The organism is Diaphorobacter nitroreducens (genome assembly GCF_002214645.1).
GTDB classification, from domain to species: domain Bacteria; phylum Pseudomonadota; class Gammaproteobacteria; order Burkholderiales; family Burkholderiaceae_C; genus Diaphorobacter; species Diaphorobacter nitroreducens.
On the sequence record NZ_CP016278.1, the window covers coordinates 2,370,456 to 2,424,842 of the forward strand.

The 54,387-nt window shown below is 65.4% G+C and carries 60 protein-coding genes, 2 tRNA genes and 2 pseudogenes (2 of these 64 running past the window's edge); 19 read left to right on the forward strand and 45 right to left on the reverse strand.

Features of this window, described 5'->3' with window-relative positions; all coding sequences use genetic code 11:
* Positions 1-260 carry the final stretch of an RNA pyrophosphohydrolase gene (locus tag BA022_RS11110; protein WP_011804289.1) on the forward strand. Its footprint begins 430 nt before the window's first position, so the window shows 260 of its 690 coding nt (coding positions 431-690); its start codon lies off the left edge, out of view; the stop codon is at positions 258-260.
* A 46-nt stretch (positions 261-306) separates the two neighbouring features.
* Here BA022_RS11110 and proB read toward each other — a convergent pair whose 3' ends face one another.
* The 4 genes from proB to rplU form a co-directional block, all read right to left on the reverse strand.
* A complete protein-coding gene (gene proB, locus BA022_RS11115) occupies positions 307-1,449 on the reverse strand; it encodes a glutamate 5-kinase (RefSeq protein ID WP_047349967.1) in 1,143 nt (380 codons plus the stop codon).
* 73 nt (positions 1,450-1,522) lie between these two features.
* Complete coding sequence (cgtA, locus tag BA022_RS11120) at positions 1,523-2,596, reverse strand: Obg family GTPase CgtA (protein WP_012655754.1); 1,074 nt, start codon at positions 2,594-2,596, stop codon at positions 1,523-1,525.
* Positions 2,597-2,742: 146 nt separating this feature from the next.
* The gene (gene rpmA / locus BA022_RS11125; protein ID WP_011804286.1) at positions 2,743-3,000 is read right to left on the reverse strand and encodes a 50S ribosomal protein L27; all 258 of its coding nucleotides are present in this window, start codon (positions 2,998-3,000) and stop codon (positions 2,743-2,745) included.
* A 17-nt stretch (positions 3,001-3,017) separates the two neighbouring features.
* Positions 3,018-3,329 carry a 50S ribosomal protein L21 gene (gene rplU, locus BA022_RS11130; protein ID WP_012655753.1) on the reverse strand — a complete coding sequence of 104 codons (312 nt, stop codon included), beginning with the start codon at positions 3,327-3,329 and terminating at the stop codon, positions 3,018-3,020.
* A gap of 169 nt (positions 3,330-3,498) precedes the next feature.
* Here rplU and BA022_RS11135 point away from each other — a divergent pair, with 169 nt between their 5' ends.
* The 8 genes from BA022_RS11135 (at position 3,499) to BA022_RS11170 (ending at position 10,377) form a co-directional block, all read left to right on the forward strand.
* Positions 3,499-4,482 carry a polyprenyl synthetase family protein gene (locus BA022_RS11135; RefSeq protein WP_187305962.1) on the forward strand — a complete coding sequence of 328 codons (984 nt, stop codon included), beginning with the start codon at positions 3,499-3,501 and terminating at the stop codon, positions 4,480-4,482.
* Between the two features lie 21 nt (positions 4,483-4,503).
* A tRNA-Pro gene (locus BA022_RS11140) sits at positions 4,504-4,580 on the forward strand.
* Positions 4,581-4,816: 236 nt separating this feature from the next.
* Entirely contained in the window at positions 4,817-6,550 is a 1,734-nt protein-coding gene (gene pilB, locus BA022_RS11145) for a type IV-A pilus assembly ATPase PilB (RefSeq protein ID WP_088887535.1), read from the forward strand.
* A 20-nt stretch (positions 6,551-6,570) separates the two neighbouring features.
* Complete coding sequence (locus BA022_RS11150) at positions 6,571-7,788, forward strand: type II secretion system F family protein (protein WP_088887536.1); 1,218 nt, start codon at positions 6,571-6,573, stop codon at positions 7,786-7,788.
* Positions 7,788-8,669, forward strand: coding sequence for a prepilin peptidase (locus tag BA022_RS11155; RefSeq protein ID WP_088887537.1), 882 nt, complete (start codon positions 7,788-7,790; stop codon positions 8,667-8,669). The genes BA022_RS11150 and BA022_RS11155 overlap by 1 nt, the downstream gene beginning before the upstream one ends.
* 31 nt (positions 8,670-8,700) lie before the next feature.
* The gene (gene coaE / locus BA022_RS11160; protein ID WP_228403569.1) at positions 8,701-9,294 is read left to right on the forward strand and encodes a dephospho-CoA kinase; all 594 of its coding nucleotides are present in this window, start codon (positions 8,701-8,703) and stop codon (positions 9,292-9,294) included.
* A 90-nt stretch (positions 9,295-9,384) separates the two neighbouring features.
* Complete coding sequence (gene zapD / locus BA022_RS11165) at positions 9,385-10,140, forward strand: cell division protein ZapD (RefSeq protein ID WP_012655747.1); 756 nt, start codon at positions 9,385-9,387, stop codon at positions 10,138-10,140.
* 6 nt (positions 10,141-10,146) lie between these two features.
* On the forward strand, positions 10,147-10,377 hold the full coding sequence (locus tag BA022_RS11170) for a DNA gyrase inhibitor YacG (RefSeq protein WP_011804249.1): 231 nt from the start codon (positions 10,147-10,149) through the stop codon (positions 10,375-10,377).
* Positions 10,378-10,445: 68 nt separating this feature from the next.
* On the opposite strand, the gene BA022_RS11175 is transcribed toward BA022_RS11170, so the two are convergent.
* The 5 genes and pseudogenes from BA022_RS11175 to BA022_RS11195 form a co-directional block, all read right to left on the reverse strand.
* On the reverse strand, positions 10,446-10,892 hold the full coding sequence (locus tag BA022_RS11175) for an NUDIX domain-containing protein (RefSeq protein WP_088887539.1): 447 nt from the start codon (positions 10,890-10,892) through the stop codon (positions 10,446-10,448).
* Positions 10,889-11,767 carry an ATP-binding protein gene (locus BA022_RS11180; RefSeq protein WP_012655745.1) on the reverse strand — a complete coding sequence of 293 codons (879 nt, stop codon included), beginning with the start codon at positions 11,765-11,767 and terminating at the stop codon, positions 10,889-10,891. The genes BA022_RS11175 and BA022_RS11180 overlap by 4 nt, the downstream gene beginning before the upstream one ends.
* A gap of 54 nt (positions 11,768-11,821) precedes the next feature.
* Complete coding sequence (argJ, locus tag BA022_RS11185; RefSeq protein ID WP_088887540.1) at positions 11,822-13,051, reverse strand: bifunctional glutamate N-acetyltransferase/amino-acid acetyltransferase ArgJ; 1,230 nt, start codon at positions 13,049-13,051, stop codon at positions 11,822-11,824.
* A gap of 100 nt (positions 13,052-13,151) precedes the next feature.
* Positions 13,152-15,904: pseudogene (gene secA / locus BA022_RS11190) on the reverse strand (preprotein translocase subunit SecA).
* 135 nt (positions 15,905-16,039) lie between these two features.
* Positions 16,040-17,005 (reverse strand): M23 family metallopeptidase, encoded by a 966-nt coding sequence (locus tag BA022_RS11195; protein WP_088887541.1) that lies wholly within the window; start codon positions 17,003-17,005, stop codon positions 16,040-16,042.
* Between the two features lie 35 nt (positions 17,006-17,040).
* On the opposite strand from BA022_RS11195, the gene BA022_RS11200 reads away from it, so the two are divergent.
* Positions 17,041-17,340 carry a hypothetical protein gene (locus tag BA022_RS11200; protein ID WP_012655741.1) on the forward strand — a complete coding sequence of 100 codons (300 nt, stop codon included), beginning with the start codon at positions 17,041-17,043 and terminating at the stop codon, positions 17,338-17,340.
* A gap of 106 nt (positions 17,341-17,446) precedes the next feature.
* Here the strand turns inward: BA022_RS11200 and BA022_RS11205 are convergent.
* The 6 genes from BA022_RS11205 to petA all read right to left on the reverse strand — a co-directional run bounded on the left by BA022_RS11205 (position 17,447) and on the right by petA (position 21,658).
* Positions 17,447-17,522, reverse strand: a tRNA-Thr gene (locus tag BA022_RS11205).
* Positions 17,523-17,582: 60 nt separating this feature from the next.
* The gene (locus tag BA022_RS11210; RefSeq protein ID WP_088887542.1) at positions 17,583-18,110 is read right to left on the reverse strand and encodes a ClpXP protease specificity-enhancing factor; all 528 of its coding nucleotides are present in this window, start codon (positions 18,108-18,110) and stop codon (positions 17,583-17,585) included.
* 32 nt (positions 18,111-18,142) lie between these two features.
* Positions 18,143-18,754, reverse strand: coding sequence for a glutathione S-transferase N-terminal domain-containing protein (locus BA022_RS11215; RefSeq protein WP_011804241.1), 612 nt, complete (start codon positions 18,752-18,754; stop codon positions 18,143-18,145).
* A 95-nt stretch (positions 18,755-18,849) separates the two neighbouring features.
* Positions 18,850-19,605, reverse strand: coding sequence for a cytochrome c1 (locus BA022_RS11220; RefSeq protein ID WP_011804240.1), 756 nt, complete (start codon positions 19,603-19,605; stop codon positions 18,850-18,852).
* 16 nt (positions 19,606-19,621) lie between these two features.
* Complete coding sequence (locus BA022_RS11225; protein ID WP_088887543.1) at positions 19,622-21,043, reverse strand: cytochrome b; 1,422 nt, start codon at positions 21,041-21,043, stop codon at positions 19,622-19,624.
* A 15-nt stretch (positions 21,044-21,058) separates the two neighbouring features.
* Positions 21,059-21,658: a ubiquinol-cytochrome c reductase iron-sulfur subunit gene (gene petA, locus BA022_RS11230; RefSeq protein WP_012655737.1), complete on the reverse strand. Its 600-nt coding sequence runs from the start codon at positions 21,656-21,658 to the stop codon at positions 21,059-21,061.
* A gap of 134 nt (positions 21,659-21,792) precedes the next feature.
* Here petA and mscL point away from each other — a divergent pair, with 134 nt between their 5' ends.
* Positions 21,793-22,221, forward strand: a complete 429-nt coding sequence (mscL, locus tag BA022_RS11235) for a large conductance mechanosensitive channel protein MscL (RefSeq protein WP_011804237.1) — start codon at positions 21,793-21,795, stop codon at positions 22,219-22,221.
* Positions 22,222-22,296: 75 nt separating this feature from the next.
* Here mscL and pdxA read toward each other — a convergent pair whose 3' ends face one another.
* Together pdxA and BA022_RS11245 are read right to left on the reverse strand one after the other, a co-directional pair.
* A complete protein-coding gene (gene pdxA, locus BA022_RS11240; RefSeq protein ID WP_088887544.1) occupies positions 22,297-23,352 on the reverse strand; it encodes a 4-hydroxythreonine-4-phosphate dehydrogenase PdxA in 1,056 nt (351 codons plus the stop codon).
* Between the two features lie 76 nt (positions 23,353-23,428).
* Complete coding sequence (locus tag BA022_RS11245) at positions 23,429-24,193, reverse strand: Nif3-like dinuclear metal center hexameric protein (protein ID WP_088887545.1); 765 nt, start codon at positions 24,191-24,193, stop codon at positions 23,429-23,431.
* Between the two features lie 140 nt (positions 24,194-24,333).
* On the opposite strand from BA022_RS11245, the gene BA022_RS11250 reads away from it, so the two are divergent.
* Positions 24,334-25,677 (forward strand): ferredoxin reductase family protein, encoded by a 1,344-nt coding sequence (locus BA022_RS11250; RefSeq protein ID WP_088887546.1) that lies wholly within the window; start codon positions 24,334-24,336, stop codon positions 25,675-25,677.
* A 135-nt stretch (positions 25,678-25,812) separates the two neighbouring features.
* Positions 25,813-26,952 carry a S1C family serine protease gene (locus tag BA022_RS11255; RefSeq protein ID WP_088887547.1) on the forward strand — a complete coding sequence of 380 codons (1,140 nt, stop codon included), beginning with the start codon at positions 25,813-25,815 and terminating at the stop codon, positions 26,950-26,952.
* 135 nt (positions 26,953-27,087) lie between these two features.
* Here the strand turns inward: BA022_RS11255 and tatC are convergent, their stop codons facing one another.
* From tatC to galE, 10 genes are all read right to left on the reverse strand, one after another.
* Positions 27,088-27,876, reverse strand: coding sequence for a twin-arginine translocase subunit TatC (gene tatC, locus BA022_RS11260; RefSeq protein WP_012655732.1), 789 nt, complete (start codon positions 27,874-27,876; stop codon positions 27,088-27,090).
* A 61-nt stretch (positions 27,877-27,937) separates the two neighbouring features.
* Positions 27,938-28,417 carry a Sec-independent protein translocase protein TatB gene (tatB, locus tag BA022_RS11265; protein WP_011804231.1) on the reverse strand — a complete coding sequence of 160 codons (480 nt, stop codon included), beginning with the start codon at positions 28,415-28,417 and terminating at the stop codon, positions 27,938-27,940.
* A 32-nt stretch (positions 28,418-28,449) separates the two neighbouring features.
* The gene (gene tatA / locus BA022_RS11270; RefSeq protein WP_011804230.1) at positions 28,450-28,698 is read right to left on the reverse strand and encodes a Sec-independent protein translocase subunit TatA; all 249 of its coding nucleotides are present in this window, start codon (positions 28,696-28,698) and stop codon (positions 28,450-28,452) included.
* Between the two features lie 95 nt (positions 28,699-28,793).
* Positions 28,794-29,153: a histidine triad nucleotide-binding protein gene (locus tag BA022_RS11275; protein ID WP_012655729.1), complete on the reverse strand. Its 360-nt coding sequence runs from the start codon at positions 29,151-29,153 to the stop codon at positions 28,794-28,796.
* Between the two features lie 39 nt (positions 29,154-29,192).
* Entirely contained in the window at positions 29,193-30,233 is a 1,041-nt protein-coding gene (locus BA022_RS11280; protein WP_088887548.1) for a patatin-like phospholipase family protein, read from the reverse strand.
* Positions 30,226-30,612, reverse strand: a complete 387-nt coding sequence (locus BA022_RS11285; protein WP_012655727.1) for a DUF4870 family protein — start codon at positions 30,610-30,612, stop codon at positions 30,226-30,228. The genes BA022_RS11280 and BA022_RS11285 overlap by 8 nt, the downstream gene beginning before the upstream one ends.
* On the reverse strand, positions 30,612-31,010 hold the full coding sequence (locus BA022_RS11290) for a phosphoribosyl-ATP diphosphatase (RefSeq protein ID WP_011804226.1): 399 nt from the start codon (positions 31,008-31,010) through the stop codon (positions 30,612-30,614). Before BA022_RS11290 ends, BA022_RS11285 begins: the two co-directional genes overlap by 1 nt.
* A gap of 6 nt (positions 31,011-31,016) precedes the next feature.
* Entirely contained in the window at positions 31,017-31,415 is a 399-nt protein-coding gene (gene hisI / locus BA022_RS11295; RefSeq protein WP_011804225.1) for a phosphoribosyl-AMP cyclohydrolase, read from the reverse strand.
* Positions 31,416-31,519: 104 nt separating this feature from the next.
* A complete protein-coding gene (gene hisF, locus BA022_RS11300; RefSeq protein ID WP_011804224.1) occupies positions 31,520-32,299 on the reverse strand; it encodes an imidazole glycerol phosphate synthase subunit HisF in 780 nt (259 codons plus the stop codon).
* A gap of 158 nt (positions 32,300-32,457) precedes the next feature.
* The gene (galE, locus tag BA022_RS11305) at positions 32,458-33,477 is read right to left on the reverse strand and encodes a UDP-glucose 4-epimerase GalE (protein WP_088887549.1); all 1,020 of its coding nucleotides are present in this window, start codon (positions 33,475-33,477) and stop codon (positions 32,458-32,460) included.
* Between the two features lie 232 nt (positions 33,478-33,709).
* Between galE and BA022_RS11310 the strand changes: the two genes are divergently transcribed.
* Genes BA022_RS11310 through BA022_RS11325 form a run of 4 tightly spaced genes read left to right on the forward strand, consistent with a single transcriptional unit; the run spans position 33,710 to position 39,619 of the window.
* Positions 33,710-35,104 carry a TackOD1 domain-containing metal-binding protein gene (locus tag BA022_RS11310; RefSeq protein ID WP_088887550.1) on the forward strand — a complete coding sequence of 465 codons (1,395 nt, stop codon included), beginning with the start codon at positions 33,710-33,712 and terminating at the stop codon, positions 35,102-35,104.
* Positions 35,105-35,110: 6 nt separating this feature from the next.
* Entirely contained in the window at positions 35,111-36,436 is a 1,326-nt protein-coding gene (locus tag BA022_RS11315; protein WP_012655723.1) for a glycosyltransferase family 2 protein, read from the forward strand.
* 1 nt (position 36,437) lies between these two features.
* Entirely contained in the window at positions 36,438-38,552 is a 2,115-nt protein-coding gene (locus tag BA022_RS11320; protein WP_088887551.1) for a TolC family protein, read from the forward strand.
* The gene (locus tag BA022_RS11325; RefSeq protein WP_088887552.1) at positions 38,549-39,619 is read left to right on the forward strand and encodes an HlyD family secretion protein; all 1,071 of its coding nucleotides are present in this window, start codon (positions 38,549-38,551) and stop codon (positions 39,617-39,619) included. Before BA022_RS11320 ends, BA022_RS11325 begins: the two co-directional genes overlap by 4 nt.
* Before the next feature lie 45 nt (positions 39,620-39,664).
* Here BA022_RS11325 and hisA read toward each other — a convergent pair whose 3' ends face one another.
* The 18 genes and pseudogenes from hisA to BA022_RS11410 form a co-directional block, all read right to left on the reverse strand.
* Positions 39,665-40,408, reverse strand: a complete 744-nt coding sequence (gene hisA / locus BA022_RS11330; RefSeq protein WP_012655720.1) for a 1-(5-phosphoribosyl)-5-[(5-phosphoribosylamino)methylideneamino]imidazole-4-carboxamide isomerase — start codon at positions 40,406-40,408, stop codon at positions 39,665-39,667.
* A 58-nt stretch (positions 40,409-40,466) separates the two neighbouring features.
* Positions 40,467-41,135, reverse strand: a complete 669-nt coding sequence (hisH, locus tag BA022_RS11335; protein ID WP_011804213.1) for an imidazole glycerol phosphate synthase subunit HisH — start codon at positions 41,133-41,135, stop codon at positions 40,467-40,469.
* 50 nt (positions 41,136-41,185) lie between these two features.
* Entirely contained in the window at positions 41,186-41,818 is a 633-nt protein-coding gene (gene hisB, locus BA022_RS11340; RefSeq protein ID WP_011804212.1) for an imidazoleglycerol-phosphate dehydratase HisB, read from the reverse strand.
* Positions 41,815-42,921 carry a histidinol-phosphate transaminase gene (hisC, locus tag BA022_RS11345; RefSeq protein WP_088888597.1) on the reverse strand — a complete coding sequence of 369 codons (1,107 nt, stop codon included), beginning with the start codon at positions 42,919-42,921 and terminating at the stop codon, positions 41,815-41,817. The genes hisB and hisC overlap by 4 nt, the downstream gene beginning before the upstream one ends.
* A 38-nt stretch (positions 42,922-42,959) precedes the next feature.
* On the reverse strand, positions 42,960-43,385 hold the full coding sequence (locus BA022_RS19485) for a PIN domain-containing protein (RefSeq protein ID WP_228403841.1): 426 nt from the start codon (positions 43,383-43,385) through the stop codon (positions 42,960-42,962).
* Positions 43,386-43,475: 90 nt separating this feature from the next.
* Positions 43,476-43,661: pseudogene (locus BA022_RS19655) on the reverse strand (PIN domain-containing protein); the annotation flags it as partial.
* A 165-nt stretch (positions 43,662-43,826) separates the two neighbouring features.
* Positions 43,827-45,146 carry a histidinol dehydrogenase gene (gene hisD, locus BA022_RS11355; protein WP_088887553.1) on the reverse strand — a complete coding sequence of 440 codons (1,320 nt, stop codon included), beginning with the start codon at positions 45,144-45,146 and terminating at the stop codon, positions 43,827-43,829.
* A 164-nt stretch (positions 45,147-45,310) separates the two neighbouring features.
* Positions 45,311-45,961: an ATP phosphoribosyltransferase gene (hisG, locus tag BA022_RS11360; protein ID WP_011804208.1), complete on the reverse strand. Its 651-nt coding sequence runs from the start codon at positions 45,959-45,961 to the stop codon at positions 45,311-45,313.
* Complete coding sequence (murA, locus tag BA022_RS11365; protein WP_088887554.1) at positions 45,958-47,280, reverse strand: UDP-N-acetylglucosamine 1-carboxyvinyltransferase; 1,323 nt, start codon at positions 47,278-47,280, stop codon at positions 45,958-45,960. The genes hisG and murA overlap by 4 nt, the downstream gene beginning before the upstream one ends.
* Positions 47,281-47,500: 220 nt before the next feature.
* The gene (locus BA022_RS11370) at positions 47,501-47,749 is read right to left on the reverse strand and encodes a BolA family protein (protein WP_088887555.1); all 249 of its coding nucleotides are present in this window, start codon (positions 47,747-47,749) and stop codon (positions 47,501-47,503) included.
* Between the two features lies 1 nt (position 47,750).
* On the reverse strand, positions 47,751-48,506 hold the full coding sequence (locus tag BA022_RS11375; protein WP_012655715.1) for an ABC transporter permease: 756 nt from the start codon (positions 48,504-48,506) through the stop codon (positions 47,751-47,753).
* Positions 48,503-49,420: an ABC transporter ATP-binding protein gene (locus BA022_RS11380; RefSeq protein ID WP_088887556.1), complete on the reverse strand. Its 918-nt coding sequence runs from the start codon at positions 49,418-49,420 to the stop codon at positions 48,503-48,505. Before BA022_RS11380 ends, BA022_RS11375 begins: the two co-directional genes overlap by 4 nt.
* A gap of 97 nt (positions 49,421-49,517) precedes the next feature.
* Positions 49,518-49,787 carry an STAS domain-containing protein gene (locus BA022_RS11385; RefSeq protein ID WP_088887557.1) on the reverse strand — a complete coding sequence of 90 codons (270 nt, stop codon included), beginning with the start codon at positions 49,785-49,787 and terminating at the stop codon, positions 49,518-49,520.
* 30 nt (positions 49,788-49,817) lie between these two features.
* The gene (locus BA022_RS11390) at positions 49,818-50,465 is read right to left on the reverse strand and encodes an MlaC/ttg2D family ABC transporter substrate-binding protein (protein ID WP_088888598.1); all 648 of its coding nucleotides are present in this window, start codon (positions 50,463-50,465) and stop codon (positions 49,818-49,820) included.
* 178 nt (positions 50,466-50,643) lie between these two features.
* Positions 50,644-51,396 carry an MlaA family lipoprotein gene (locus tag BA022_RS11395; RefSeq protein ID WP_012655712.1) on the reverse strand — a complete coding sequence of 251 codons (753 nt, stop codon included), beginning with the start codon at positions 51,394-51,396 and terminating at the stop codon, positions 50,644-50,646.
* Positions 51,393-51,878, reverse strand: coding sequence for an outer membrane lipid asymmetry maintenance protein MlaD (gene mlaD / locus BA022_RS11400; RefSeq protein WP_012655711.1), 486 nt, complete (start codon positions 51,876-51,878; stop codon positions 51,393-51,395). The genes BA022_RS11395 and mlaD overlap by 4 nt, the downstream gene beginning before the upstream one ends.
* Positions 51,879-51,912: 34 nt before the next feature.
* A complete protein-coding gene (gene mlaE, locus BA022_RS11405) occupies positions 51,913-52,695 on the reverse strand; it encodes a lipid asymmetry maintenance ABC transporter permease subunit MlaE (protein ID WP_011804199.1) in 783 nt (260 codons plus the stop codon).
* Positions 52,692-53,552 (reverse strand): ABC transporter ATP-binding protein, encoded by an 861-nt coding sequence (locus tag BA022_RS11410; RefSeq protein WP_088887558.1) that lies wholly within the window; start codon positions 53,550-53,552, stop codon positions 52,692-52,694. The genes mlaE and BA022_RS11410 overlap by 4 nt, the downstream gene beginning before the upstream one ends.
* Before the next feature lie 364 nt (positions 53,553-53,916).
* Here BA022_RS11410 and speD point away from each other — a divergent pair, with 364 nt between their 5' ends.
* Both speD and speE read left to right on the forward strand, forming a co-directional pair.
* Positions 53,917-54,327 carry an adenosylmethionine decarboxylase gene (gene speD, locus BA022_RS11415; RefSeq protein ID WP_011804197.1) on the forward strand — a complete coding sequence of 137 codons (411 nt, stop codon included), beginning with the start codon at positions 53,917-53,919 and terminating at the stop codon, positions 54,325-54,327.
* Positions 54,327-54,387: the 5' portion of a polyamine aminopropyltransferase gene (gene speE, locus BA022_RS11420; RefSeq protein ID WP_088887559.1), read on the forward strand. It continues 902 nt past the right edge of the window; the window shows 61 of its 963 coding nt (coding positions 1-61); it begins with the start codon at positions 54,327-54,329; its stop codon lies off the right edge, out of view. Before speD ends, speE begins: the two co-directional genes overlap by 1 nt.

A 54,387-nucleotide genomic window follows, 5' to 3' on the forward strand; every position in this document is an offset into this window, starting at 1 on the left:
ATGAGATGGCGCTGACTGAACTGGCGCGTTTTCTGCCGCGCCACGAACAGCGCAACCGCTATTTGCGCAGCGGCATGCGTACGCGCGAGCACGAAAGCAGCGGCCAAGCCTCGCTGCCCCGTACCAGTTCACTGTTGGTCAAGCCCGGGATGGAACTGCCTCCGGGCGCCAGCTTCGACCCTGACCCGCAAAACAGCGTGCCAGCGCCGTTGGAGGCGCTGCCTACCCTGCCCGTCCCCAAGAAACCACTGGACGCCTAGCGTGTGTAAGAAGGCACGCGTCCGCAAGACGCACCCTTCTTAAGCGTCATCGCGCGCCGAGCACCACCATGTTGTCGCGGTGAACCATCTCCGGTTCGGCCGCGTACCCCAGCAGGCGCTCAAACTCTGCGGAAGGCTTGCGGCACAGCAGGCGCGCCTCGGCGCTCGCATAGTTGGCGAGACCTCGGGCGATCTCTGTGCCGCCGGCGTCGCGCACCGCGATCACATCGCCGCGCACGAAGTCGCCCTCCACCGCCACCATGCCGATCGGCAGCAGGCTCTTGCCGTCTTCGCGCAGCTTGGCCGCCGCGCCAGCATCCACCGTCACGGAGCCGCGCAGTTGCAGGTGGTCCACCATCCACTGCTTGCGCGCCTGGTTCTTCTGCGTCTGCGCCACGAGCAACGTGCCGATCGATTCGCCCCGGGCCAGCCGCAGCAGCACGTCCGGCTCCCGCCCCCATGCGATGACGGTGGAAGCACCCGAGCCCGCCGCACGTTTGGCCGCGAGGATCTTGGTGATCATCCCGCCCTTGCCGATGCTGGAGCCCGCGCCGCCGGCCATCGCCTCCAGCGCCGCATCGCCAGCCTGTGCCTCGTGGACGAACTGCGCCTGCGGGTCGCGCCGCGGATCGGCGGTGTACAGCCCCTTCTGGTCGGTCAGGATCACCAGCGCGTCGGCTTCGACGAGGTTGGCGACGAGGGCCCCCAGAGTGTCGTTGTCACCGAACTTGATCTCGTCGGTGACTACGGTGTCGTTCTCATTGATCACCGGCACCACGCCCAGGCGCAGCAGCGTCAGCAGGGTGGAGCGGGCATTCAGGTAACGCTCGCGGTCCGCCAAGTCGGCATGGGTCAGCAGCACCTGCGCACTGCCCATGGAGTGCTCGCGCAGCTTGGTCTCGTACATCTGCGCCAGCCCCATCTGTCCCACGGCGGCAGCGGCCTGCAGTTCGTGGATCTCGCCGGGGCGGCTGCTCCAGCCCAGGCGCTTCATGCCTTCGGCGATCGCTCCGCTGGAGACCATGATGACCTCGCGCGGCTCGCCCCCCTGCCCCCGCACCAGCGCTGCCAGTTGGCGGCACCACTCCCCAATGGCCACCTCGTCAAGCCCCCGTCCCTCATTCGTGACGAGACTGGACCCTACCTTGACCACGATGCGACGCGCGTCGCGCAATACACTGGACACCATTTTTATAAGAAATTAGGCCCTAGCGCTTGTCAGGAAAGCGCCAACAGCTATAAATTAAATAGCAATCCTCGCATCACCCACGCGGTGGCTCACCAGCGAAGCGCGGGTCCACCTCAGCCGGCGCATTCTGCGCCAGCTGCTGGGCGTGCACGTGCTGGAAGATGGACTGCACCAGGGGCTCGCAGCCTTCGCGCGTCAGCGCGGAGATTTCGAACACGGGGCCCTTCCATTTGAAGCGCTTCACGAAGTCCTTCACCCGCGCAGCGCGCTCTTCGGATGGCACCATGTCCAGCTTGTTGAGGACCAGCCAGCGGGGCTTTTCATACAGTCCGGCATCGTATTTCTTCAGTTCGCCCACGATGGCCTTGGCCTGGGCCACCGGGTCCACCGCCTCGTCGAAGGGTGCCAGGTCCACCACGTGCAGCAGCAGCCGTGTGCGCTGCAGGTGGCGCAGGAACTGGTGCCCCAGGCCAGCGCCCTCGGAGGCGCCTTCGATCAGGCCGGGAATGTCGGCGACGACGAAGCTCTGCTCCGGCCCCACGCGTACTACGCCCAGGTTGGGGTGCAACGTCGTGAAAGGGTAGTCGGCAATCTTGGGCCGCGCGTTCGACACCGCCGCAATGAAAGTGGACTTACCGGCGTTCGGCATGCCCAGCAGGCCCACATCGGCCAGCACCTTCAGCTCCAGCTTGAGGTTGCGACGCTCGCCGGGCCAGCCGGGCGTCTTTTGCCGCGGCGCACGGTTGATCGCGCTCTTGAAACGCATGTTGCCAAAACCACCGTCGCCGCCCTTGGCGATGGTGATGACCTCGCCCGGCGTCAGCAGTTCGAACAGCACCTCGCCCGTGTCGGCGTCGCTGATGATGGTGCCCACGGGCATCTTGAGCGTGATATCGGAACCCGCGGCACCGAACATATCGGAGCCCTTGCCGTGCTCGCCGCGCTTGGCCTCGTGCCGGCGTGAATAACGGAAGTCCACCAACGTATTGAGATTGGGATCCGCCACGGCGAACACGTGCCCCCCGCGCCCGCCGTCTCCGCCGTCGGGCCCCCCGAACTCCTTGTATTTCTCGTGCCGGAACGAGACACAGCCGTTGCCACCGTCACCGGCGGCTACGTCAATAAAGGCTTCGTCGACGAACTTCATGGGTATCCAGTTTACAAAAAGCGCACCTCGGCGCCGGAGGGTGCGCAAAAGGGCGCCATCACGCATGCGCGCGGCTGCGCCAGGCGCTAAAAACAACAAAGCCCCGACGGGTCGGGGCTTTGTTGTCGCTTCAGCGGCGAAGGGCCTTAAGCAGGCGTCACGCTGACCGTGTGCTTGGACAGAGCGCCCTTCGTGCCGAACGACACGTGGCCATCCACCAGGGCAAACAGCGTGTGGTCCTTGCCCACGCCGACGTTCACGCCGGGATGGATGCGCGTGCCACGCTGGCGCACGATGATGGAACCCGCGCTGATCAGCTCACCACCGTAAGCCTTCACGCCGAGCATTTTGGGCTTGGAGTCGCGCCCGTTTCGCGTAGAGCCGCCGCCTTTTTTCTGTGCCATGAGATCAGCTCCCTGATTTAAGCAGCAATCGCCTGGATCTGCAGTTCGGTGAACTGCTGGCGATGGCCTTGACGTTTCTGATAGTGCTTGCGACGACGCATCTTGAAAATGCGCACTTTGTCGTGCTTGCCATGAGCCACGACCGTGGCCTTCACCGTTGCGCCGGACACCAGGGGCGTGCCAACCTTCAGTTCAGCGCCGTTGCCGACAGCCAGAACTTGGTCAATCACGATCTCCTGGCCTACTTCCGCAGCAATCTGTTCTACTTTGATTTTTTCGCCGGCAGCAACGCGATACTGCTTGCCACCGGTTTTTATGACCGCGTACATGTAAACCTCATCTGAGTTGGAGTTCTACGGACGGACTTCCGCAGAGCTGGCGATTCTAGCATGAGTCGTCAACCCCGCCTAGAGGCAGCAGCCTCCTGTGCTTCCCGCAGGCAGACAGCCCCGCCACCCTTCCTATAATCCTTCTTTCTTCTCCGCACCCGCACTCACCTTGGCCGCCAACTCCCCCAGCACCGCCGCCACCCTCGCCTTGATAGCCGACGACATGCAAGAGGTGGACAAGGTCATCGCATCCCGCCTGCAATCCGCCGTCCCGCTTGTCGGCGAAGTCGCCCGTTACATCATCTCCGCCGGCGGCAAGCGCCTGAGGCCGGCACTGCTTCTGCTGATGAGCGGCGCCCTCGGATATACCGGTTCGCAACGGTTCAATCTGGCGGCGGTAGTGGAATTCATTCACACGGCCACCTTGCTGCATGACGACGTGGTCGATGAATCTACGCTGCGGCGCGGGCGACCGACAGCCAATGAAAATTTTGGCAATCCCGCCAGCGTGCTTGTGGGTGACTTCCTGTACTCGCGCGCCTTCCAAATGATGGTGGAGACCAGTAGCCTGCGCGTGATGGAGATCCTGGCAGACGCGACCAATGTCATTGCCGAGGGCGAAGTACAGCAACTCATGAATACGCATGACGCGTCCCTGAGTGAATCAGGATATCTGAACGTCATACGTTCAAAAACGGCCAAGCTGTTCGAGGCCAGCGCGCGTCTCGCGGCCGTTCTGGCAGCCAGTCCGCCAGAAATAGAACACGCCTGCGCGAGCTACGGCCAGGCTCTGGGCACCGCGTTCCAAGTAATCGACGATGTGCTGGACTACGATGGAAATGCCCACGAAATGGGCAAGAATCTGGGCGACGATCTGCGGGAAGGAAAAGTCACCCTGCCGCTGATCATCGCTATGCAGCGAGGCAATACACAAGAGCAAGCATTGCTACGCAGCATCATCGAGACGGGAAGCACCGACGAACTATCCGCCGTCATTTCCATTATCAAAAAGACCGGCGCCTTGGATGCCACGCGCCAGGCTGCCGCCACACAGGCACAACTCGCGATGGATGCAGCGGCTCACTTACCAATCAATCCGCACTCCAAAGGTTTGCTACAATTGGCGGCTCAGCTGTTGGAGCGTCGAACTTAGCATCGGCGATCGCGGCAGAATCGGGGTGTAGCTTAGCCTGGTAGAGCGCTACGTTCGGGACGTAGAGGCCGGAGGTTCGAATCCTCTCACCCCGACCAGTTATTTTCATGCCCAAGCCCTGCATCGCGGGGCTTTTTTGCATCTGGACGCCGTCCGGTGCCAAGGAACCGCAGATCTTTAATGCGGTTGCCCTCGCAGAGCCCATGCTGCCCTTAAGCCGCCGGCTGGGCAAATGTCACTCACACAACGCTTGCGCCATTAAGCCTGTACACACCTTGGGCGATCGGCGATGATTGAAGAGTTTCCCTTCCTTCCATAAGAATCCGCTAGTTACATGGCTGCTATCGACACACAGAAAGAAGCTCAACCCATTGCCCTACCCGGACTGGCGCGCGCGTTGATGTCTGTGGGCAAATTGGATCAAAAAGCGGCGGAAGAGATTTACAAAAAGTCACAAAATAGCCGCAGTAGCTTTATTGCAGAGCTCACGGAATCGAAAATCATCACGCCAAGTGATCTGGCCCATACGGTATCCACCGTATTCGGTGCCCCCTTGCTAGATGTCGATGCGATCGACCGGCAGCGCATCCCCAAAGATCTGTTGGACGTCAAACTGTGCCAGTCCTATAAAGTCATCGCTCTCAGTAAGCGCAATAACCGGCTCATAGTCGCCACCGCGGATCCGACATTTCAAGAGGCCGCAGAAAAGATCAAGTTCACCACACAAATGGGGGTGGACTGGATCATCGCGGAATATGACAAACTGCTCCGCTTGATTGAAGCGAGCACGAAGAGCGGTACAGAAACGCTCGACGGCATTAACAGTAATAATGATTTTGAGTTCGGCGATATTCCCGTTGATGAAACTCCGGACGAGGACGCTGACAATCCCGCGGAAGTCGAGGATGCTCCCGTTGTCAAATTTCTGCACAAGATGCTGCTGGATGCTTTCAATATGCGTGCATCCGATCTGCATTTTGAGCCCTATGAGCACCATTACCGTGTCCGCTTCCGCATAGATGGCGAATTGCGCGAAATCGCATCGCCGCCTATTGCCATCAAGGAGAAGCTGGCCTCGCGCATCAAGGTGATCTCCCGCCTGGATATTTCGGAAAAACGCGTGCCCCAGGATGGCCGCATGAAGCTCAAGGTTGGGCCGGACCGGGTTATCGATTTCCGCGTCAGCACCCTGCCTACGCTCTTTGGCGAGAAGATCGTGATCCGTATTCTCGATCCGAGCAGCGCCAAGCTGGGTATTGACGCACTGGGATATGAGCCCGAGGAAAAGGAGCGTTTGCTGCAGGCCATCAACCGCCCTTATGGAATGATCCTGGTGACCGGACCCACGGGCTCCGGGAAGACCGTGTCGCTCTACACATGTCTCAATTTGTTGAACAAGCCCGGCGTCAATATTGCGACCGCTGAGGATCCCTCGGAAATCAACCTCCCGGGTGTGAACCAAGTCAACGTCAACGAAAAAGCCGGCCTCACGTTTGCCGTCGCGCTCAAGTCATTCCTTCGCCAAGATCCGGACATCATCATGGTGGGTGAAATCCGGGATCTGGAAACCGCAGACATTTCGATCAAAGCCGCGCAGACGGGTCACTTGGTGCTGTCCACCCTGCACACCAATGACGCCCCCACGACATTGACGCGCATGCGCAATATGGGCATCGCGCCCTTCAATATCGCATCCAGCGTGATTCTTATTACGGCGCAGCGACTGGCGCGTCGCTTGTGCCCCAATTGCAAGGCGCCCGTGGACATTCCGCATGAGACGCTGCTGGAGGCCGGCTACCGGGACGAGGAGATCGACGGCTCATGGGTTACCTACCGACCGGTGGGCTGCTCCGCCTGCAATAACGGATACAAGGGGCGCGTGGGCATTTACCAGGTCATGCCGGTGTCCGAAGAAATCCAGCGCATCATCCTGCGCGATGGAAGCGCGCTGGAAATTGCCGAACAGGCACGCCTGGAGGGCGTCCGTTCTCTGCGTGAATCCGGGCTTCACAAGGCAAAAATGGGATTGACCTCCTTGGAAGAGGTCTTGGCTGTCACCAACGAATAAACAAATCGAGAGAGAAAACAATGGCGACCGTTGCATCGAGGGGCATCAAGGACTTTGTCTTCGAGTGGGAGGGCAAGGATCGTAGCGGCAAGATCGTGCGCGGCGAAGTACGCGCTGCGGGAGAGAACCAGGTCAAGGCGACGCTGCGGCGGCAGGGCGTTCTGCCAACCAAGATCAAGAAGCGCCGGATGAGCGCGGGCAAAAAGATCAAGCCCAAAGACATCGCGCTGTTCACGCGCCAGATGGCCACGATGATGAAGGCCGGCGTTCCACTGCTTCAGGCATTTGATATCGTGGGCCGGGGTAATACCAATCCCAGTGTGACCAAGCTGCTCAACGATATCCGCGGCGATGTGGAGACAGGAACGTCCCTGAATGCCGCGTTCCGTAAATATCCGATGTACTTCGACAGCCTTTACTGCAACCTCGTAGAGGCCGGCGAAGCCGCCGGTATTCTGGAAGCGTTGCTCGACCGGCTGGCCCTGTACATGGAGAAGACCGAGGCCATCAAATCCAAGATCCGGTCGGCGCTGATGTATCCGATCTCGGTGATCATCGTTGCGTTTGTCGTGGTGACGATCATCATGATTTTCGTGATTCCCGCGTTCAAAGAGGTTTTCACCTCGTTCGGAGCCGACCTGCCCGCCCCTACCCTGTTCGTGATGGCCATCAGCGAATTCTTCGTGGCTTACTGGTGGCTGATATTCGGCGTCATCGGCGGGGGGTTCTACTTCTTCATGCAGGCCTGGAAGCGCAGCGAAAAAATGCAGCGTTTCATGGACCGTTTCCTGCTGAAAATGCCCATCTTCGGTGCATTGATCGACAAGTCCTGTGTTGCCCGTTGGACCCGCACCCTGTCGACCATGTTCGCTGCCGGTGTGCCATTGGTGGAGGCACTGGACTCGGTGGGCGGTGCATCGGGCAACTCGGTCTACGCCATCGCGACGGAGAAGATTCAGCAGGAAGTCTCCACAGGTACCAGCCTGACGGCCGCCATGGGGAATGCCAACGTGTTCCCTTCCATGGTGCTGCAGATGTGCGCGATCGGCGAGGAATCCGGCTCCATCGACCACATGCTGGGCAAGGCCGCCGACTTCTATGAAGCCGAGGTGGATGAAATGGTGGCCGGCCTGTCCAGCCTGATGGAGCCCATCATCATCGTGTTCCTGGGTACGCTGATCGGTGGCATCGTAGTGTCGATGTACCTTCCGATCTTCAAGCTCGGGCAAGTGGTTTGATGTCAGGCTCGCTAGCAGTGGACGCCGTGCTGGTGGGCGTCCTGGGGATGCTGATCGGAAGCTTTCTCAACGTCGTGATCCATCGCCTTCCGCGCATGATGGAACGACAATGGGCCGCAGAATGCCGGCAGTACGGGCAGGATGTAGGGCTGCTTTCCTCGGCGGCGCTTCCTGAGGCCGACAACGAGCCCCTCAGCCTGTCCAAGCCGCGTTCACGCTGCCCCTCCTGCGGCCACGCGATCCGCTGGTACGAGAACATTCCGGTCCTGAGCTATTTAGCCCTGCGAGGCCGGTGCGCGGGTTGCGGCACGCGCATCAGCCCCCGGTATCCGCTGGTAGAGCTGGCGACGGGTGCCTTGTTCTATGCATGCGCGCTCCGCTGGGGCTGGAGCCTCACGACCGCCGCGTGGTGCGGTTTCTCGGCCGCGCTGGTCACACTGGCATGCATCGACTGGGACACCACGCTTTTACCCGACGACATCACGCTGCCGTTGCTGTGGGCGGGCCTGCTTGCGGCCGTCTTGCGCTGGATTGAAGTGCAGCCCGTGGATGCCGTCATCGGCGCCGCAGCGGGCTACCTGTCCCTCTGGTCCGTGTACTGGGGGTTCAAGCTGGCCACAGGCAAGGAGGGCATGGGCTATGGCGACTTCAAACTGTTCGCCGCCCTGGGCGCCTGGTTTGGCTGGCAGGCGCTCGTGCCGATCATTCTGCTGGCCTCGGTCATCGGCGCCATCGTCGGCATCGCCATGAAGCTGGCCAGCACCCTGCGCGAAGGCAAGTACGTCCCCTTCGGCCCGTTCCTGGTGGGAGGAGGCATGGCCGCCATGCTGTGGGGCCCCGGGCGCATCATGCAGGCCGTCTTTTCCGTGCTGGGGCTCTAAGGTGGGCTCTCGGCAGGCCGGTCCCCGCCCGGTGAAACTGGGCGTGACGGGCGGCATCGGCAGCGGCAAAAGCACGGTGGCCGGCATGTTGCGACAGAACGGCGCGGCACTGATCGACGCCGATGCCATCGCCCGCTCGGTGACCGAGGCGGAAGGCGCCGCCATCGCGGCCCTGCGCGACGAGTTCGGGCCCGACTACATCACCGACGGCGCGCTGGACCGGGCACGCATGCGCACCCTCGTTTTCAGCGATCCCACGGCGAAGCAGCGCCTGGAAGCCATCGTTCACCCCTTCGTGGGACGCGAGATCGCACACGCTGCGGCACAGGCGCACCACGCGGGCCACGCACTCATCGTGTTCGACATTCCGCTGCTGACGGAGTCGCCCCGTTGGGCCCGGCAGCTGGACGCCGTCCTGGTCGTGGACTGCCGGGAGGAGACGCAGATTCAGCGTGTGCAGATGCGCAGCGGTCTGACCGCCGATGCCGTGCGCGCCATCATGGCCACACAGAGCCCACGCGCCACGCGCCGCGCGGCCGCCGACCTGTTGATCTACAACGACGGGTTGGCGCTGTCAGATTTGCAAACAAAGGCACGCGAGATCGCCGTATTCTTCGGGCTATGATGTGTTCGCACCGGCGTGGTGTGCAATGGTCTGCCGCAGCGCAGCGCTCGCACCCCGCCCCACACCGTGCGCACTCAGGAACCCCGTAGCGTGATCCTTTACGAATACCCTTTCAACGAACGCCTGAGAACCTATCTGCGGCTTGAGCAGCTGTTTCGCCGGCTGGGCGAGCTCATCGCGCGCCCGCATCCCCTGGACCATCACTATGCCCTCGTGACCATGTTCGAGGTCATGGACGTGGCGGCCCGCGCAGACCTCAAAGCCGACGTGCTCAAGGATCTGGAAAAGCACAAGCACCAGCTGGATGCCTATCGCGGCAACCCCTCCATCTCCGAGGAAGCCCTGGACGGCGTGATCGCCCAGCTCGACCAGTGCTTTGCCGCACTCAACGCGCAAACCGGCAAGGCCGGCCAGGCGTTGACCGAGAACGATTGGCTCATGAGCATTCGCAGCCGCGTGGGCATTCCCGGGGGCACCTGCGGCTTCGATCTGCCCGCCTACTACGCGTGGCAGCACCGTCCGCCCCAGGACCGCCAGCACGACCTGCACCACTGGGCCGCCACGCTGGGGCCGTTGGCAGAGTCCGTCTACGTGCTGCTGCGCCTGCTGCGTGATTCGGGGCTGCCGCAGAAAGTGGCGGCCGAGCGCGGGCAGTTCCAGCAGAACCTGCCCCAGGGCCGCACCTTCCAGCTGCTGCGCTTGGCAATCGACCCTGCACTGCAACTCATCCCGGAGATCAGCGGCAACCGCCTCATCGTTTCGGTGCGGCTGATGCGCCAGGAAGAAGGCGGCCGCTTGGTTCCCAGCACCGAGGACGCGGCATTTGAACTGACTCTGTGCGCCTGACACGACATGACCGGCACACCCTCCCGCTCCGACACACCTGCGCCCCAAGGCAAGCGAGTGCCTTGCCCGACCTGCGGCGGCCCGAGCCTGTACAGCCCGGCCAACCGCTTCCGCCCGTTTTGCAGTGAACGCTGCAAGCAGATCGATCTGGGGGCCTGGGCAGCCGAAGATTTCCGCATGCCGGCCGAGGCGCCGCCGGAGGATGCGGAGTTCGGCGATCCCAAGCGCCAGCCATGATATTTGAAGAAAAGGCTGCTAGCGCTTATCCAGCAAGCGCAAGCAGCTATGTATTTTGAAGCAATGTCTCACGCCAGCAGCGAAGCGTCGAAGACCTCGCCACGCTCCTCGGCCAGCCACTGCAGCACGGGATAGGCACCCGGCAGTACCGGCTTGACCTGCAGCGGCCAGTGCTGCCAGGCCATGGTCTGGCCCTCGCGCATTTCGAACGCACCGCTCCATTCGCGCACCTTGCACCAGTGCAGGCGCACGAGGGCATGCGGGTAGTCATGCTCGGTCACCTTCCAGGCCTCCACCGGGCCGATGGTCACGCCCAGTTCCTCGATGAGTTCGCGGCGCAACGCCTGCTCCACGGTTTCCCCGACTTCGATCTTGCCGCCTGGAAACTCCCAGTAGCCCGCATAGGGCTTGCCCGTGGGGCGGGTGGACAGCAGCATCGCCCCGTCCTCCCGCAGCAGAATGCCCACGGCGACCTCGGTGTGCTTGCGCTGTGGCGTGCTGGTCGATTCGCTCATGCGCCCTCGCCCTGCCGCCCTGCGAAATCCCGGGCAAATTGATAGGCCACGCGGCCGCTGCGCGAACCGCGCTCGAGCGCCCACACCAGCGCCTGCGGGCGCGCGGCCTCGATGGCTTGGGCGGGTACCCCCAGCGCAGCCAGCCACTGCGCCACGATGGCCAGGTACTCGTCCTGGCTGAACGGGTAGAAGCTCACCCACAGGCCGAAGCGCTCGGACAGGGAGATTTTTTCCTCCACCGCCTCGCCCGGATGGACCTCGCCGTCGTCGGTGTGGGTGTAGCCCAGATTCTCCTTCATGTATTCAGGGAGCAGATGGCGCCGGTTGCTGGTGGCATACACCAGCACATTGGGCGTGGCCGCGGCGACCGAGCCGTCCAGGATCGACTTAAGGGCCTTGTACCCGGCCTCTCCATCCTCAAAGCTCAGGTCATCGCAGTAAACGATGAACTTCTCGGGCCGGCCGGAGACCACGTCCACAATGTCGGGCAGATCCGTCAGGTCCGCCTTGTCCACCTCGATCAGACGCAGGCCCTGGGGTGCATAGCTGTTCAGGCATGCCTTGATGAGCGAGGACTTGCCCGTGCCGCGCGCACCGGTCAGCAGCACGTTGTTGGCGGGCTTGCCTTCGACGAACTGCTGGGTGTTGCGCTGGATCTTTTCTTTCTGCGCATCGATCTCCTTGAGATCGGACAGCTGCATGGCGGCCACATGGCGCACCGGCTCCAGCACACCATGGCCGCCGCTGCGTTTGCGGTAACGCCAGGCGATGGAGGCCGCCCAGTCCGGCGCCGACAATGGCTGCGGCAAGACCGCCTCGATACGGGAGATGAGCTGCTCCGCACGCGCGATCAGCTGGTCGAATTTATCAGTCATTTCCGGCTCTAGCGCCTATCTAACAAGCGCTGACAGCTATCAAAAGGGAAGCATTCAAGAGCGGTAATCCGCGTTGATGGTCACGTAGTCGTGGCTCAGGTCGCAGGTCCACACCGTGTCCACCGCCGCACCGCGGCCCAGCACCACGCGCACGGTGATCTCGCTTTGCTTCATCACGCGCTGGCCGTCTTCCTCGCGGTAGGCCGGATTGCGCCCGCCCTGCACGGCCACATGCACGTCGTCCAGGAACAGGTCGATCTTGGTCTGGTCCAGGTCCGCAATGCCTGCGTAGCCCACGGCCGCCAGGATGCGGCCCAGGTTCGGGTCGCTGGCAAAGAAGGCCGTCTTGACCAGCGGCGAATGCGCGATGGCATAGGCCACCTGCCGGCACTCTTCGCCCGTCTGGCCGCCCTCTACGCGCACCGTGATGAACTTGGTCGCGCCCTCGCCATCGCGCACGATGGCCTGTGCCAGCTTTTGCGCCACTTCCAGCAACGCGGCCTTGAGCGCACGGCCCTCGGCGCTGTCGAGCGAGGTGATGGGCGCGTGCCGCGCCTTGTGCGTGGCCATCAGCACGAACGAGTCGTTGGTGCTGGTGTCGCCGTCGATGGTCACGCGGTTGAAGGACTGGTCCGCCAGCTCGCGCACGAGCGGGCGCAGCAACTCGGGCGCGATGCAGGCATCCGTGGCCAGGAAGCCCAACATGGTCGCCATGTTGGGGCGGATCATGCCCGCGCCCTTGGAGATGCCGGTAATGGTCACTGTTGCACCGCCCAACTGCACCTGCGTGCTGAACGCCTTGGGCAGCGTGTCGGTGGTCATGATGCCTTCGGCCGCGCGCGCCCAGTGGCCGGGCTGTGCATCGGCCAGCGCGGCGGGCAGCGCGGCTGCAATGCGCTCGTGCGGCAGCGGCTCCATGATGACGCCGGTGGAAAACGGCAGCACCTGGCTGGCCGCCAGACCCAGGTGGCCAGCCAGTGCCTCGCAGGTGGCGCGCGCACGCGCGAGGCCGTCTGCGCCCGTACCGGCGTTGGCGTTGCCCGTGTTCACCACCATGGCGCGAATCGCCTGGCCGCCGTCCAGATGCTCACGGCACACCTGTACCGGCGCGGCGCAGAAACGGTTCTGCGTGAACACGCCCGCGACGGTGGTGCCTTCGTCCAGCAGGAACACGGTCAGGTCTTTGCGCTGCGCCTTGCGCACACCGGCTTCGGTCACGCCGATGCGCACGCCGGCCACGGGGTGCAAATCCGATGCAAGAGGAGCGGAGAGATTCACGGGCATGCGTCGTATTCCTTCAGAAAGAGACGTCGGGGAAACAGGAGAAAAGGCACTGCCAAAGTGCGAACACGGGCCGCAGCCCGTGTTCTTCATTGTGCCGGCATCACGCCAGCTTGCCGTGGCACTGCTTGTACTTTTTACCGCTGCCGCAGGGGCAGGGGTCGTTGCGGCCCACGCGCACGCCGGCGGCGGCAGGCTGCGCGGCGGTGGCGGCATCGGCCACCGTCTCCACTTCGCCGGTCTCGGTGGGCGAGCTGTAGGTAACGTTGCTGATGCCCTCACCCCGGTCTTCCATGGCCTGCGTGGCCTCGTCCAGTTGGGCGCTGGATTGCACCTGCACGGTCATCATGAGGCGCGTGACTTCGTTCTTGACCTGGTCGATGAGCTGGCGGAAGAGCTCGAACGCCTCGCGTTTGTATTCCTGCTTGGGCTGCTTCTGCGCATAGCCGCGCAGGTGGATGCCCTGGCGCAAATAATCCAGCGCGGAGAGGTGATCGCGCCAGTTGGTGTCGAAGCTCTGCAGCAGCACCATGCGCTCGAACTGCGTGAAGTTCTCCGCGCCCACCTGCCCCACCTTGGCCTGGAAGGCCTCGCGGGCGGCCTGCTGCACCTTCTCCAGAATCTCTTCGTCGGTGATGGCGTCCGAGCCTTCCACCTCTTTCTGCAGCGCCAACGACACTTGCCAGTCGTTGGCCAGCGCCTTTTCCAGGCCTGCGAGGTCCCACTGTTCTTCCACGGACTCGGCAGGCACGTACTGGCGCACCACGTCGGCCAGGCAATCGTCGCGCATGGCGTCGATCAACACGCCCAGGTCGGGGGCGTCCAGGATTTCATTGCGCTGCTGGTAGATCACCTTGCGCTGGTCGTTGGCGACGTCGTCGTACTCCAGCAGCTGTTTGCGGATGTCGAAGTTGCGCGCCTCAACCTTGCGCTGCGCCGACTCGATGCTGCGCGTGACGATGCCCGCCTCGATCGCTTCGCCGTCCGGCATCTTCAACCGGTCCATGATGGCCTTGACGCGGTCGCCCGCGAAGATGCGCATCAATTGGTCATCCAGGCTCAGATAGAAGCGCGAAGAGCCCGGATCGCCCTGACGGCCCGAGCGGCCGCGCAGCTGGTTGTCGATACGGCGGGATTCATGGCGCTCGGTCGCGATGATGCGCAGGCCGCCGAGTGCCGTCACCTTCTCGTGGTCGAGCTTCCACTGCGCGCGCAGTTCCTGCACACGCGCGGCTCGGTCGGCTTCTGACAGCGACTCATCGGCCTCCAGCGCGGCGATCGCCTTTTCCACGTTGCCGCCCAGAACGATGTCGGTACCGCGGCCCGCCATATTGGTGGCGATGGTGATCATGCCGGGGCGTCCCGCCTGAGCCACGATATCGGCCTCCCGCGCGTGCTGCTTGGCGTTGAGTACCTGGTGCGGCAGGCCTGCCTTGTTCAGCAACTCGTCGATGATTTCCGAGTTCTCGATGGAAGTGGTACCCACCAGCACCGGCTGGCCACGCTCGTGGCATTCGCGGATGTCGGCAATCGCAGCCTCGTACTTCTCGCGCGTCGTCTTGTACACGCGGTCGAGCTGGTCGTCGCGCTTGCTGGGCCGGTTGGGCGGGATCACCACGGTTTCCAGGCCGTAGATTTCCTGGAACTCATAGGCCTCGGTATCGGCCGTACCGGTCATGCCCGAGAGCTTGTTATAGAGGCGGAAGTAGTTCTGGAAGGTGATGGAGGCCAGCGTCTGGTTCTCGGCCTGGATGTTCACGCCTTCCTTGGCTTCCACGGCCTGGTGCAGGCCTTCGCTCCAGCGGCGGCCGGCCATGAGGCGGCCCGTGAACTCGTCCACGATCACGATCTCGCCGTTCTGCACGACGTAGTGCTGGTCGCGGTGGTAGAGATGGTTGGCGCGCAGCGCCGCGTACAAGTGATGCACCAGCGTGATGTTGGCCGGATCGTAGAGCGACGCCCCTTCCGGAATCAGCCCCTGGCTGGCCAGGATGCGCTCTGCATTCTCGTGGCCCTGCTCCGTCAGGAACACCTGGTGCGTCTTTTCGTCGAGGGTGAAATCCCCCGGCTTGGTCACGCCCTCACCCGTACGCGGGTCGGCCTCACCCTCCTGGCGCACCAGCAGGGGCACCACCTTGTTCATGGCCACATACAGCGCCGTGTGGTCCTCTGCCTGCCCGCTGATGATCAGGGGGGTACGCGCCTCATCGATCAGGATGGAGTCCACCTCATCGACGATGGCGTAGTTGAGGCCGCGCTGCACGCGCTCGCGCGCGTCGTACACCATGTTGTCGCGCAGGTAGTCGAACCCGTACTCGTTGTTCGTTCCGTAGGTGATGTCTGCCTGGTAGGCGGCCTGCTTTTCTTCGCGGGGCATTTGAGGCAGGTTGATACCCACTGTGAGGCCCAGGAAGTTGTACAGCCGCCCCATCCATTGCGCGTCACGGCCCGCAAGATAGTCGTTCACTGTCACCACGTGCACGCCCTGGCCCGACAGGGCGTTCAGGTAAACGGGCAGCGTGGCCGTCAGCGTCTTGCCCTCGCCCGTGCGCATCTCAGCGATCTTGCCGTAATGCAGCGCCATGCCACCCACCAGCTGCACGTCGAAGTGGCGCATTTTCATGATGCGCTTGGAACCCTCGCGCACCACGGCAAAGGCTTCGGGTAGCAGAGCGTCCAACGATTCGCCCTGTGCAATGCGATCCTTGAATTCCTGCGTCTTGCCCCGCAGCGCCTCGTCACTCAGCTTTCATAGTCGGGCTCCATCGCATTGATGCGAGCAACCGTCTTGCGATACTGCTTGAGCAGGCGGTCATTGCGACTGCCGAATATTTTGGTGAGGAAGTTGGTGGCCATGCGAACGCGACCGCACTACACGCCAACGAGCGGCAGAGCGACCGGAATCCCTGTGATGATGTGAATCCAGATGGAGACCCCCGTCCACCATTGCAAGTACCTGCAATCCGAGGTGGCGGGCCTGATCGAAAGATTCTACCTGTGCGCCAGGTGCCCAATGGCAGCGCGCCCTGTGAGGGCGTGTGGCATCGGTGCGGGCTCTCCCGCGAAGAGGAATTTCTGCGGATCCTGCGGCACGCCTTGCACCCATACTTCGAAATGCAAATGCGGCCCCGTGGAGCGGCCCGTACTTCCCACTTCCGCGATTTTCTGTCCCCGGCGCACGATGTCCCCCGCCTTCACCAGGGTTTTGGAGGCGTGGGCGTAGCGGGTGACGAGTTGGCTTCCGTGGTCTATCTCCACCATGTTGCCATAGGCGGGGTGGTACTCCTGAGCGATCACCACGCCGCCGGCCGCGGCCACGATGGGCGTGCCGGTTCCGGCCGAGAAGTCCAGCCCGGTATGCAACGCGGACTGGCCGGTAAAAGGATCAATGCGCCAGCCGAACGGCGAACCAACAGCCGTGTCGCGCACGGGAACCTGGGTCGGGATCAAGTGCTTGCGGATGTGCTGGTCAAAGAGGCGTGACTCTGCCACCGTCATCAAATCCGTCCGCCGGCCGGTGATGGCGACCAGGTCGTCCAAGGCCGCATTCAGTTCGTCGAGCCCCAGCGGGCGCCCAGCCACCAGCATGCCTCCACGGCCCGGCAGGCTCTGCACCTCGGACGCAGGCAGACCGGCCAAGCCTCGGACACGCTCACCCAGCGATTCCAGTTGGAGCACACGGGCTTGCATGTCTCCCAGCTTGCGCGCCATCGCATCGATATTGGCGCGCATGAACCGCTCGCGCTGGGCTTGCTCATCCTGCACAGCCAGTCGTGCCATGGAGCCCACTACGGGCCAGCCCTCGCGCACGCCATGCATCAGCACCCAGTGGTATGCCATCACGGTCATGAACAGCAGTGCCATGAAAATCCCAGCTAGAGCGCAGATCAGTTGCACACCGCTGAGGTGTATGGCGCGGCTTCGCGCGAGCCACGCATCCGTAATAATCACCTGCACGTTTTTCCCTCGTCGCTGGTTGGACCAGTCTCTGTATGAATCGTCGTCACCACGCCATCTCACTCCAGCAAGCCACGCAGGAGTCGCCGACGTTGGCGAAGCTGACCGCGCTCACCCAGGAGTCCAGTGCCCGGCTAAAAGCCATCGAGGGCTTGATACCCCCGCTGCTGCGCCCCGCCATTCAGGCAGGGCCGATTGAAGGCGCTTGTTGGTGCCTGCTGGTCCGCAGCAATGCCGCCGCCGCAAAAGTCCGGCAATTGCTGCCCGCATTCGAGGCACATCTGCGCAGTCGGGGATGGGAGGTTAACTCCATACGCCTGAAAGTTCAAACCTGAGCACTCAGGCGAAAGACGCCAGCTATGCCGCAGGCATGGCGTCGTAAAGAAAAGGCCGCACGCAAAAGAAAAGCCGCATGTCCCTGCGAACATGCGGCCTGTGCAATGGTGCCGATTGTCGGATTCGAACTGACGACCTACCGCTTACAAGGCGGGTGCTCTACCAACTGAGCTAAATCGGCGAATTCCAGATTCTAGCGTTCAAAACGCACGGCTCAAATTGATGCACCTTGAAAGATGCCTCATTTGATGCGCTTGAGCGAAGGACGCCCAGCGCCTCCTGTGGGCGGAGGCGGTCGCGGCGCCTCCTCGTGCGCATCGCTCACAGAGCCGTCCACCGATTGCAACTGAACAGGACCACGCTCGGAAACCGTGGAGCCCGGGACACCCGGTCCAGCGCCCGAGTCCGCGGATGACACTACAGCAGCGGCCGGCGGCACGAACACTTCCTCTTCCAAGGGGAAGGCCATACCCTGTCCGTTTTCACGGGCGTAGATGGCGACGACCCGGCGCACCGGGACCATGATGTCGTGCGGCCTGCCGCCGAAGCGTGCCTTGAACTCGATGAAATCGTTGCCCAGTTGCAGCCCGCTCGTCGCGTCGTAGCTTGCGTTCAGGACAATCTCGCCGTTGTTGACGTACTCACGCGGTACCTGAACGGATTCGTTCACACGCACCACCAGATAGGGCGTGAAGCCGTTGTCCGTGCACCACTCATACAGAGCACGAATGAGATAGGGGCGCGTGGAGGGAAATTCCTGTGGCTTCATCGTACGCAAGCAAAAGAAAAAGGCGCAGCAGCTTACTTGCGCATGACTTTCTCGGAAGGCGTCAGCGCCTCGATATATGCTGGGCGGGAGAAAATGCGCTCGGCATATTTGAGCAATGGTGCAGCGTTCTTGCTCAACTCGATGCCGTAATAGTCCAGGCGCCACAACAAGGGGGCAATGGCCACATCAAGCATGGAAAAACCCTCGCCCAACATGTATTTGTTCTTCAAGAACACCGGAGCGAGCTGCGTCAGCCGGTCGCGGATGTGCGTGCGCGCCTTCTCCAATGCCTTTTCATTTCCCTTCGTGGCGCGCGACTCCAGCGCGTTCACGTGAACGAACAATTCCTTCTCGAAGTTCAGCAGGAACAGGCGCACGCGCGCGCGGTCCACCGGATCACCCGGCATCAGTTGCGGGTGGGGGAAGCGCTCATCAATGTACTCGTTGATGATGTTGGACTCGTACAGGATCAAGTCGCGCTCGACCAGGATGGGAACCTGGCCATAGGGATTCATCACGCTGATGTCTTCGGGCTTGTTGTACAGGTCCACATCGCGGATCTCGAAATCCATGCCTTTTTCGAAGAGGACGAAACGGCAGCGATGGGAAAAGGGGCAGGTCGTACCCGAATAAAGCACCATCATGGTGAGCAGCTCCTAAAAATCAAAAGAGTGGGTGCCAGGGCACCCACTCTGTACATGCTCGGCAGCGCAGAAATGCGCGGCAAAGAACCTAGCGTTTACTTAACGTCTTTCCAGAAGGCGGCGTTGAGCCTCCATGCGATGAGCGTGAACACGCCAAGGAAGATCAACACCCATACGCCAATGCGAACACGTGTATTTTGCGCTGGCTCGCCCATCCACTGCAGATAATTCACGAGATCACCTACAGCTTGGTCGTATTGCAACGGCGTCATGCTGCCTGCAGTAACCTGCTCCCAGCCCTTGAGCACATGCTCGGTCTTGCCGTGGCTTTCACGCTCTTCGAAGATCGGGCGGCGCTCGCCTTGCAGTTGCCACAAGGCATGGGGCATGCCCACATTGGGGAACGCCAGATTATTCCAGCCCGTGGCCTTGGTGTCGTCCCGATAGAAGGTGCGCAGGAAGGTGTAGAGATAGTCGGCGCCCGTTCCGCCAGCGCCTGCACGCGAACGTGCAATCACCGTGAGATCAGGCGGGTTGGCGCCGAACCACACCTTGGCCTGCTTGGGATCGATGGCGGACTTCATGGTCTCGCCCACCTTATCGGTCGTGAACAGCAGGTTGTCCTTGATCTGCTGGTCCGTGAGACCGATGTCCTTCAAGCGATTGAAACGCATGAAGGCAGCCGAGTGGCAGTTGAGGCAATAGTTGACGAAGAGCTTCGCACCGTTCTGCAAGGACGCCGTGTCGCTGGTGTTGACAGGCGCCTTGTCCCAGGCCATGCCACCACCGGCGGCATGCGCCCCAGCCACCAGACCCAGAGCTGCAACCAACGTGAGGATGAGTTTTTTCATTGTTGTCGTCTCCAGCTCAGTGCGCAGCAAAAGTCACGCGGTCCGGCACGGGCTTGGGTGTACCCAAGCGGCTCCACCAGGGCATGAGCAGGAAGAAACCAAAGTAGAACAGCGTACCCACTTGCGAAACCCGCTCGCCGATGGGCGATGGCGGTTGCACGCCCAGGTAGGCCAGGATGACGAACACAACCACGAATACTGCGTACAGGTACTTGTGCCATGTCGGGCGATAGCGGATCGAGCGTGCAGGGCTCTGGTCCAGCCAGGGCAGGAAGAACAGAATGATCACGGCACCACCCATCACCACCACGCCCCAAAACTTGGCATCAATAGCCAGCATGAGGGCGATGGCCACGGCGGCTGCCAGCGCTACGCCACCCTTGATGAGCGCAGGCAAACGGGCCTTGAATACACCGAAGCCCGCACCCAGCACCACACATGCGATCAACACGTACATCATCTCGGTGGTGATGGCGCGCAGCATGGAATAGAAGGGCGTGAAGTACCACACCGGGGCGATGTGGGCAGGCGTCTGCAGCGGATCGGCCGGGATGAAGTTGTTGTACTCCAGGAAGTAGCCACCCAGTTCGGGAGCGAAGAACACCACCGCCGAGAAGATGAACAGGAACACGCACACGCCCAGGATGTCGTGCACCGTGTAGTAAGGGTGGAAAGGTACGCCGTCCAGCGGGTGGCCATGCTCATCCACCGGCTTGCCGGGGCCCTTGATTTCGATGCCATCAGGGTTGTTGGAACCCACGTCATGCAGCGCCAGCAAGTGCGCCACCACCAGGCCCAGCAGCACCAGCGGCACAGCGATCACGTGGAAGCTGAAGAAGCGGTTCAGCGTCGCATCGCCCACCACATAGTCGCCACGGATCAGCAGCGCCAGATCGGGGCCGATGAAGGGAATGGCGGAGAACAGGTTCACGATCACCTGTGCGCCCCAGTAGGACATCTGGCCCCAGGGCAGCAGATAGCCCATGAACGCCTCGGCCATCAGCGCCAGGAAGATGGCGCAGCCGAAGATCCACACCAGTTCGCGTGGCTTGCGATAGGAGCCGTACAGCAGGCCGCGGAACATATGCAGGTACACGACCACGAAGAAGGCCGACGCACCGGTCGAGTGCATGTAGCGGATCAGCCAGCCCCACGGCACATCGCGCATGATGTACTCGACAGACTCGAACGCCTTGGCAGCGTCGGGCTTGTAGTGCATCACGAGGAAGATGCCGGTGACGATCTGGATCACCAGTACCAGCAGCGCCAGCGAGCCGAAGATGTACCAGAAGTTGAAGTTCTTCGGAGCGTAGTACTCCGACATGTGCACCTTGTAGGCATCGAAAGCCGTGGGGAAACGGTTTTCCAGCCAGTTGGTGACCTTCGCGCCCGCGGACGCGTTGGGCGAGACTTCCTTGAATTCGCGATAAGCAGCCATTTGTCAGTGCCTCCCTCAGGCCTTCTTGTCTTCACCGATCAGGAGCTTGGTCTCCGACAGGTACATGTGCGGCGGCACTTCGAGATTGTCAGGCGCAGGCTTGTTCTTGAACACACGGCCCGCCATGTCGAATGTGGAGCCATGGCATGGGCACAGGAAACCGCCCTTCCAGTCGTCAGGCAGGGAAGGCTGCGGGCCCGACGCGAACTTCTCCGTGGGAGAGCAGCCAAGGTGGGAGCAGATACCCACGGCCACGAGCACCTCGGGTTTGATGGAGCGCCATTCGTTGCGCGCATATTCCGGCGTGAGCTCCGCAGGGTTGCGCGCCGATTTGGGATCGGCAAGCTGCGCATCCAGCTTGGGCAGCTCGGCAAGCTGCTCGGGCGTGCGCTTGACAATCCAAACAGGCTTTCCACGCCATTCCACGGTGATTTTTTCGCCGGGCTTGAGACCCGAGATATCCACCTCGACGGCAGCACCCGCTGCCTTGGCCTTTTCAGACGGTTGGAAAGTGCTCACAAAAGGAACGGCAGTCGCCACGCCGCCCACCGCACCAGCGCAGCCGGACGCAATCAGCCACGTCCGCTTGCTGGAGTCGATCGGAGTTTCACTCATGGGGATCCTCGGTATGCTTCGCTAAGGGGTCAACCGCAAATTGTAGCGGAGTGAAAATGGTTATTCCAACGCTGCTGCTGGACTTAAGCTAGGCAATAGTTCAGTGTTTTCATCTATATCAAAGGAGAAACGAAATGGGCATTGCCAAAGAGTTTCGGGAGTTTGCCGTTAAGGGCAACGTCATTGACCTCGCGGTCGGCGTGATCATCGGTGGTGCCTTCGGCAAGATCGTCGACTCCGTCGTCAGCGACCTCATCATGCCGGTCGTGGGCTTGGTGTTCGGCAAGCTGGACTTCTCCAACCTGTTCATCGTGCTGGGCAGCGTGCCGGAGGGCACGCCCTATACGCTGGAGGCGATTCGCAAAGCGGGCGTGCCGGTACTGGCTTACGGCAATTTCATCACCGTCGCGGTCAATTTCGTGATCCTCGCGTTCATCATCTTCGTGATGGTCAAACAGATCAACCGGCTCAAGCGTGAGACACCCGTCGAGCCGCCCGCCCCGCCCGCCACTCCCGAGGACATCCAGCTGCTGCGCGAGATCCGCGACAGCCTCAAGCGCTGACAGCACGCCAGAGGGCGCGTAAAAAGGCCCACCGCCCTTCCTGGGGCGGCGGGCCTTTGCATTTCAGGGAGACGTTCAGGGCCGCGCCAACTGCCGCGCCATGCGCACGGCTTCGATCAGGCTCTCCGCATCCGCCGTCCCCTGCCCCGCGATGTCGAAGGCCGTGCCGTGGTCGGGGCTGGTGCGCACAAGCGGCAACCCGAGCGTGACGTTCACCCCCTTGTCCACGCCCAAATACTTCACCGGGATCAGGCCCTGGTCGTGGTACATGGCCAGCACCACGTCAAACTCGCCGGCGCGCTGCGGCGTGGAGCGGGCGCGCATGAAAATGGTGTCGGGTGCAAACGGGCCGTGGGCATCGATCCCCTCACTGCGCGCCTGCGTCACGGCTGGCGCGATGATTTCGAGCTCCTCGCGGCCGAACAAGCCCCCCTCGCCCGCATGCGGATTGAGCCCCGCCACGCCAATGCGCGGAGCGCGCCCCAGGCTGCGCGAGAGCGCGGCATGGGTGATCCGCAGCGTCTGCAGCACGCTGTCCTGCGTCACCGCGGTAATGGCATCGCGCAGCGCGACGTGGATACTGACGAGCACGGTGCGCAGCTCGTCATTCGCGAGCATCATGCGCACGGGCATCTGCTGCAAGGACACGCCCGCATGGACCGCCGCCTCGGCTTGCAGCAGTTCCGTGTGACCGGGATGGTGCACGCCCGCGGCCGCGAGCGCCTCCTTGTGCAAAGGCGCCGTCACCAGCGCCGCAACCTCGCCACGCAATGCAGCACGCGCAGCCCACACCACACACGCCGCCGCGGCACGCCCGGCTTCGGCGCTCACCCGCCCCCAGGGCGCAGGAGCCACGCCCTCCAATTCCGGCAGTTGCCATACGGGCAGGCAGCGCGGCGGAATGTCGGCCAGGTCGACCGGCGCACGGTGCGCATCCAGGCGCGCCACGGGCAAACTGGGCTGGCCCGGCCGCATGATGCAGGACGCCGCGCGGCGCATGGTCGGCAGGTCTCCCACCACGAAGCAGCCGCGCAGCACCTGTGGCGCATCGCGAAACGCCTTGGCCACGATTTCCGGACCGATGCCTGCGGGATCCCCCTGAGTGATGGCAAGCGCGGGAAGTGCATTCATGAATAAGCCTATAGATCAAATAGGGCCCTAGCGCTCTACCATAAAGCGCAAGTAGCTATATTTTTAATAGCACAACTCAAGCAGGATTGTCGATATCGATGAAGCGGTGCTCCAACCCCAACCGCTGCGCGACATGGGCCGCGAGCGCCGGCGCACCGTAGCGTTCGGTGGCATGGTGGCCGGCTGCGATGAAGGCCACGCCCGTCTCGCGCGCGAGGTGGGTCTGCTGTTCGGAGATCTCGCCGGTGATGAAGGCATCCGCCCCCGCGGCGATGGCGGACTCGAAGAACCCTTGCGCGCCGCCCGTGCACCACGCCACGCGGCGGATGTGGCGCACCTGCTCCGGCACCACCACCGTGGCCGCACGGCCCAGCGCCGCTTGCACGTGCGCGGCCAGCGCACCCACATCTGCGAAATCCGCCGGCGCGGCAAAGCCCAGGTCCTGCTCGCCAAAACGCTGGTCGGGCTGCCAGCCCAGCACGCGCCCCAGTTGTGCGTTGTTGCCCCACTGCGCATGCGCGTCCAGTGGCAAGTGGTAGGCAAACAGATTGATGTCGTGTGCCAGCAGGCGCTGCAGGCGCTGCTTCATCCAGCCGGTCACGCGGCCGTCCATGCCCCGCCAGAACAAGCCGTGGTGCACGAAGATGGCGTCGGCCCGCGCGGCAATGGCGGCATCGATCAGCGCGCGGCTGGCCGTGACTCCGCTGACGATGCGCGCGATCTCGCGCCTGCCTTCCACCTGCAGCCCATTGGGCCCGTAATCCTTGAAGCGTTCGGGCTGCAGTTCGGCATCAAAGGCCGCCAGGAGCGCGTCCCGGTCGGTATGCGAAGGATGAGACATGCGGCAATTGTCCGCGATGTGCCCCTGCGCTGACCCACATCAAACGTGTTTACCCATGCTTCATACTGCTTAAAAAATCCCGCGCAAACGCGCTCCTAGACTGCCTGGCAAACCACCATGACAACCAACAGGGAACTGGGATGAAACGCATCACGTGGGCCTTCTGGGCCTTCCTGCTCGGCCTCACCGCGCTGTGGCTGATGGCCGACACGCTATGGCCCGCGCAGCCGGGCTACTTCGCGCTGCGCACCGTCTGGGTGCAATACAGCGGTGTGCTGGTGATGGGCGCGATGTCGCTCGCCATGCTGCTGGCCGTGCGCCCCGTGTGGCTGGAGCGGCATTTGGACGGGCTGGACAAGATGTACCGTCTGCACAAGTGGCTGGGCATCGCCGCGCTGGCGATCGGCACGGTGCACTGGCTCTGGGCCAAGGGCACCAAATGGGCCGTGGGATGGGGTTGGCTTACCCGACCGCCGCGCGGGCCGCGCCCGCCTGCCGAGAACCTGGGCCTTGCCGAGGCCACGCTGCGCGATTGGCGCGGCCTCGCCGAAGGCGTGGGCGAGTGGGCGTTCTACGCAGCGGTACTGCTCATCGTGCTGGCGCTGGTCAAGCGCTTTCCGTACCGGCTGTTCGCCAAGACGCACCAGTTGCTGGCCGTGGCTTACCTGGCGCTGGTCTTCCACACCGTGGTGCTGGTGCAGTGGAGCTACTGGTCGCAGCCGATCGGCTGGCTGCTGGCCCTGCTGGTGGCCGCTGGCACGGTATCAGCCGTGCTGGTACTGACCCACCGCGTGGGCGGGCGCCGCACCGTTCAGGGTCGCATCGTTTCATTGCAGCCTTATCCCGCGCTGCGCGTGCTGGAAACGCGCATCCGTCTCGACGGCCTCTGGCCGGGGCACCGCGCGGGGCAATTCGCCTTCGTCACCTCCGACCCCAAGGAAGGCGCGCACCCCTACACCATCGCATCGGCGTGGATGCCACAAGACCCGTGCGTCACTTTCATCACCAAGGCCCTCGGCGACCACACCAGCCGCCTGCCCGACCGCCTGCGCGTGGGCGACCACGTGACGGTGGAGGGGCCGTACGGCTGCTTCACATTCGACGACGCGCGTCCACGCCAGATCTGGATCGGCGCCGGCATCGGCATTACGCCGTTCATCGCACGCATGAAACAACTCGCGCACGGGGGCTCCCACTCCGCCCGGCCCATCGACCTGTTCCACACCACCGCCGACCACGACCCGGTGGCGCTGGACAAGCTGCGTGTCGATGCGCAGGCCGCCGGCGTGCGCCTGCACCTCTTCGTGGATGCACAGGACGGGCGCCTGGACGGCGAGCGTCTGCGAGCGCTGGTGCCCGAATGGCGAAACGCCAGCGTCTGGTTCTGCGGCCCGATACCATTCGCCTCTGCCCTGCGGGCAGACCTGGCCGCGCACGGCCTGCCCACGCAGGCCTTCCACCAGGAACTGTTCCAGATGCGCTAAAGCGACGCGAAGCAGGCCCCTCGCAACGCCAGGCCCGCCACTGCGTCTGCAGGGACTCGCGCCGCGCCGTCCCACGCCCCGAAACCGGGGCACACGCCTACAATTTGCGCTCGCCTTCCAACCGCATCACGCCCCATGAAACGCCTCTGGCTCCTGCTCTCCCAATCCGTCACCGTGCTGCTGGCTGCGTACTTCGTGGTGGCCACCCTGCAGCCCGACTGGCTGCAGCGCGGCGCCACACGCAGCGGCGCTGGCATATCGCTCATCGAGGCGCCCTCCTCCACGTCCGCCCAGCCCGCGGCGGGCAGCTTCAGTGGGGCGGCGCGCAGGGCGGCGCCAGCGGTGGTCAGCATCAACACCAGCAAAGCCGTGCGCCACCCGCGCAGCAACGACCCGTGGTTCCAGTTCTTCTTTGGCGACCAAGGCACCCAGGCGCAAACCGGCCTGGGCAGCGGCGTGATCATCAGCCCCGACGGCTACATCCTCACCAACAACCACGTGGTGGAGGGCGCCGACGAGATCGAGGTGACGCTCACCGACAGCCGGCGCGCGCGCGCCACCATCATCGGGACCGACCCTGAAACCGACCTGGCCGTGCTGAAGGTGGATCTCGACAAGCTGCCCGTCATCGTGCTGGGCGATTCCGACCAGCTCGCCGTGGGCGATCAGGTGCTGGCCATCGGCAATCCCTTTGGCGTGGGCCAGACGGTCACCAGCGGCATCGTGTCGGCACTGGGTCGCAGCCAACTGGGCATCAACACTTTCGAGAACTTCATTCAGACCGACGCGGCCATCAACCCCGGCAACTCCGGCGGCGCGCTGGTGGACGTGAATGGCAACCTGATGGGCATCAACACCGCCATCTACTCCCGCTCAGGCGGCAGCATGGGCATCGGCTTCGCCATTCCCGTGTCGACGGCCAAGCTGGTGCTGGACGGTATCGTGCGCGACGGGCAGGTCACGCGCGGCTGGATCGGCGTGGAGCCCAACGAACTGTCCCCGGAACTGGCGCAGACCTTTGGCGTGAAGGCCACAGAGGGCGTGATCATCACCGGCGTGCTGCAGGGCGGTCCCGCGGCAGTGGCGGGGGTGCGGCCGGGCGACGTGATCCTGAGCGTGGAGGACAAAGCCACCAACAATGTGTCGCAACTGCTCACGGCGGTGGCGTCCCTCAAGCCCGGCTCCGCGGCCAGCTTTGCGCTGCAGCGCGGCGACGCGCGGCTGGAGGTATCGGTCGTGCCGGGCACGCGGCCCCGCGTGCAGCAGCGCCGCTGAACGGCATTGCTATCAAAAAAATAGCTTCCCGCGGTTGTCTAGAAAGCCCGGGAAGCTATTTTTGTTTCCACTCCTGAACGGTGCACCACCGGGCGCCGGCGGCCCCCCGCAGCGCGGCGGTGGCTCAGTGCACGCTCACGGCGCGGATTCCTGCGGATCTTCGGGTGCCTTGGTATGGCGGATGAACAGCTGCGCCGCCCAGATGCCCAACTCGTAGAGCAGGCACATGGGAATCGCCAGCGCCAGTTGCGACACCACGTCCGGCGGCGTGACGATGGCGGCGATCACGAACGCGACCACGATGAAGTAGCCGCGGAAGCTCTTGAGCTTTTCCACGCTCACGACGTTCAGGCGCGCCAGCACCACCACGGCGATCGGCACCTCAAAGGCCAGGCCGAAGGCGAGGAACATGGTCATCACGAAGCCCAGGTAGGCCTCGATGTCCGGCGCGGCGGTGATGCTCTTGGGTGCAAAACCCTGGATGAAGCTGAACACCTGTCCAAACACGAAGAAGTAGCAGAACGCCACGCCGATGAAGAACAGCACCGTGCTGGAAACCACCAGCGGCAGCACCAGGCGCTTCTCGTGCGAATACAGCCCCGGCGCCACGAAGGCCCACACCTGCCACAGCACGAAGGGCAGCGCCACAAGGAACGCCGACATCAGCAGGATCTTGAGCGGCACCATGAAGGGCGAGATCACCGAGGTGGCGATCATGGTCGCCCCCTGCGGCAAGTGGGCCACCAAAGGCGCGGCCAGGAAGTCGTACAGCTGGCCGGGACCGGGATAGAAGAACAGGGCGGCCGCGACGACACCCACCGCGATCATGGCCTTCACGAGGCGGTCGCGCAGCTCCATCAGGTGCTGCACGAAAGGCTGCTCGGTACCGGCGAGCTCGTCTTCTTTGTTCGGTGTTTCGGACATGGTGGGGGTGAGGCGGGATCATGGCCCGCGCGGGCTGCGCAGGGCGCAGCCCATCAGGGGATCAATGGAATTTCTGGGGGCGGAACCGTGCCACGCGCGCCGCGCCTGACTGCACCCGCGTGCGCACGCCCGCGCGCGCCTTGTACCACTGGGGCATGGCACCGCGCTTGAGGCGCCAGTTCTTGGCTGGGTGCTTGTACGCCGGGACCACGGTGGACAGGCCTTGGTCCACCCCGTAGGTGCTGCCGGTCGCAGAGGCGTCGCCCAGGCTGTGCTCCATGTCCTTCTGGAAATCGCTGGCGCTGGTGTGAATGGTCTGCTCCACGTCGCGCGCCGCGTTCTCCACGGTGTCTTTCATCTTGCGCAGCTCGTCCAGCTCCATGGAGCGGTTGACCTCCGCCTTGACGTCGGCCACGTAACGCTGCGCCTTGCCCAGCAAGGTGCCCACCGTGCGCGCGACGCGCGGCAGCTTCTCGGGGCCGATGACGATGAGGGCCACGGCGCCAATCAGCGCCATCTTGGACAGGCCAATGTCGATCATGAGGAACGCTCAGGCAGGAAAGGCGTGGGCGTTCAGCTCTTGTGCTTGGCTTCGACGTCGATCGTGGTCTTGTCGGCAGCCGTGCTGTTGTTGGTCACCTGGCCCGCGGGCGCGCTGGTGGTGGCCGAGTCATCGGTGCTGGCGCCATCCTTCATGCCGTCCTTGAAACCCTTGACCGCGCCGCCCAGGTCGGAGCCGATGTTCTTGAGCTTCTTGGTGCCGAACACCATCACGACGATCAGCAGCACGATGAGCCAGTGCCAAATGGAAAACGAACCCATGAAAATCTCCTAACGAATACGGCCCATTCTAGACGGCGGATATGTCGGGCCCCTCATATCCCTAGCAACTTCACGGCGGCTGCAGGCGCGCCGACTTACCCCTTGAGCCAGGGGCGGGGACCGCCGATCACGTGCATGTGCAGGTGGTGGATCTCCTGACCACCCTCGGAACCGGTATTTACCACGATGCGGAATCCTCCGTCCGGATAAGGGTTGCAGCCCTGCTCCTGCGCCAGCTTGGGCGCCAGCGTCATCATGTGCCCCAGCAGGTCCGCGTGCTCGGGCGTGACCGCCGCCATGGAATGCAGATGGACCTTGGGCACCACGAGAAAATGCACCGGCGCCCAGGGGTGGATGTCGTGGAAGGCAAACACCCGCTCGTCCTCGTACACCTTCTTCGAGGGGATCTGGCCGGCGATGATCTTGCAGAAGAGGCAGTTCGGGTCGTGCTGCATGGCGGAGGGCGAAAAGGCGGTCAACAGGCAGTGGAAAGGTTACGCATTGTCGGCGATGTTGACCGTGGTGCGCACGCCCACGTCCGCCCGGTGGGCCTGCAGCCAGTCCTGGCCGGCCGCCCTGCCCAGGTCGAACAAGCGGCGCACGAAGGCCAGGTCCGCCCGCAGCTTGCTGGCGGCTCCGAACGGCTCGAGCACCGCGCCACCATCGATGCGGTGCATGCGCACGCTCTTGTAGCGGCGCGCGTCCAGCTTGCCTTCGGCCAGCAGCCGGCGCACGAACTCGATGGCGCGCAGCTCGGACAGCAGGGCGGCGTTGAACGTGACTTCGTTCATGCGCTCCATGATCTCACTGGCGCTGTCGGGCACGCCCTGGTGTTCAATGGGGTTGATCTGCACCAGCAGCACATCGGCGCAGTCGGTCTTGTAGATCAGCGGGTGCAGCGCGGGATTGCCGGAATAGCCACCGTCCCAGTAATGCTCGCCGTCAATCTCCACCGCCTTGAACAGCAGCGGCAGGCAGGCCGAGGCCATGACGGCATCGGCGCTGAGCCGCTTGCCGGTGAAAATCTCCCCACGCCCCGTGCGCACATTGGTCGCGCAGACGAACACCTGCGGCACAGTGCTGGACTGCGGCGCACGCGCAGAAGCCAGGGCTTCGAAGTCCACCTCGCGCTCCAGCACCCTCCGCAGGGGATTGATGTCCAGCGGATTGGTCTGGTAGGGCGACAGCCAGTGGGACATCATGCCCAGCAGCGGCCCGGCACCGGGTAAGGGGATGCCCCAGGTCAGGCTGCCGAGTGTGCCCACGCCTTCCCACAGCCGCGCCAGCGTGGCGCGCGCCAGTTCGCAGCCGGCGCGGTGCGCCTCCAGCGGGTCTTTGTGTTCCCGCGCGGCCTGGGCGAATCCGTGGGCCAGCGCAACGGCATTCATGGCACCGGCGCTGGTGCCGCTCACGCCGTCGATGAGGAACTGGCCGTCTTCGAGCAACGCATCCAGCACGCCCCAGGTCAGCGCGCCATGCGAGCCGCCGCCCTGCAGCGCGAGGTTGAGCCGCTGGGGCGCGCCCTGCTCAGGCATCGATGGCCTGCCCCTTGTTCATGGCCACCATGCCGCGCACGATGCGGTAGAGGAACCAGATGGAGATCAGGCCCCAGGCGATCCAACCCGGGAAAAAGAAAACCAGCCACAGCGGCGCAGTGACCGCGTACAGCACGCCGGCCCAGATCACGGTGCGCACGCGCCAGGAGAAATGGCTGGCCTGCCAGGTACCCGCGGCATCGCTTTTCTTCACCAGGTCGATCACCAGCGCGACGATGAGGAGTGCGGCGCTAGGCTGCGCGCCCGGCAGTACCGCCGCCACGGCCACGATCAGGTGCAGGATGTAGCTGACCCATCCGACCGTCTTGAGGGATTCGGCCCGCTCGCTGGGCTCCACGTCGACGATATCGTTGTTCATCACGCACCTCCTTCTTCGCTGCTGCGGGCTGCGGCCTTGCGCAGGGCCTTTTCCTCGATGCCGCTGATGCCCTCGCGACGCTCCAGCTCGGCAATCACGTCGGCGGGGGCAAGCCCGTAGTGCGCCAGCGCAATCATCGAGTGGAACCACAGGTCGGCCACCTCGTACACCAGCTTCGCCTTGTCGGCGCCATGGTCCAAGTCCTTGGCCGCCATGACCACCTCGGTCGCCTCCTCGCCCACCTTCTTGAGGAAGGCGTCAGGCCCCTTGTGCAGCAGCCGCGCGACGTAGCTCTTGTCAGGGTCGCCGCCGTTGGCGGGCTTGCGGCTTTCGATGACGCCGGCCAGCCGCGCAAGCGCGTCCTGCGACAGGGGGGCATGGGTATCGGTGCGGGTCATGGCTTCTTATTTGTAGATGGATTCGGGGTCTTTCAAGACCGGATCGACAGCCTGCCACGCGCCATTCTGGAGGGCGTTGAAGAAGCAGCTGTGACGGCCCGTGTGGCAGGCAATGCCGGGCTCGTGGCCCAGCTGCGTCACCTTCAGCAGCACCACGTCGCTGTCGCAGTCCAGGCGAATGTCGTGCACCTGCTGCACATGGCCCGACTCCTCGCCCTTGAACCACAGCTTGCCGCGCGAGCGGCTGTAGTACACGGCGCGGCCCAGCTCGGCGGTCTTGGCCAGCGCCTCGCGGTTCATCCAAGCGAACATCAGCACGTCGCCCGTGGCGGCCTCCTGCGCAATCACGGGCACCAGGCCCTGCGCATCCCATTTCACTTGATCAAGCCAGTTCATGGTGTCCATTGTCGGTCATCGGCAGCTACAACGCCCATGTTCGCTACTTTTTTTATAGCTCACAGCGCTTACTGGAAGAGCGCTACAGGCCTTATCGGCATCCATTCGCAGCGTCAGAGCCGCACGGGGATACCGCGCTCGCGCATGCGCTCCTTGGCCTGGCGCACGGTGAACTCGCCGTAGTGGAAGATGCTGGCCGCCAGCACCGCATCCGCGCCGCCCTGCTGCACGCCATCGGCCAGATGGTCCAGGTTGCCCACGCCGCCCGAGGCGATCACGGGCACGCCCACGGCGTCGCTCACCGCACGGGTGAGTTGCAGATCAAACCCGCTCTTGGTGCCGTCGCGGTCCATGCTGGTCAGCAGGATCTCGCCCGCACCGCGGCGCGCCATCTCCACGGCCCACTGCACGGCGTCCAGGCCGGTGTTCTTGCGCCCGCCATGGCTGTACACATCCCAGCCCTCGCCGCGCTCGGCCACTTCCGCGCCCTGGCGGCGCTTGGCATCGATGGCCACGACGATGCACTGCGCGCCGTACTTGGCCGAGGCCTGGCTGATGACGTCGGGGTTGGCGATCGCGGCGGAGTTGAAGCTGGTCTTGTCCGCGCCCGCATTGAGCAGGCGGCGCACGTCTTCCACGGTGCGCACGCCGCCGCCTACGGTCAAGGGGATGAAGACCTGGCTGGCCACGGCCTCGATGATGGGCAGGATCAGGTCGCGCTCGTCGCTGGTGGCGGTGATGTCCAGGAAGGTGAGCTCGTCGGCGCCCTGCGCGTTGTAGCGCGCGGCGATCTCCACCGGATCGCCCGCGTCGCGCAGCTCGACAAAGTTGACACCCTTGACGACACGGCCACCCGTCACGTCAAGGCAGGGAATGATGCGTTTGGCAAGCATGCGCCAGCACTCCGGCTTTTGAAGAAGAAGGGCCGCAAGATACCATGGGCGGCGCCATGCTCAGCTATTGAATCAATAGCTTTTCGCGCTCGTCGGATTTGGTTTCCAAACCATTTCCCCCATCAATTCCTTGACTGACAAGCGCGATCAGCTATCAATCAAGGAGCATCGCCCAGTCGGCGCGCCTCGCCATCCTGCCAGCGCCAGGCATCCCGGCACATGGCCTGCACGTCGCGTCGCGCGCGCCAGCCCAGCAGGCGCTCGGCCAGGGCTGGGTCGGCCCAGCAGGCGGCCACATCGCCGGGGCGGCGCGCCACCACCTGGTAGGGCACGGCACGGCCGCTGGCCTGCTCGAAGCCGCGCACCATCTCCAGCACCGACACCGGCCGTCCCGTGCCGAGGTTCACCGTGAGCAGCCCCGGATGCGCGCGCAGGTAGCGCAGCGCGGCCACGTGGCCTTCGGCCAGATCGCACACGTGGATGTAGTCGCGCACGCCCGTGCCGTCGGGCGTGGGGTAGTCGCCGCCGTACACGCTCAGCACCTCGCGCTGGCCCGTGGCCACCTGGGCCACGTAGGGCATGAGGTTGTTGGGAATGTCCTGCGGGTCCTCGCCGATCAGCCCGCTCTCGTGCGCGCCCACGGGGTTGAAGTAGCGCAGCCGCGCAATGCGCCACTGGCCGGGCTCGGCGTGGTCCACGTCGGCCAGCACCTGCTCCATCATCAGCTTGCTCCAGCCGTAAGGGTTGGTGGCCGATAGCGGGAAGTCCTCGCGGATGGGCAGGCTCGCCGGATCGCCATACACCGTGGCCGAGGAGGAAAACACCAGCGTGCGCACGCCGGCCGCCTGCATGGCGCGCAGCAGGCTCACCGTCCCCGCCACGTTGTTTTCGTAGTAGCGCAGCGGCTCGCGCACCGATTCGCCCACGGCCTTGAGCGCGGCGAAGTGGATCACGCCCTCGATGGGGTGGGACGCAAACAGCTGCCGCAGCAACTGCGCGTCGCGCACGTCCCCCTCGACACACGCCACCGGCTTGCCGGTGATGCGCGCCAGGCGGTCCAGCACGCTGCGGCGGCTGTTGCTGAAGTTGTCGAGCAGCAAGGTGGGAATGCCTGCATCGGCAAGGGCCGCGCAGGTGTGGGTGCCGATGAAGCCCGCGCCCCCGGTTACAAGAATCATGTCCTCTCGCCCTCGAAAATACGCAAAGGCATGAATGTACCGCCGGGCTTCATTCAACCGCGTGAGGCCGGGGCGCGTTGTAATCGGGTAACCTTGGCTTGCGCCCTACGGCCGCCGGCGCTCTTCCCGCAGGGCAGGCGCGCGCGGATGGGCGTGGGTTATTGGCCGCTATCCACCCTCTTTTTGCTGATCAACCGCCTGTGCCGACGGCGCGCGGTGCGTTCCGTTACGAATGACTGTATCGCCCTCTTCCGCCACGCCCCCCGCCGAATCCATGGTCGTGCTGCGGCCCTCGGGACAACCGGTTCCGGCTCAGCCCCAGGCCCAGGTCTTCGATTCCTGGGACGCCTTCACGCGGTCGTCCGTGCAGCCCCTCGGTTTTTACCTGGAGGGGTGGGATGCTCCCGCCGCGGACGATCTGATTCTCCAGTTGCGCCGCAGCCCCTGGTGGGACCGCCTGGCCGTGGTGGCCCCCGGCGAGGGCAAGGCCTCCGTGCTGGCCGACACCGCCGCACCCTATGCCGACGCGGTGGCCCGCGCGGAGCGCAGCCTGGCCGTGCGCCGCAGCCTGCGCCTGGCCCTGACGGACATGCGTCTGGAAGAGCGCGTGCTGTACTTCCTGTACGTGCGCGACGCGATGGAGCTGGCGCCGCAGTGCACGCTCACGCACCCCATGCTCTACCACTATCCCGTGGTAGACGCCCTGGCGCAGCGGGGCGAGGATCCCGGTGCCTGCCTCGCGACCCTGGTGCGCCGCAAGCTCTTGGAGCCCGCCCAGCTCGTGGACCGCACGCGCCACTGCCGCACCTGCGGCAGCGCTCACATCCACTACATCGATGTCTGCCCGCACTGCTCCAGCCTGCAGATCCGCAAGGAAGCCTCGCTGCACTGCTTCTCCTGCGGGCATGTGGCGCCCGAGAGCGACTTTCACAACGACGGCGGTCTCTCCTGCCCCCAGTGCAGCGCGGCGCTGCGCCACATTGGTGTGGACTATGACCGCCCGCTGACGCAGTACGCCTGCGGCAGCTGCCATCACGTGTTCGTGGAGACCACGACGCAGGCACGCTGCCTGGCCTGCCGCACCAGCTGCGCGCCCAGCGCCCTGGATGTACGCGAAGTCGCCAGCCTGCGCCTGAGCGCACACGGCCGCACCGCGCTGCGCGCAGGGCAGATCCAGGAGTCGTTTGCGGCGCTCGACACCGCCAACTACGTTGAGGCGCCCCATTTCCGGCGCATGCTCGACTGGGCACTGGCCGTGACCACGCGCCATCCGGAGATGCGGTTCGGGCTCATGCTGATCGAATTCACCAACGCCACGGAACTCATCGAGGAGCTGGGGGCCGCGCGCGTCTTCCTGCTGCTGGACGAGTTCGCGCGCCGCCTGCACGAATTGCTGCGCACGTCAGACATCACCACCCGCACACAGGAGGACAAGCTCTGGCTGTTCCTGCCGTTCTCCGACCCCGCAGGCCTGTCCGCGCGACTGCAGCGCGCGCTGTCCGACCAGACGGTGGCGGCTGCCCCATCGGCGCTGCAGGCGCGCATCCGCCATCTTCAGATGCCGCAGGACCTGCGTGCCGGAGACAGCGCAGCGGCGCTGATGGAACGGCTGCTCGACCAGGCCTGACGCCGCATGTGGGACACCGCCGTCTTTGCCTTCGCGACGCTGTTCGCCAGCTCCAGCCAGCAGAACTGGGTGGAGCTTGCGCTCAAGTTCTTTCCGTTCGTCGTGTTCTTGGAGGCGCCCTTCTTCCTGCTGGTCACCGCAGGCATGGTGAAGTACGGATTGCGTGAGCACCGCCCGCTGCGCCAGCGCGAAGCCTATCCGCGCGTGTCGTGCGTCATTACCTGCTATTCCGAGGGGGAGGACGTGGGCAAGACCATCGGGTCGCTGGCGCAACAGCTGTACCCCGGCTTCATCGAGATCATCGCCGTGATCGACGGCGCGCTGCAAAACGGCCCCACGCTGCGCGCCGCGCGGCGCGCGCAGTCGCTGCTGGCAGGCACCCAGCGCCGCAGCCTGGTGGTGCTGCCCAAGTGGCAGCGCGGGGGACGCGTGTCGTCGCTGAATGCGGGCCTGTCCATTGCCACGGGCGAGGTGGTGATGGCACTGGACGGCGACACCTCTTTCGATAACGACATGGTGCGCAACGCCACGCGCCACTTCGATGACCCAGGCGTCGTGGGCGTGGCGGGCAACCTGCGTGTGCGCAACGCCAAGCGCTCGCTGGTCACGCGGCTGCAGGCACTGGAATACATGCTCTCCATCGGAGCGGGCAAGACCGGACTGTCGGAGTTCAACATCGTCAACAACATCTCCGGCGCGTTCGGCGTCTTTCGCACCCGGTTCCTGCGTAACCTGGGCGGGTGGGACGCCGGCACCGCCGAAGACCTGGACATGACGATGCGCATCAAGCAGTACTTCGGCCGGCACCCGGACCTGCGCATCGTGTTCGACCCGCACGCCGTCGGGCACACGGACGCCCCGGACACCTGGCGCGTCTTCTTTCGCCAGCGCCTGCGCTGGGATGGAGACATGTTCTACATCTTCATCCGCAAGTTCCGCTTCAACCTGCGCCCGCGCCTGCTGGGCTGGCGCAACTTCCTGTTCGTCATCGTGAACGGCCTGCTGATGCAGCTCGTGCTGCCGTTCCTGATCGTGGCGTACACCGGCACCATGCTCTTCACCATGCCCTTGGGGGTGGTGATGGGCGTGCTGGCCTTCATCTACCTCGCCTACCTGGCCGCGCTGCTGTTTTACTTCCTGCTGTACGTCGTGGCCGTATCCGAGCGGCCGCGGGACGACGTGTGGTACCTGGGCTTCCTGCCGCTGTTTCCCCTCTTTGCCTTCGTCAACCGCATCCACTGCTCGTTCTCCATCATGGCCGAGATGTTCATGAAGTCCCACCTGGACTCGTCCATGGCGCCCTGGTGGGTGCTGCGCAAGACCAAGTTCTGACATGTTCCAGCGCAGCCCCCGTCACACCCTGATCGCCCTGCTGGCCTGCATCTGCGTGGGCCCGCAGGGCGCCGCGGCCCACGCCAGCCCGCCGGTCTCCCTCACGCAGCTGGAGGACCGCGCCCGCGCGTTCGCCCCATCGGCCCGGCTGGCGCAGGCAGACGTTACCGTGGCCGAGCAGCGCAGCGCCGCCCTGCAGGCGGGCAGTGGTGCCCAGCTGTTTGGCGGCGCAGGCGTGGACAACGCGCGCGAGGCAGTGACCGATACCCTCAGCCGCGACTACCAGCGCACCCAGATGCACCTGGGGGTGCGCTGGCCCCTGCTGGGCACGCGCGCGGCGCAGCAACGCACGGTGGACGATGCCCAGCATGCCGTGGAGCAAAGCCGACTGCGCCGCCTGCAGATGGAAAACGAGGCCGTGCTTGCCGTGCGCCGCGCCTATGTGCGCCACCTGCGCAGTGTGGAGCGCATCCGCCTGGCGGACGCCTTCCTGCGGGTGCGCGCCGAGGCGCAGGAGCAATTGGCGAGCCGCCACGCCGCTGGCGTGCTGCTGGAGGCCGACCGGCTGGACCTCGGCGGCCTGTTCAACATCGTGCAGGCGACGCATGACAGCCAGAGTGCCGCGCGGGATCTGGCCCGCGCGGAGATCGAGCGCCTGACGGGACAGCCCGCCGCAGCGGTGCAGACGCAGGAACCCACCTGGCCCCAGACCTGCCTGGCCCCCGGCGCAGCGGCGCTGGACCGATCCCCCGCCGTCACGCTGGCACAGCAGGAGGTGGACGCAGCCCAGCAGCGCCAGCAGCATGCGCGCCTGGAAGGGGTGCAAGCCAGCATCTCGCTGGCGCAGTCGTTCAGCCGTGACATCGGCGGCCCCACGGGCCACAGCACGCGCGTGGGCGTTGATTTTTCTCTGCCGCTGCAATGGCGCAGCCAGCGCGACGCGGCCCTGGCCCAGGCGCAGGGCGAGATCGATCGCGCTCAGGCGCTGCTGGCCTTGCGCCGCAGCGAACTGGAGGCCGCGGCCCAGCAGGCCCTGGCCGCCTATCGGCTGCGCGACAAGGAAATGGCAGACCACCGGCACCGCCAGCAGGCCGCGGCCGAGGCGCTTCGGATCGCGCAGTTGCGCCTGAACGCCTTCGACGGCGATGGCTATTCCAAGCTGCTCACCACGCGCTATGCGCTGTACCAGGCCGCCGTGCAGGTGGTGGACGGCGCCGAGCGGCGCGACCTGGCCGCCCTGGACGTGCTGGCCCTGGGCGATGGATGCACGCTGGCCTGGCACGACGCCCCCGCGGCGCCCGATCCCTGGGCCGCGACGGTCGCCGCGCTGGCCGCGGGCACGGCACCGACCTCCGCCAAGGCGGTGCCCGGCGAGACCGGCCTGGGCTGGTATGTGTGGCAGGGGCAAGCCCTGCTGGACCAGCCCGCGCAACTGGACGAACTGCCCCCTCGCAGCCACCGCCTGCTGCTGTCGTTCACGGCGGCGCAGTTGCAGGCCCTGGCACGGCCCGACGGCCGGGCGCGGTGGATGGCCCTGCGCGCCCAGGCGCAGGCACGGCAGTTGACGCTCGAACTGCTGCTGGGTGAGCCCACCTGGGTGTTGCCCCACGAGCGCGCGCGACTGCTGGCCCTGGTGGAGTCCTTGCGCGACCTGCCCGCCGATGCCCTGCACCTGGACCTGGAGCGCAGCCAGCTTCCCGCTGCCCAGCAGCGCGACTGGAGCCGCCACCTCATCGACACGCTGCAGGCGGTGCGCGCCGCGGCTCCCTGGCCCCTGGCCCTGACGACACACTACCGTGAACTGCAGCAACCCGGTTTTGCCGCACGCGTACACGCAGCCGGGGTCGGCGAAGTGGTGGCGATGCTCTACGTGAACAACCCCGAGCGCACCGCCACCCTCGCCCGGCCGTTGTTGTCAGCAGCGCCAGCGGGGTTGCGCATCGCGGTCGCGCAAAGCATCGAATCCGCGCTGCCGGCGCAAGAGAGCAGCTTCGCGTTGGGCAAGGCCCGGTCCCTGCAGCGCTGGGATGCGCTGGCACACCAATTGGCCGGCCTGCCGGGCTTTGGGGGCGTCGTGGTGCAGTCGTGGGAAGACTATAGGGAGGCTCGGCCTTGAAGATCAATTTTGACGCGCCGCCCACCTCGGCGCAGGAAACCAACGGCCTGGAAGTGCGCTATGCGGCCGCCAAGCGCCGCGTGCCGCGCTGGCGCTGGTATTTGCTGCTTGCCATGGTGCTGGTGGCCCCCGCCTACCTGCTGGTCCGCTTCGGCATCGCCTACTGGTGGGAGAGTACGCCGGCCCAGGTCGTGCTGGAGCAGGCCACCCTGCGCGCACCGGCCGCCGGCCGCGTGGCATTCGTGGCGGCGCCCGGCGCACCGCTGGAACCCGGCCAGCCCGTGATGGCGCTGGAGCGCACGCCGACGGACACCCCCGCACCGCCTGCCGCCACGCAAAGGCCCACGCCGCATGCGCAGGAACCCGCCCAGGCGCAGGCCCACACCGCCAGGCTGGCGCTGCTGACCGAGGCCGAGCGCCTGGCCAGCCGCCGGCTGGCGATCCAGCAGGAAAGGCTGCACACCATGCAGGGCTTGCGCGAGCAAGGGGCCGCCACGCGCCAGGAAGTGGACAACCTGCGCTTTCAGGTCCTGCAGGCCGAGGCGGACCTCAGCCGCGCCCGCGCCGATGTGCGCGAGCAGCGCATGTTGATGGCGCGTGTGCCGGCTGCCATGCCGGCCCCGGCAGCGCCTGCAACGCCACAGCCCCCCGCAGATGAAGCTGCGCCCGCGCAGCCCGGCACCACCCTTGCGCCCTTTGCCGCCACCGCGGTGCAGGCCCTGGTGCGCCCGGGGGACTGGGTGGCCCAGGGCACGGAGGTCGCCGTACTGCAGCGGCGCGGGGAACCGCTGGTGCATGCCTACCTGCCGCCCGACAAGGCGCGCTACGCGCAAGTCGGCCGCATGGCCACGCTGCATTTCATGGACGGGGGCAAGGTGCGCGCGAAAGTGGTGGGGCTCATGATGGAGGCGCAAAGCCCGCCGGCCGACCGCGTGTCGCCGTTGACCCCGCGCACGCCGTCCATCGTGGTGAAACTCCAGGCGCTGGAGCCGTTGCCCGCGCCCTACCACATCCACCAATTGCCGCTGGATGTGCGTTTCGACTGGGTGGCCAGCCGCTGGTTCTGACCCGGCCGCATACGCCGCCGGGTGAAGGCACCAGGCCGCCCGGGCTCAGGCCAGGCTCAGCTCGTCGGCGCGATGCTGCGCGGCTGCGAAATCCAGGTCGCCGGAGTAGATCGCGCGCCCGCAGATGACGCCTTCCACGCCTTCATTTTCGACTTCGCAGAGCTTCTCGATGTCCGCGATGCCAGCCAGGCCGCCCGAGGCGATCACGGGGATGGTGAGGGCCTGGGCCAGCTTCACCGTCGCCTCGATATTGATGCCCGAGAGCATGCCGTCGCGGCCGATGTCGGTGTAGATGATGGATTCCACGCCCCAGTCCTGGAACTTGCGCGCCAGATCGACCACCTCGTGGCCGGTGAGCTTGCTCCAGCCGTCGGTGGCCACCTTGCCGTCCTTGGCGTCCAGGCCCACGATGATGTGGCCGCCAAACGCGCTGCACGCATCCTTGAGGAAGCCGGGGTTCTTCACCGCGGCCGTGCCGATGATGACGTACCGCAGCCCGGCGTCGATGTAGCGCTCGATGGTGTCCAGGTCGCGGATGCCGCCGCCCAGCTGCACCGGAATGTCGGCGCCCACCTCGGCCAGGATGGCCTTGATGGCTGCCTTGTTCTTGGGCTGGCCGGCAAACGCGCCGTTCAGGTCCACCAGGTGCAGGCGGCGCGCGCCCGCATCCGCCCACTTGCGGGCCATGGCGGCGGGGTCTTCGCCAAAGGTGGTCGATTGGTCCATGTCACCTTGCTTGAGGCGTACGCAGTGGCCGTCCTTGAGGTCGATGGCGGGGATGAGCAGCATGATGGTGAGCGGGGAATGGGGCGAGCCGCACAAGGCCCGGCCCTGCCGGGTTGAAGAATCAGGGCTTCCAGTGCAAGAAGTTGCGGTACAGCGCCAGGCCGTGCTCGGCGCTTTTCTCCGGGTGGAACTGGGTAGCAAAAATATTATCGCGTGCGATGGCCGCCGCAAAGGGGCCGCCGTAGTCAGCCTCGCCGGCGCAGTGCAGCGGGTTGGCCGGGCGCGCGTAGAAGCTGTGCACAAAGTAGAAGTAGCTGTCGTCGGGCACGCCCGCCCATACCGGGTGCGCCACGCCGCCGTGGCGCGCCTGGCGCACGCGGTTCCAGCCCATCTGGGGGACCTTGTAGCGGCTGCCGTCGGGCTGGGTGCGCCCGGCCAGGTCGAACTTGAGCACCTCGCCCGGGATCAGGCCCAGCCCGGGGGTGTCGCCCTCGGCGCTGTGGTCCAGCAGCATCTGCATGCCCACACATACACCAAACAGCGGCTTGGACGCGGCGGCCTCCAGCACGGATTCGAGCAGGCCCGACTCCCGCAACTCGCGCATGCAGTCCGGCATGGCGCCCTGGCCGGGCAACACCACACGGTCGGCCGCGCGTACCTCATCGGGGTGCGCGGTGACCATTACCCGGAAACCGCTGCCCTGCGCCGCGACCTGCACGGCCTGCGAGACGGAGCGCAGGTTGCCCATGCCGTAGTCCACGACCGCGACGGTTTTTGCTTCACTATTCATAGCTGCTTGCGCTTGATGTATAAGCGTTACAGGCCAATTTGGCTTGAATTTTACAGGGAACCCTTGGTGGAGGGGATCACGCCTGCGGCGCGCGGGTCGCGCTCCAGCGCGGCGCGCAGCGCGCGCGCGAAGGCCTTGAACACCGTCTCGCACTGGTGGTGGGCGTTGATGCCCTTCAAGTTGTCGATGTGCAGCGTCACGCCCGCATGGTTCACGAAGCCCTGGAAGAATTCGTAGGTGAGCTGGGTGTCGAAACCGCCAATGCTCCCGGCGGTGAACGGAATGTGCAGGTGCAGCCCCGGGCGGCCCGAGAAGTCCACCACCACGCGTGACAGGGCTTCATCGAGCGGCACGTAGGCATGGCCGTAGCGGCGGATGCCCTTCTTGTCGCCCACGGCCCGCGCGAAAGCCTGGCCCAGCGTGATGCCCACATCTTCCACCGTGTGGTGGCCGTCGATGTGCAGGTCGCCGTCGCAGTCGATCTGCAGGTCGATCAGCCCATGGCGCGCGATCTGGTCGAGCATGTGGTCGAAGAAGCCGATGCCGGTGTGCAGGCTGGCCGCGCCGGTGCCGTCGAGATTCACGCGCACGGTGATGCGCGTCTCGGCCGTCGTGCGGCTGACCTCGGCCGTGCGGTCGGGGCAGAGTTCTGCGGAAGAAGGAACGAGTGCGGAGGAAGTCATAGGGATGCCTGGAGCGCTGTGAGCATCTGGGCGTTGTCGGCACTGCTGCCCACCGTCAGACGCAGGCAGCCTGCCAGCAATGGATGCATTGTAGAAACGTTCTTGACGAGCACCTTGCGGGCCTTCATGCCCTCATAGGCGCGGGTGGCATCGGGCACACGCACCAGCACCATGTTGGCCTGGCTGTCCCACACGCGCTCAATGCCGGGCATGGCGCGCAGCGCGGCCAGCAGCTCGGTGCGCGCGGCACGCAGCTCGTCGGCCTGGGCGGCGAACACGTCGGCATGTTCCAGCGCGAACAGGGCGGCCTCGGTGTTCAGCACACTCACGTTGTAGGGCGGGCGCACCTTGTCGACCTCGGCCACCAGCGCGGCGGGGCCGATCATGTAGCCCAGGCGCACGCCCGCCAAGCCGAACTTGGAGAGCGTGCGCATCAGCAGCACATGGCCGTTGCGCTCGGGCTGCGCGCGCATGCGCTCGATCCAGCTGCGGCTGGCAAAGGGCTGGTAGGCCTCGTCCATGACCACGATGCCGCCCTGCGCGCCGGCGGCGTCGATGATGCGCTGCACCACAGCCTCGTCCCACAGCGTGGCCGTGGGGTTGTTGGGATAGGCCAGGAAGGTGAGGGCCGGGCGGTGCTGGGCGATCGCGGCCAGCATCGCGGCCTCGTCCAGCTCGAAGTCCGCCGTCAACGGCACGCCCACGAAGCCCAAGCCCTGCAGCTGCGCGCTCATCGCATACATCACGAAGCCCGGCACGGGCGCCAGCACGGTCGCCTGCACACGCGCGCAGGCCTGCGCCACGAGGGAAATGAGCTCGTCGGAACCATTGCCCAGCAGCACGGCCGAGCCTGCCGGCGCCCCGGCGTAGGCTGCCAGCGCAGCCTTCAGGTCGTTCTGGCGCGTACCGGGGTAGCGGTTAAGCGCGAGTTGCCCCAGGCGCTGCCCCAGCGCGGTCTGCAGCGCGGGCGGCAGGCCGAAGGGGTTCTCCATCGCGTCCATCTTCAGGTAGCCGGTCGCATCGGCCACGACGTAAGCCTGCATGGCCCGCACGTCGTCGCGGATGCGCGCCAGCGCGGGCAGTTCGGCAGAAGGGGTTGTCATGCGTTCATCACTCCATTCGATCGGGCGGCGCCGCCACATCAGGGGACAGCCAACGCGCAATGCAGCGGATGCAGCACCTCTACGCCGCCGTACTGCGCGCCCTGCGGCAGGCTCAGCGACAGCAGACTCGCGCAGCCGCTGTGCTGCGCGGCGGCCAGCGCCAGGCAGTCGCCCCAGGCCAGTTGGTGCCGCGCCTCCAGCGCCCAGGCGGTCTCCAGCGTGGCAGCATCGATCTGCCAGGGCGTCCAGCTGTGGTAGCGGCGGATGGCCGCGCGTGCATCGCCGTGCGGCATGGGCGCGCTGGCGGCGCGCGTCACGGTGTCGTAAAACTCGGCCAGCACCTGGCTGCTGACACGCCCCAGGCGCTCGCGCCACAGCAAGTCCAGACAGGCCAGCACCGGGGCTTGCAGGGCGGCATCGGCGCCGTCCTCGGCGGCGACCAGCACGGCCGTGTCCACAAACACGGGTTGCTCCAGGCTGCGCTGCAGCGGCTGCGGCGCCTCACCTACGTGGGCAGGACTGCGCTCGAAGCCGTGGATACGCCGCGCTGCGGCGCCCGCGCGCCAGGTGCGCTCGTCCGTGCGCCAGGCGAGGTAGGCACGCTCGTAGGCGTCCTCGCGGCGCTGCATCTCGCCTAGAAAGTCCCCCACCATGCGCGACACGCTGGTGCCGCGCCGCGCCGCCTCGATCCGGGCCCATTCGAGCACCGGGTCGTCCACGGTGATGGTGACGTTCTTCATGCGCTCATCGTACACGAATTTCGTGTGACACGAAATTCGTGTACGATGAGTTTGATGTGTTTTTCGCTTCTAAGGCTTAGCCATTCAGCGCCAGTCGCTCTCATTTTTGAAAAGACAAAGCCACCTCGCAAGGTGGCTTGGTAGGCGTACAGGCTGTCGGAGTGGTCAGGACTTGAGCCGCATCTCTGCCGCCCGTGCATGCCCCTGCAGCCCCTCGCCATGCGCCAGCACGCTGGCGATGCGGCCCAGGCTCTGCGCGCCCTGCTCGCTCACCTCGATGATGCTGCTGCGCTTTTGGAAGTCGTACACGCCCAGCGGCGACGAGAAGCGTGCCGTGCCGCTGGTGGGCAGCACATGGTTGGGCCCGGCGCAATAGTCGCCCAGCGATTCGCTGGTGTAGGCGCCCAGAAAGATCGCGCCCGCGTGGCGCAGCAGCGGCTCCCAGCGGTGCGGCTCGCGGCTGCTCACCTCCAGGTGCTCGGGGGCGATACGGTTGCTGATCTCACACGCCTCTTCCATGTTGCGCGTGTGGATGAGCGCGCCGCGCCCGGTGAGGCTCTTGGCGATGATCTCGGCGCGCGGCATCTGGGGCAGCAGGCGGTCGATGGCGGACTGGACCTGGTCGATGTAGGCCGCATCGGGGCACAGCAGGATGGACTGCGCCAGCTCGTCGTGCTCGGCCTGCGAGAAGAGATCCATCGCCACCCATTCCGCCGGCGTGCTGCCGTCGGCCAGCACCAGAATCTCGCTGGGGCCGGCAATCATGTCGATGCCCACGGTGCCGAACACATGCTTCTTGGCGCTGGCCACGTAGGCGTTGCCGGGGCCGGTGATCTTGTCCACCTTGGGAATGGTCTGCGTGCCATAGGCCAGCGCCGCCACGGCCTGCGCGCCGCCGATGGTGAAGGCGCGTGTGACGCCCGCCACATGCGCCGCGGCCAGCACCAGCGGGTTTTTGGTGCCTTGGGGCGTGGGCACGACCATGATGATGTCCTGCACGCCCGCCACGTGCGCGGGAATGGCGTTCATGAGCACGCTGCTCGGGTACGCGGCCTTGCCGCCCGGCACGTAGATGCCCACGCGGTCCAGCGGCGTGACTTTCTGGCCCAGCAGGGTGCCGTCGTCGTCGCGGTAGCTCCAGCTTTCGCCATTGGCCTTTTTCTGCGCCTCGTGGTAGCGGCGCACGCGGGCGGCGGCGGCCGTCAGCGCATCGCGCTGCGCCGCGGGCAGGCCGTCGAAGGCGGCTTGCAGTTCGCTGGCCTTGAGCTCCAGCGACGGCAAGCCCTGCGCATGCAGACCGTCGAAGCGCTGCGTGTACTCCAGCACTGCGGCGTCGCCGCGCTCGCGCACGTCGGCCAGGATGCCCGCCACGCGCTGCTCGATGGCCGCATCCGTGTCCGCCGACCAGTGCAGGCGTGCGGAAAACTCCACCTCGAAAGTGTCGTCAGCGGTGGACAGACGGACGGGAGCAGCTACGAATTGCATAGTGGACCTACTCAGAATGTACGAAAGGAATCGGCGCGCCGTTGCGGTAGCCGAGGGGTGCCCGGCCACGATGTTCTCACCATAACTCGGGCCACGGCGCGCGGTTGCAACGCCGGGCGATGGACGCGGAACCAAAGCGGCGCAGACGCAGCCCTGCGCACCCCTCAGCCCTGCGGCACGGCGGAGGCGAATGCGTCGATGATGCGGCGCAGCGGCGCCTGCTTCAGCTTCAGCGCGGCCTGGTTCACCACCAGGTGCGAACTGATGTCCATGATCTGCTCCACCTCCACGAGGTTGTTGGCCTTGAGCGTGTTGCCAGTGGAGACCAAGTCCACGATGGCATCGGCCAGGCCGGTGAGCGGCGCCAGTTCCATGCTGCCGTAGAGCTTGATGAGGTCCACGTGCACGCCCTTGCTGGCGAAGAAATCGCGCGCGATGCTGGTGTATTTGGTGGCCACCTTCAGGCGCGAGCCCTGGGTGACGGCCTCGCGGTAGTCGAAATCGGCGCGCACGGCCACGCTCACGCGGCACTTGGCAATCTTCAGATCCAGCGGGCGGAACAGCCCCTGGCCGCCGTGCTCGATGAGCGAGTCCTTGCCGGCCACACCCAGATCGGCGCCGCCGTATTGCACGTAGGTCGGCACGTCGGTGGCACGCACCAGCACCACGCGCACCTCGGGGCGGCTGGTGGGCAGGATGAGCTTGCGCGACTTCTCCGGGTCTTCCAGCACCTCGATGCCGGCAGCGGCCAGCAGAGGCAGGGTTTCCTCGAAGATGCGGCCCTTGGACAGGGCGAGTGTGATCTGCTGCGTCATTGAATTCTCTCGATGTCGGCCCCCAGGCCGCGCAGTTTGGCTTCCATGCAGTCGTAGCCGCGGTCCAGATGGTAGATGCGGTCCACCAGCGTTTCCCCGTCGGCCACCAGTCCGGCGATCACCAGGCTGGCCGAGGCGCGCAGGTCGGTGGCCATGACGGTGGCGCCCGATAGCCGCGCGCCCGCAGGCGCCGCGCCGCCCAGCCCCTCGATCACCGCTACGCGGCCATCCGTGGTCTGGATTTTCGCGCCAAGGCGCAGCAGTTCGTTGACGTGCATGAAACGGTTCTCGAAGATCGTCTCGGCCACCGTGGCGGTGCCCTGGGCCACCACGTTCAGCGCCATGAACTGCGCCTGCATGTCGGTGGGAAAGCCCGGGTACTCAGTGGTGCGAAAGCCCTGCGCCTTGAGCTGCGCCGCGCCAGGGCTGCGCACGCGGATGCCACCCTCTTCCGGTGCCACCTGCACGCCCGCGTCGCGCAGTTTGTCGATCACGGCGTCCAGGTGGTCGGCACGCCCGTGGCGCAGCAGCGCGTCGCCGCCCGTGGCGGCCACGGCGCACAGGAAGGTGCCGGCCTCGATGCGGTCGGCCACGACGGCGTGCTCGCAGCCTTGCAGCCGCTCGACACCCTGGATGCGAATGCGGCTGGTGCCATGGCCCTGGATACGCGCGCCCATCTTGATGAGCATCTCGGCCAGGTCCGCCACCTCGGGTTCCTGCGCGGCGTTCTCCAGCACGGTCTCCCCCTCGGCCAGCGTGGCGGCCATGAGCAGATTCTCGGTGCCGGTCACCGTGACCATGTCGGTGGTGATGCGCGCCCCCTTGAGTCGCGTGCACCCCTGCGGCAGCCTGGCGATCATGTAGCCGTGCTCGACCACGATCTGCGCGCCCATGGCCTGCAGCCCCTTGATGTGCTGGTCCACCGGGCGCGATCCGATGGCGCAGCCGCCCGGCAGCGACACCGTGGCCTCGCCGAAGCGCGCCAGGAGCGGCCCCAGCGCCAGTACCGAGGCGCGCATGGTCTTGACCAGATCGTAGGGCGCCTCGGGCGTGGACAGGCCGCCCGCGTTCAGGCGCACTATGCCGGCCGCATCGGCCACGGAGCAGTCGGGGTTAGCGATGCGGTCCACCTGCACGCCCATGTTGCGGATGAGCCGCAGCATGGTGGCTACGTCCTGCAGGCGCGGCACGTTGTGCAGGGTGACCGGGTCGGCCGTGAGCAGCGCGGCGCACAGCTCGGGCAGCGCGGCGTTCTTGGCGCCGGAAATCGGCACCTCGCCCACCAGGGGGCGGCCACCGCGAATCAGGAGTTTGTCCATGGGTTTGCCGGTTGCTGCATTCAGTGCCAAAAATGGCTCTAGCGCTTATCTATCAAGCGGTAGCAGCTATTAAAAGAATAGTGCGCGACTTCTTTGGGGGAACGCCGCGCGACGGTGTATGCGCCCATCCACCGGCGAGGACCGGGGCATGACGCCCGTGCCGCCCCGCGCCGGGGCACGGTCCCGGCCGCACGGCCATCTTGCGAAGGACGGGGCCGTATCAGTCGCCCGCCTGGGCCTGCGCCCACTCGGCGGGGGTAAAGGTCTTCATGGACAACGCATGCACCTCGTCCGACTGCATGCGTGCGCCCAGTGTGGCGTAGACACGCTGGTGGCGCTGGATGGGGCGCTTGCCCTCGAACTCGGGCGACACGATGGTGGCGTACCAGTGGCGGCCGTCGCCCTCCAGCGTGATGTGATCGCAGGCCATGCCCGCGCTGATGATGTCCTTGAGTTGGTCTGCAGTCATGTCAGTTCCTGATTTTGTAGCCCGTGCGCAGCAGGTGCAGCGCCAGCAAGCTGACCAGCGCCCATGCCAGGCCGACGACGCCCAGGCTGAGCCAGGGGGAGACGTCGCTCACGCCGAAGAAGCCGTAGCGGAAGCCGTCGATCATGTAGAAGAACGGGTTCAGGTGGCTTGCGCCCTGCCAGAACGGCGGCAGCGATTGCACCGAATAGAACACGCCCGACAGGAAGGTCATGGGCACGATGATGAAGTTCTGGAATGCCGCCATCTGGTCGAACTTGTCGGCCCACAGTCCCGCGATGACCCCCAGCGTGGCCAGCAGCGCCGCGCCCAGCAGCGCGAACGCAAGAATCCACAGCGGCGCGGCGAACTGCGGCGTGGCGAACGCCAGCGTGACGATGAACACACCCAGGCCCACCACCAGCCCGCGCACCATGGACGAGCCCACGTAGGCCGCGAACCAGGCACGGTGCGACAGCGGCGTGAGCAGCACGAACACCAGACTGCCCATGATCTTGCTCTGGATCAGGCTGGACGAGCTGTTGGCAAAGGCGTTCTGCAGCACGCTCATCATCACCAGGCCGGGCACCAGGAAGGCGGTGTAGCTCAGCCGGTCATAGACCTTGACATGGTCTTCGAGCACATGGCCGAAGATCAGCAGGTACAGCACCGCCGTGAGCACCGGCGCCGCCACGGTCTGGAAGCCCACCTTCCAAAAGCGCAGCACTTCCTTGTAGAACAGGGTCTGCCAGCCGATCATGCGTGCTCCCCCTGCTCGGCCGCCATGACGTTGAGGAACACATCCTCCAGGTCGGCCTTGCGGATCTCCACATCCTCCACGCGCACGCCAGCGGCGCGCAGCCGGGCCAGCAACTGCTCGATCTCCTGCGCGTCCTGCGCGGGCAACTGGGCCACGCGGCCGGTCACGCGCGCCAGCGCTGCCAGGTCGGCCGGCAGCGTATCGTCGGTCTTGAACCGCAGGACGTTGGTGGAGGCCGCCTGCAGCAGCTCGGACGTGCGCGCCAAGGCCACTACACGCCCGCGCTTGAGCATGGCCAGCCGCGTACACAGCGCCTCGGCCTCTTCAAGGTAATGGGTGGTCAGCAGCACCGTGTGGCCCTGCTTGTTGAGGCGCGCCACAAACTGCCACAGCGTCTGGCGCAGCTCCACGTCCACACCGGCCGTAGGCTCGTCCAGCACGATGATGGGCGGTTTGTGCACCAGCGCCTGGGCCACGAGCACGCGGCGCTTCATGCCGCCCGAGAGCTGGCGCATGTTGGCCGTGGCCTTGTCGGCCAGCCCCAGGTTTTCCAGCAGCTCATCGATCCAGGCGTCGTTGTTCTTCACACCGAAGTAGCCGGACTGGATGCGCAGCGTCTCGCGCACGTTGAAGAACGGGTCGAACACCAGTTCCTGCGGCACCACGCCCAGCAGCCTGCGCGCGTCGGCAAACTGGGTTTGCACGTCATGGCCCAGCACGCTGACGCGCCCGCTGGTGGCGCGCGCCAGCCCGGCGAGGATGCTGATCAGCGTGGTCTTGCCGGCGCCGTTGGGGCCCAGCAGGCCGAAGAACTCGCCCTCCTCGATGTCCAGACTGACATCCTGCAGCGCCTGGAAAGGCCCTCGGGGAGTGGAAAAGCTCTTGGAAATGGATTGGAAGGAGACGGCGGGCATGGAAGAGCGGCATTCTAAAGGGGGGCACTTCCGCGCGTGTCCGCAGGGGTTTGGCCGGCAGGCAACCCGCAAGTGTGGTCAGCCCCGCAGGCCGCCGCTACAGGGCGGGCAGCAGTTCCTGCACCCCGTACAGCCCCGCCAGGCTGGACAGCGCCGGCGGCAGGGCCTTGACCACGAAACCGCGCTTCTCGAACACCGCTGCGCGGCGGCACTCCAGCAGCACCGCGAGTGCGGAGGAGTCGAAGGCCGTTAGCGCACCGGCATCCACCACCACCAGCGATTCGTCCTGGGCCTTGAGCCCTTGCAGCAGCATGCGCAGGGTGGCGCCAGCGTGGCGGTGGGTGAGTTCAGCGGGCAGCACCAGCATGCACAGGCCTTTCGCTTCTTTCTGTTCTGGTTACTTGGCGCTGGAGGCGGCGTTGGCCTTGTTGCGCGCCACCAGCGCCTCGATCAGGCCATCCACGCCCTTGGCGTTGATCTCCTGCGCGAACTGGCTGCGATAGGTTTCCACCAGCCACACACCCAGAACGTTGAGGTTGTAGATTTTCCAGCCCGCACCCTCGCCCGGCGTCTTCTCCAGGCGGTAGTCCAGTTGTATCGGGTCGCCCCGGCCGCGGATTTCGGTGCGCACGAGCACGTCCTTGTCTTCGGCGGCTGCGCGCAGCGGCTTCACAACGATGCTCTGGTCCGTGACCTGGCTGAGCGCGCCCGCGTAAGTGCGCACCAGCAGTGTCTTGAACTCGTCCTGCAGGCGCGCCTGCTGCTCCGGCGTAGCCTTGCGCCAGCCCGGCCCGACGGACGCGGCCGTCATGCGGCGGAAGTTCACGTGGGGCATGATGGTCTTGTCCACCAGTGCCATGATGCGGTCCACGTCGCCGGCCTTGATGGATTTGTCTTTGCGCAGCGTCTCCAGCACATCGACCGAGAGGCGCTTGACGAGGGCATCCGGCGCCTCGTCGGCCGCCAGCGCGGCCTGGGGCACGGCCACCCACGTGGCCACCGCCATCGCGGCGGCGGCATGGATCAGGGTACGGCGGTTCATCATGGTGAGGCTCCTTGCGTGCAGCGCCACGCCGTGCGCTGCCATGTCTGGTTTCGTTGGGTAGATTGTGGAGGGCGCCCCGCGCTGCACATGCGTCGCCACCGTGCAGGGATGCAAGCAACTGCAACCGCGCCTGTCAGCCAGGGGCCCGAGTGCTTGTCAGGCCGGCCTTTGCGGGTTTTCAGTACGCGTCGTCGGGCAGCTTGCCCCCGTTTTCCTCATAGGCGTCCTCGTCGCGTGCGCCTGACACGCCACTACGCACCTTGAGGTACACGTCGCGCGTGAAGCTGTAGGGGTCCAGGGCCGCCGTATCCAGCACCGAGCCCGCACGCAGCAGGCTAGCGCGCTGATCGACAAGGCGCAGGCCGTACAGGGAATTGCGCACCTCCACCGGGTCAAGCTGGCCCAGCGGGTTGCCCCAACTGTCTACCGGCAAAGCGGCCGTGTCGCGCACGGTGGACGGCCCCAGCAGCGGCAGCACGAGATACGGCCCCGTGGGCACGCCCCAGCGGCCCAGCGTCAGGCCAAAGTCCTGCTTGTGCCGCTCGATGCCTGCCTCGCTGGCGATGTCCAGTACGCCGCCCAGCCCGAAGAAGGTGTTGGTGGTGAAGCGCACGAGGCTCTCGTAAGCCTCCAGCCCGCGGAACTGCAGCAGGTTGTTGACGAACGACCAGGCATCGCCCAGGTTGCCAAAGAAGTTGCTCACGCCCGTACGCACCGGCTGCGGCGTCACGTCGCGGTAAACGGTGGCGACGGGTTTGAGCACCGCCTTGTCCACGCTGTCATTGAACGAATGCACGCCGCGGTTGAAGGGTTCGAACGGATCTGCGGGGTTGGCGTTGGGGCCCGTGGCGCAGCCGCTCATGAGGGCCGCGCCGAGCAACAGCGCCGCCCAGCGGGCAGTCCAGCCCGTGAAGCGAGGTTGATTTGTCATTTCTTGGTACCTCCATTGGACGAAGCACCTTCTTCGGCCTTGCCATACAGGAATTGGCCGATCAGGTTTTCCAGCACTACCGCGGATTGGGTGGCGGTCACCATGTCGCCCTCGGCCAGGTTGTTCTCGTCGGCACCCGGCTCGATGCCGATGTACTGGTCGCCCAACAGGCCGCTGGTCAGGATCTTGAGCGAACTGTCCTTGGGGAACACATAGCGCTTTTCCAACTCCAGTGTCACGCGCGCCTGGTAGGTCGTGTCGTCGAAGCCGATGGACTGCACGCGCCCCACCACCACACCGGCGCTGCGCACCGCGGCCTTGGGCTTGAGCCCGCCGATGTTGTCGAAACGCGCCGTCACGGTATAGCCCGAGCGGAAGTTCAGGTTCAACAGGTTGGCCGACTGCAGGGCCAGGAAGACCAGCGCTGCTCCGCCCAGCAGGACGAACAGCCCCACCCAGAAATCGTTTTTGGAATGCTGCATGGTGAATTTCCTCAAGACAGACGCATGGTCGCCGTCAGATACTGAACATCAAGGCGGTGAGGACGAAGTCCAGCCCCAGCACGGACAGCGACGCCATCACCACCGTGCGCGTGGTGGCGCGCGAGACGCCTTCCGGCGTCGGCTTGGCCACGAAGCCCTGCAGCACCGCGATGAAGGTGACGGCCACGCCGAACGCGAGGCTCTTGACGATGCCGTTGCCCACGTCCTTCCAGACGTCGACACCGCTTTGCATCTGGCCCCAGAACGCCCCGCCGTCCACGCCGATGAGCACCACGCCGACCAGCCAGCCACCGATCACACCCACCGCGTTGAACACCAGTGCCAGCAGCGGCATGGCGATCACGCCGCCCCAAAAGCGCGGCGCCAGGATGCGGCGCACCGGGTCCACGGCCATCATCTCCATGGCCGACAGCTGTTCGCCGGCGCGCATCAAACCGATCTCGGCCGTGAGCGACGTGCCCGCGCGTCCAGCAAACAGCAACGCCGTGACCACCGGCCCCAGCTCGCGCACCAGGCCCAACGTGACCACCAGGCCCAGTGAGTTGGCCGAGCCATAGAGCTGCAGCACGTTGTAGCCCTGCAGCGCAAGCACGAAGCCCACAAACAGGCCCGACATGGCGATGATGGACAGCGAATAGTTGCCCAGGAAGTGCACCTGGTCACGCACCAGGCCAGGGCGGCGCATCACATCGCCGAACAGCCCCAGCAGCCGCGCGAACAGGCGCGCGCCCATGCCCACATCGGCCAGCTTCGTGCGCACGGCGTAGCCTACGTGCGTGGGACGCCACCAGCTCATGGGGTACCTCCGCTGGCGTGGGCGTCCACGCTGGGCGAGCGCAAGGGGCCGAAATCGTCGGCCACGCTGGGGCCGGGGTAGTGGAACGGCACCGGCCCGGTAGGCAGCGCGTGCACGAACTGGTGCACCAGCGGATCCGTGCTGGCGCGCACCTCTTCGGGCGTGCCCTGGGCGGCCACCGTGCCGGGTCCCAGGATGATGACGTGGTCCGCCAAGCGGAAGGTCTCTTCCAGATCGTGCGAGACGACGATGGTGGTCAGCCCCATGGCATCGTTGAGTTGGCGGATGAGTTGCGCCGCAGTACCCAGCGAGATCGGGTCAAGCCCGGCGAACGGCTCGTCGTACATGATGAGCTCGGGGTCCAGGGCAATGGCCCGTGCCAGGGCAACCCGCCGCGCCATGCCGCCGGAGATCTGGCTGGGCATCAAGTCCCGCGCTCCCCGCAAGCCCACGGCATGCAGCTTCATGAGCACGATGTCGCGGATCAGGTCCTCGGGCAGATCGGTGTGCTCGCGCAGCGGAAAGGCCACGTTCTCGTACACGCTCATGTCGGTGAACAATGCGCCGAACTGGAACAGCATGCCCATGCGTCGGCGCGCGGCATACAACTGTGCGGTATCCATGCGCCCTACGTCCTGGCCGCCCACCAGCACCTCACCCTGCTGGGCGCGCTGCTGGCCGCCAATGAGGCGCAGCACCGTCGTCTTGCCACCGCCCGAAGCACCCATCAGCGCCGTGACCTTGCCACGCGGCACGGCCAGCGACAGGTCGCGCAGGATCACCCGCTCGCCGTACCCGAAGGTGACGTTGCGCAGTTCCACGAGGGCGTCGCCCGGCGATGAAGGTGGGGAGGACATGGTGTATGCAGATACGCCCAGCTCTACGACAGAGCGCAAGGCGAACCCGGCATCATAGGGGAAACCCCTCTGCTCGGCTGCGCCTCTCATTAAAACCTGTGGTTTGCATATGACGTTTGGCTATACTCGCCGGTTCTTAAGAAATGTCCCGCCCGACCCTCCGGGCGGATTGCTTGTCAGCGTTGCTGCATGGGCGTCATCGACGCACAACGGAACGAAGGCGCGGCAATGTGCCTGCGACATTCCCTTTTCTTCCGTTGCGCGTCTGCCTCCCGGCAGCGTGCTGGTCGGTACCCGGCGGACGGCGTCCGACCGCGGCGCCGTTTCCTGCCACCCCCGCAGAAAGAGAAAAGGCTCCAGATCAATGAAGAATCTCCAGTCCGTCGTCCCCATCCCGGCTCCTGTCCCCCAGCGCCAGGCCACGGGCCTGCACCTGATCGGCGACCTGTATGGCTGTCTCTGCGACAGCCGCCTGATGTTGGACGCCGCGCACCTGGAATCGTTCTGCAAGGAGCGCGTGGCCGCCGCCGGGCTGACCACCGTGGGCAGCCTGTTCCACAGCTTTGGCGAAGGCGGCGGCGTCACCGGCGTGGTGGTGTTGGCCGAGTCGCACCTGTCCATCCACACCTGGCCCGAGGCGGGCTACGTCACGCTGGACGTGTACGTGTGCAACTACACCGAGAACAACCGCCCCAAGGCGCAGAAGCTCTTCGACGACCTGCAGGCCGCCTTCAACCCGGCCGATCCGCACCTGCACCGCGTCGACCGCGCCTGATGAGCGGCGCCCTCACCGCACAGGCCACGCGCTACGTGGCCGAGCGCCTGAACGCCGACT

Bases quoted from the DNA above. Each gene is read 5' to 3' on its own strand.
- proB (WP_047349967.1), bottom strand. From the start codon at position 1,449: ATGGTGTCCAGTGTATTGCGCGACGCGCGTCGCATCGTGGTCAAGGTA.
- cgtA (WP_012655754.1), bottom strand. From the start codon at position 2,596: ATGAAGTTCGTCGACGAAGCCTTTATTGACGTAGCCGCCGGTGACGGT.
- rpmA (WP_011804286.1), bottom strand. From the start codon at position 3,000: ATGGCACAGAAAAAAGGCGGCGGCTCTACGCGAAACGGGCGCGACTCC.
- rplU (WP_012655753.1), bottom strand. From the start codon at position 3,329: ATGTACGCGGTCATAAAAACCGGTGGCAAGCAGTATCGCGTTGCTGCC.
- pilB (WP_088887535.1), top strand. From the start codon at position 4,817: ATGGCTGCTATCGACACACAGAAAGAAGCTCAACCCATTGCCCTACCC.
- BA022_RS11150 (WP_088887536.1), top strand. From the start codon at position 6,571: ATGGCGACCGTTGCATCGAGGGGCATCAAGGACTTTGTCTTCGAGTGG.
- BA022_RS11155 (WP_088887537.1), top strand. From the start codon at position 7,788: ATGTCAGGCTCGCTAGCAGTGGACGCCGTGCTGGTGGGCGTCCTGGGG.
- BA022_RS11170 (WP_011804249.1), top strand. From the start codon at position 10,147: ATGACCGGCACACCCTCCCGCTCCGACACACCTGCGCCCCAAGGCAAG.
- BA022_RS11175 (WP_088887539.1), bottom strand. From the start codon at position 10,892: ATGAGCGAATCGACCAGCACGCCACAGCGCAAGCACACCGAGGTCGCC.
- BA022_RS11180 (WP_012655745.1), bottom strand. From the start codon at position 11,767: ATGACTGATAAATTCGACCAGCTGATCGCGCGTGCGGAGCAGCTCATC.
- argJ (WP_088887540.1), bottom strand. From the start codon at position 13,051: ATGCCCGTGAATCTCTCCGCTCCTCTTGCATCGGATTTGCACCCCGTG.
- BA022_RS11200 (WP_012655741.1), top strand. From the start codon at position 17,041: ATGAATCGTCGTCACCACGCCATCTCACTCCAGCAAGCCACGCAGGAG.
- BA022_RS11210 (WP_088887542.1), bottom strand. From the start codon at position 18,110: ATGAAGCCACAGGAATTTCCCTCCACGCGCCCCTATCTCATTCGTGCT.
- BA022_RS11215 (WP_011804241.1), bottom strand. From the start codon at position 18,754: ATGATGGTGCTTTATTCGGGTACGACCTGCCCCTTTTCCCATCGCTGC.
- BA022_RS11220 (WP_011804240.1), bottom strand. From the start codon at position 19,605: ATGAAAAAACTCATCCTCACGTTGGTTGCAGCTCTGGGTCTGGTGGCT.
- BA022_RS11225 (WP_088887543.1), bottom strand. From the start codon at position 21,043: ATGGCTGCTTATCGCGAATTCAAGGAAGTCTCGCCCAACGCGTCCGCG.
- petA (WP_012655737.1), bottom strand. From the start codon at position 21,658: ATGAGTGAAACTCCGATCGACTCCAGCAAGCGGACGTGGCTGATTGCG.
- mscL (WP_011804237.1), top strand. From the start codon at position 21,793: ATGGGCATTGCCAAAGAGTTTCGGGAGTTTGCCGTTAAGGGCAACGTC.
- pdxA (WP_088887544.1), bottom strand. From the start codon at position 23,352: ATGAATGCACTTCCCGCGCTTGCCATCACTCAGGGGGATCCCGCAGGC.
- BA022_RS11245 (WP_088887545.1), bottom strand. From the start codon at position 24,193: ATGTCTCATCCTTCGCATACCGACCGGGACGCGCTCCTGGCGGCCTTT.
- BA022_RS11250 (WP_088887546.1), top strand. From the start codon at position 24,334: ATGAAACGCATCACGTGGGCCTTCTGGGCCTTCCTGCTCGGCCTCACC.
- BA022_RS11255 (WP_088887547.1), top strand. From the start codon at position 25,813: ATGAAACGCCTCTGGCTCCTGCTCTCCCAATCCGTCACCGTGCTGCTG.
- tatC (WP_012655732.1), bottom strand. From the start codon at position 27,876: ATGTCCGAAACACCGAACAAAGAAGACGAGCTCGCCGGTACCGAGCAG.
- tatB (WP_011804231.1), bottom strand. From the start codon at position 28,417: ATGATCGACATTGGCCTGTCCAAGATGGCGCTGATTGGCGCCGTGGCC.
- tatA (WP_011804230.1), bottom strand. From the start codon at position 28,698: ATGGGTTCGTTTTCCATTTGGCACTGGCTCATCGTGCTGCTGATCGTC.
- BA022_RS11275 (WP_012655729.1), bottom strand. From the start codon at position 29,153: ATGCAGCACGACCCGAACTGCCTCTTCTGCAAGATCATCGCCGGCCAG.
- BA022_RS11280 (WP_088887548.1), bottom strand. From the start codon at position 30,233: ATGCCTGAGCAGGGCGCGCCCCAGCGGCTCAACCTCGCGCTGCAGGGC.
- BA022_RS11285 (WP_012655727.1), bottom strand. From the start codon at position 30,612: ATGAACAACGATATCGTCGACGTGGAGCCCAGCGAGCGGGCCGAATCC.
- BA022_RS11290 (WP_011804226.1), bottom strand. From the start codon at position 31,010: ATGACCCGCACCGATACCCATGCCCCCCTGTCGCAGGACGCGCTTGCG.
- hisI (WP_011804225.1), bottom strand. From the start codon at position 31,415: ATGGACACCATGAACTGGCTTGATCAAGTGAAATGGGATGCGCAGGGC.
- hisF (WP_011804224.1), bottom strand. From the start codon at position 32,299: ATGCTTGCCAAACGCATCATTCCCTGCCTTGACGTGACGGGTGGCCGT.
- galE (WP_088887549.1), bottom strand. From the start codon at position 33,477: ATGATTCTTGTAACCGGGGGCGCGGGCTTCATCGGCACCCACACCTGC.
- BA022_RS11310 (WP_088887550.1), top strand. From the start codon at position 33,710: ATGACTGTATCGCCCTCTTCCGCCACGCCCCCCGCCGAATCCATGGTC.
- BA022_RS11315 (WP_012655723.1), top strand. From the start codon at position 35,111: ATGTGGGACACCGCCGTCTTTGCCTTCGCGACGCTGTTCGCCAGCTCC.
- BA022_RS11320 (WP_088887551.1), top strand. From the start codon at position 36,438: ATGTTCCAGCGCAGCCCCCGTCACACCCTGATCGCCCTGCTGGCCTGC.
- hisA (WP_012655720.1), bottom strand. From the start codon at position 40,408: ATGCTGCTCATCCCCGCCATCGACCTCAAGGACGGCCACTGCGTACGC.
- hisH (WP_011804213.1), bottom strand. From the start codon at position 41,135: ATGAATAGTGAAGCAAAAACCGTCGCGGTCGTGGACTACGGCATGGGC.
- hisB (WP_011804212.1), bottom strand. From the start codon at position 41,818: ATGACTTCCTCCGCACTCGTTCCTTCTTCCGCAGAACTCTGCCCCGAC.
- hisC (WP_088888597.1), bottom strand. From the start codon at position 42,921: ATGACAACCCCTTCTGCCGAACTGCCCGCGCTGGCGCGCATCCGCGAC.
- hisD (WP_088887553.1), bottom strand. From the start codon at position 45,146: ATGCAATTCGTAGCTGCTCCCGTCCGTCTGTCCACCGCTGACGACACT.
- hisG (WP_011804208.1), bottom strand. From the start codon at position 45,961: ATGACGCAGCAGATCACACTCGCCCTGTCCAAGGGCCGCATCTTCGAG.
- murA (WP_088887554.1), bottom strand. From the start codon at position 47,280: ATGGACAAACTCCTGATTCGCGGTGGCCGCCCCCTGGTGGGCGAGGTG.
- BA022_RS11370 (WP_088887555.1), bottom strand. From the start codon at position 47,749: ATGACTGCAGACCAACTCAAGGACATCATCAGCGCGGGCATGGCCTGC.
- BA022_RS11375 (WP_012655715.1), bottom strand. From the start codon at position 48,506: ATGATCGGCTGGCAGACCCTGTTCTACAAGGAAGTGCTGCGCTTTTGG.
- BA022_RS11380 (WP_088887556.1), bottom strand. From the start codon at position 49,420: ATGCCCGCCGTCTCCTTCCAATCCATTTCCAAGAGCTTTTCCACTCCC.
- BA022_RS11385 (WP_088887557.1), bottom strand. From the start codon at position 49,787: ATGCTGGTGCTGCCCGCTGAACTCACCCACCGCCACGCTGGCGCCACC.
- BA022_RS11390 (WP_088888598.1), bottom strand. From the start codon at position 50,465: ATGATGAACCGCCGTACCCTGATCCATGCCGCCGCCGCGATGGCGGTG.
- BA022_RS11395 (WP_012655712.1), bottom strand. From the start codon at position 51,396: ATGACAAATCAACCTCGCTTCACGGGCTGGACTGCCCGCTGGGCGGCG.
- mlaD (WP_012655711.1), bottom strand. From the start codon at position 51,878: ATGCAGCATTCCAAAAACGATTTCTGGGTGGGGCTGTTCGTCCTGCTG.
- mlaE (WP_011804199.1), bottom strand. From the start codon at position 52,695: ATGAGCTGGTGGCGTCCCACGCACGTAGGCTACGCCGTGCGCACGAAG.
- BA022_RS11410 (WP_088887558.1), bottom strand. From the start codon at position 53,552: ATGTCCTCCCCACCTTCATCGCCGGGCGACGCCCTCGTGGAACTGCGC.
- speD (WP_011804197.1), top strand. From the start codon at position 53,917: ATGAAGAATCTCCAGTCCGTCGTCCCCATCCCGGCTCCTGTCCCCCAG.